Raw genomic sequence first — 57,671 nt, forward strand, 5'->3', positions numbered from 1 at the left:
CCACCGGCCCCGTCCGGTGGCGCCGACACCGGCGGGCGGCGGGCGGAACGCCGCCGAAACGGAGGTTCGCACCGTGGGGTCGACGCCGGCGGAACAGGTTTGCGGAGCCGCAGATATGACCGGCGACGGGTGTTGATCTTCCCCCTTCCGGCGAACCTTCCCGCGTGCTAGGCTCGCCGCAAGTTGCAGTTTGGTTTCCCTTGCAGTGAGAGCCTGCGGAGCATGTAACCGCGGGCTTTCGTCGTTTTCAGGCTTCTGTGTAGGTTCTGGAGCAGGGCGACCCTGATAGGCCCAAGGAGGGCTTATATGGCTACCGGAACCGTCAAGTGGTTCAACGCCGAAAAGGGCTTCGGATTCATTGCCCAGGACGGCGGCGGTCCCGATGTCTTCGTCCACTACTCCGCGATCAATGCTGCTGGCTTTCGCTCCCTTGAGGAGAACCAGCAGGTCAACTTTGACGTGACCCAGGGCCCGAAGGGCCCGCAGGCGGAGAACGTCACCCCCGTCTGATCATTTCTGGCGTCGCGGTCTCGATCGCCCGCTCCGGAACGTAGTACCCAAGGAGCCCCCACCCGTGCGGTGGGGGCTCCTGCCTTTCCCTCTTCGCTCGTGGTGGCCCATCGTCCGCCCGGGTGGCGGGAGTTGGCCCCGGCCCGCAGCGCAGCCGCGCGTGGCCGGTAGCCGCCCCGACGGCGGGGTGCCGATCGCCCGGGGTGCCGCACGGCCTCGCGCCGGTCGCTGCGCGCCCGCGGCGGAGCCGTCGCGCTTGCGCAGCGGGGACCCTTTACGGGGAACGCCGGGCGAGCCCCGGGACTGCCGGGACCGCGTCCGGGGTGCCGACGGTCGAGGTGATCGGCGGGTCCTCCGCCGGAAATGCCGCAGGTGTTTCGCGAGTGCCCCTTTTCTCCGGTGCGGGCGCCGTCGCGCACTCCGTCCGGTGATTGCCCCGACATGTGACACCGATTTTCGGCGCAGCCCCCTTGACCTGAAAAATACTTACGTCATGCTCTGTTGCCATGACTCGACGCCCCCACAGATCCCTGCTGCTCGCGCCGATCGCCGCGTGCCTGGCCCTGACCCTCGCCTGGTCGGCCCCGGCCGGGGCCGACCAGAACCGGGCCGCCTTCGCGGACGCCCTGGACGAGATCCTCGACGATCCGCGGCTCGACGGCGCCCAGGCCGGGGTCGTGGTCGCCGACGCCGAGACCGGGGAGGTGCTGTACGACCACAACGGCGCCGACCGGCTGATGCCGGCCTCCAACTCCAAGCTGCTCAGTTCGGTGGCCGCCCTGGACGTGCTGGGCCCCGACCACACCTTCGCGACCGAGCTGCGCACCACGGGGCGGGTGGTCGGCGGCGTGCTCCTCGGCGATCTCTACCTGCGGGGCACCGGCGACCCGACCCTCCTGGCGGAGGACTACCGGTCCCTCGCCGCCCAGTTGCGGCAGGCCGGTGTCCGCCAGATCGTCGGCGACGTCGTGGCGGACGACACCCGGTTCGACACCGAGCGGTTCCACTGGGGGTGGAACGTCGACGACGAGCAGTACTACTACGGGGCGCCGATCTCCGCGCTGACGGTCGCCCCCGACACCGACTACGACGCCGGGACGGTGAAGGTGACCATCACCCCCGGCGCGAACCCCGGCGACCGGCCCGAGGTCTCGCTGGAACCGGACACCGGGTTCGTGAAGGTCGAGAACACGGCCACCACCGGCGAGGCCGGCAGCGCGCTCGCCCTGCCGCTCAACCGCGTCCACGGCGCCGACGTGCTCACCGTCAGCGGCTCCATCGCCGTCGACGCCCGCCCCACGACCAGCTGGCGTGCCGTGTGGGACGCGACGGGGCACGCCACCGCGGTGTTCCGGGACGCGCTGTCGCAGGAGGGGGTCCGAGTCACCGGCCGCACCCGGCTCGGCCGCGCCGCACCGGAGGGCAGCCGCGTCCTCGCCTCCCACGAGTCGATGACCGTCGGCGAGCTGATGAACCCCTTCATGAAGCTCTCGAACAACGGCCACGCGGAGGTGCTGGTCAAGGCCATGGGGCACGAGACGGCCGGGGACGGCGGCTGGTCGGCCGGGACCGCCGCCGCCCGGGAGTCCCTGGCGGCCTTCGGGATGGACGAGTCGACGTACGTGCTGGCGGACGGCTCGGGGCTCACCCGCCGCAACTGGGTGCCCGCCGCGGAGCTCGCGACGCTGCTGGTCGAGGTGCGTGACCAGCCGTGGTTCGACCGCTGGCACGAGGAGCTGCCGGTCGCCTGTGCCGGGGAGCGGTCCGTCGGGGGCACCCTCAACACGCGGATGTGCGGCACGCCCGCCGAGAAGAACGCCCACGCCAAGACGGGCAGCCTCACCGGTGCCACCGGGCTCTCCGGGTACGTCACCGACGCCGACGGCCGGGAGCTGGTCTTCGCCGTCGTCATCAACTACTACATGGGGAGCCACCCCAAGGACATCGAGGACGCGGTCGTCGTGACGCTCGCCTCGCACCGGGAGGGCGTTCCGGCGCAGGAGGCTCCCGCACCGCGTGAGGCCCCCCGGCCCGAGGGGGAACGGCCCGCGGACGGTCCGGCGGCCGACCACGACTCCCTCGTGGTGAAGCCGGAGGACCTCACCACCGTCGGCCACCGCTGACCCTGTCGCCGCCGGGCCTCCGTCACCGCGGGCCCGGCTGCGGCGAACGCCACGGCTGCGGCACGGGCGGGCGCCACCGGCCGTCCGTGCCGCAGCCGTGGCGTCCACCCCCTGTACGGCGATGGCCCGGCCCCCTGCGGGGCCGGGCCATCGGTGTCTGACGGGGCGCGCCGAGGTGGTCGGTCAGCCGGCGGAGCCGGTGCCCGAACCCGGGCCGACGCCCGCTGTGGCTGTCGGGCGGCTGTCCCCGTCGGCCGGTCCGTCACCGGCGGTCGCGGCGGCGGGCTCGTTCCACTCCTCGTCTATCTCGAAGGAGGTGGCGTTGTCGTACGCCTCGCGGTCGAGGATGCCCTCCCGGGCCGCGACGATCACCGGCACGGTGGCCTGACCGGCGACGTTGGCCGAGGTGCGGATCATGTCCAGGATCGGGTCGATCGCCAGGAGCAGGCCGACGCCTTCGAGGGGCAGGCCCAGGGTGGACAGCGTCAGCGTGGTCATCACCGTCGCGCCGGTCATGCCCGCGGTGGCGGCGGAACCGATCACCGAGACGAAGACGATGAGGATGTACTCCTGGATGCCCAGGCTGACGTCGAAGATCTCCGCGATGAAGATGGCGGCCAGCGCCGGGTAGATCGCGGCGCAGCCGTCCATCTTGGTGGTGGCGCCGAACGGCACGGCGAAGCTGGCGTACTCGCGCGGCACACCCAGGCGCTCGGTGGCGCGCTGCGTCACCGGCATGGTGCCGACGGAGGAGCGGGAGACGAAGCCGAGCTGCAGGGCGGGCCAGGCGCCGCGGTAGAACTGGAGCGGGTTGACGCCGCCGAAGAAGCGCAGCAGCAGCGGGTAGACGCCGAACATCACCAGCAGGCTGCCGATGTAGACGGCGGCGGTGAACTTGGCGTAGTCGCCGAGCAGGTCCCAGCCGTACTCGTTGATGGAGCGGCCGATCAGGCCGAGGGTGCCCAGCGGGGCGAGGCGGATGACCCACCACAGTGCCTTCTGCAGCATCTCCAGCACGGTCTCGCCGAAGGTGATGACCGGGGCGGCACGGTCACCGAGCTTCAGGGCGACGATGCCGACGATGGTGGCGAGGAAGACGATCTGCAGGACGCGCAGTTCCGCGAAGGGCTCGATGATGTTGTTCGGGATGATCCCGGTGAGGAAGTCGAGCCAGGAGCCGGTGGTACCGGGGGCCTCGCCGTCGGCGGGGGTGAGGCTGGAGCCGGAGCCCGGGTTGGTGATGAGGCCGAGGGTGATGCCGATGGCCACCGCGATCAGCGAGGTGATCAGGAACCACAGCAGCGTCTGGCCTGCCAGCCGGGCGGCGTTGGAGACCTTGCGCAGGTTGGTGATGGAGACCGCGATGGCGAAGAAGACCAGCGGTGCCACCGCCAGGCGGAGCAGCTGGACGAAGATCCGGCCGATCTCGCTGAGCGTCGTGCCGAGCCACTCGACGCTCCAGGTGCGCGCCACCCAGCCGAGCAGCACGCCGAGGGCCAGACCTATGAGTATCTGCGCCCAGAACGGTGGCAGGGATATACGCCGGCGGCCGGTCTCGGCCTTGGCGGTGGACGGGGAGGACACAGGGGGGCTCCGGTTGGGGGAGTGGGGACGGGGGTCGGGTGGTGCCTGGGCACGCCGTCGACCGGTCCGTCCGTGGTGCGGGCGGCGCGGTCGGGCCGAGGTGGTCGGTCACCGTCGGCGGGACGCAGACCGACGGGCACGCCGAAGGCGTGCCCGGTGCGCGGCGTGCTGCTCGAGGTCAGCTACACGCGGCGGTGTGGCGTCGACAGAGATCGATGTGCAGGCGCGCGACGAGCCGTGGGCGGCTCGGAGCGGAGTCGTGCGCGGCTGTCTTCACGTCGAACACATTAACACCGATCCTTTGAACTGCCCCAAGGCTGACTTTGGTCTGTGGTCGCGGAGAGCACAACACCCCACCGGGGAAAGGGATTCCCGATGGGGTGGGGCAGTGCGGGGTGATCCGGCTCACGTCTGCCGGTGCTCCGCCGGAGGGCCCGGTGGGTGGCCCGGCAGGCGCTTCGGCGGGCGGCCCGGCAGGTGCCGGTGAGACCCGCTCGGCGGCGAGCGCCGGTCGGTCAGTCGCGCTTACCGGTCGCCGCGACCCCGGAGGCGCCGCCCTCGGCGGACGCGCCGGTCCCCTCGCCGCGGCGCTCGTCCTCGCCGCCTGCGGCGTCGCCCTGTGCGGGCACCGGGGCCCGCGCGGCGTCGTCCACGTCGTCCTCCATCGTGCGGTTGGCGTGCAGCCGCTGCCGCGTGCGGACCACCGCGCCGCCGACCTGCTCCGACATCGCCTCGCGCTGCCGGCTCAGCACCATGAAGCTGATGGGCGACGAGATGAGAATGGCGAGCGCGATCAGCCACAGCGGGTTGGAGGTGCCGATACCGGCCGGGATCAGGCCGAGGTGGGCGAGGCCGGTCACCACGGCCAGGCAGGCGACGAAAATGCCGACGCGCATCCCGGTGTAGCGGATGGTCGCGTGCTTGGTGTCGGTCACGGCTGCTTCCTTCGGCTGGGCGCTGTGCGCGTCTACTGCTCCGGGGAGTCGGTGGTGCCTGTCCGATCCGCCGGGGTTGCCGGACTCGGTCGGGCCGCCCTCCAGTGAAGCATGCCGTCGCCGGGCTCAGGTCAGCGGGCGCCAGAACAGCACGTCGTCCCGGAAGTCGTCCTCGGCGACGCGGATGGCCTCGGGTGTCCGGCCGACCTCCTTGTAGCCGCAGGACTCGTAGAACCGCTCCAGCCCCAGCCCGCCGCGGCAGGTGAGCCGGATGGCGCGGATGCCGTCGGAGGCGCGCGCCGTCTCCTCGCAGGCCGCCATCAGGCGGCGGCCCTCGCCGGTGCCCTGCCGGGAGGGATGCACCATCACGCGGTACAGGCCGACCCAGTGCCGCATCAGCCGGTGGCTGTTGCGGTGGACGAAGGCGAGTGCCGCGGGGGTGCCCGCGTCGTCCACGCCGAGCACCAGCCGGGCCTCGCCCGCGGCGACCTGCGCCAGGTGCCCGTCGCAGACCTCGCGGATCTCCTCCGGGGCCACCGGGGGCACGTAGCCGACGGCGCCGCCCGCGTTGGTGACGTCCGCCCACAGCCGCAGCAGCCCGTCGGTCAGCCCCGGCGTCACCTCCGGGTCGACGATGTACTGGATACTCATGCGGGTCATCGTATATTCCTGCGGGTTCGGCGGGGAGGCCGTCTCGCATGCCGGGCCGCGCGACCCGGCCGCACGCCGACGTCCCGGGCACGCGTCGGCCCCGCCACCGGGAGCGGTGACGGGGCCGACGCGCGGAGCGCGGGCGGGGCCGCGCCCCGCCGGTGGCTCAGAGCGTGTGTGAGTCCCCGCGTCGGATCAGCTCGCGGCGTCGGATGCGGTCAGCTGCACGGCGGAGGGGCGCCCTCATACCGGGTTGTATTCGGGCGTCTCCGACAACGCAGCAGATGGCCGTAGCCGGCGTCGCGGGCCCGGCGTGGGGTCTCACACACGCTCTCAGAGCCGCATCGCCTGCGGGGACTCCCGCCGGTCGGCGTCCGGGCCGTCGTACTCGCGCACGATCTCGTACCGGGTGTTCCGCTCCAGCGGGCGGAAGCCCGCGTCCCGGATCAGCTCCAGCAGGTCCTCGCGGGTCAGCTTGTCGGGCGTGCCGAACGAGTCCGCGTCGTGGGTGATCTTGTACTCCACGACCGAGCCGTCCATGTCGTCCGCGCCGTGCTGCAACGCCAGCTGCGCGGTCTGGAGACCGTGCATCACCCAGAACACCTTGACGTGCGGGACGTTGTCGAACAGCAGGCGGGAGACGGCGAAGGTGCGCAGCGCCTCCGCGCCGGTGGCCATGGTGGTCCGCGCCTGGAGCCGGTTGCGGATCTTGCCGTCCTTCATGTCCACGAAGTCGTGCTGGTACCGCAGCGGGATGAAGACCTGGAAGCCGCCGGTCTCGTCCTGGAGCTCCCGGAGCCGCAGCACGTGGTCGACGCGGTGGCGCCGCTCCTCGATGTGGCCGTAGAGCATGGTGGCCGGGGTCTTCAGCCCCTTGGCGTGCGCCAGCCGGTGGATCCGGGACCAGTCCTCCCAGTGGGTGCGGTGGTCCACGATGTGCTGCCGGACCTCCCAGTCGAAGATCTCGGCGCCGCCGCCCGTCAGCGACTCCAGCCCCGCATCGATCAGCTCGTCGAGGATCTCGTCCGCGCTCAGCCCGGAGATCTCCTCGAAGTGGTGGATCTCCGTCGCGGTGAACGCCTTCAGCTGGACGGTCGCCGGCAGGACCTCCTTGAGCGCCCGCAGCGACCGCGGGTAGTAGCGCCAGGGAAGGTTGGGGTGGAGGCCGTTGACGATGTGCAGCTCGGTGAGGTTGTCGCCCTCCATGGCCTTGGCCAGACGGACCGCTTCCTCGATGCGCATCGTGTACGCGTCCTTCTCGCCCGGCTTGCGCTGGAACGAGCAGTAGGCGCACGAGGCCGTGCACACGTTGGTCATGTTGAGGTGGCGGTTGACGTTGAAGTACACGACGTCGCCGTTCTTCGCCGTCCGCACCTCGTGGGCCAGTCCGCCCAGCCAGGCCAGGTCGTCCGACTCGTACAGCGCGATGCCGTCCTCGCGGCTCAGCCGCTCGCCGGCACGGACCTTCTGCTCCAGCTCGCGCTTGAGTCCAGCGTCCATGGCCTGCCGCCTCCTCGTTGGTGTGTCTTCCCTGTCCGAGCGTACGTGCCCGCTCAGTGGTCGAATTCCTCGGGCAGCACCCCGACGCGGTTCTCCCACTTCGTGGAGAGCACGATCGTCGTCCGGGTGCGGGAGACGCCCCGGGTGCCGGACAACCGGCGGATCGTCCGCTCCAGGCCGTCGACGTCGGTGGCGCGCACCTTCAACATGTACGAGTCGTCGCCTGCGATGAACCAGCAGTCCTCGATCTCCGCGAGGTGCCGCAGCCGCGCCGCCAACTCCTCGTGGTCGGTCGCGTCGGACAGCTGGAGGCCGACGAGGGCGGTGACCCCGAGCCCCATCGACGGCGGGTCGATCGTCGCGCGGTACCCGGTGATCACGCCGGCCGTCTCCAGCCGGTTGATGCGGTCGGTCACGCTCGGCCCGGACAGGCCCACCAGCCGGCCGAGCTCCGCGTAGGAGGCACGGCCGTTCTCACGCAGCGCCTGGATGAGCTGCCTGTCCACCGCGTCCATGTCGCTGCGCCTTTCGCTGGTCCGTCGGGAGCGTCTTTCAACGGACGAATCTAAGGCATGGAGCCGCGCTCGCTTACGACAGGCCCGGCGAGGCGGAGTCGCCGTCCTCAGGCGCCCCGGCCGTCACCGTCCGCACCGGCCCCGCTGCCGCCACCGGTTCCGGACGCCCCGCCCGGCCGCTCCGCGGCGGGCGCGCCACTGCCGAGCCGGCCCTCCCAGCGGCGGTACAGGTCGTGGGGCACCCCCACGGCGTCCAACGCCCGGCCCGCCACGAAGTCCACCAGCTCCTGGATGTGCCGGGCGCCCGCGTAGAAGCCGGGCGAGGCCGGCAGCACCACGGCGCCCGCGTCGTCCAGCGTCACCAGGTGCCGCAGCGTCTGCCCGTTGAGCGGGGTCTCCCGCACCGCGACCACCAGCGGACGCCGCTCCTTCAGCGTCACGCTCGCCGCGCGTTGCAGCAGGTCCTTGGAGAGCCCCAGCGCGACCCCCGCCACGCAGGCGGTCGAGGCCGGCACGATCAGCATCCCCCGGACGGGGTACGAACCGGAGGACGGCCCCGCTGCCAGGTCCCCGGCCGGCCAGTACCGCACCCCCGACAGCTCCGGGGCGTACGCGTCGGGCGTGCCGTCCGCGCCGCGCGCCAGCCAGGTCGCCAGGTCCTCGCGCCAGTGGGCGTCGCGGAAGGAGATGCCGGTCTCGTCGAGCAGGGTCAGCCGGGACGCGCGGCTGACCACGAGGTCCACCGCCTCGCCCGCCGCGAGCAGCGCCCGCACCACCGCCGCCGCGAACGGCGTGCCGGAGGCGCCGGACACCCCGACCACCCATGGCTCACGTGCTTCCTCGGCCATCACGCATCCGTCCGTTCCGCCCGGTGCGTGCACCGGAGCTAGCCCTTGCCCGGCCGCCGTCCGCCTCGGCGCACGCCGCCGGTCCGCTCGCGCCCCGCGCGCGAGGTCGCGCGGTGGCTGCCGCCGTCCGGCGGGGCGGTCATCTCGGCCGTTTCGGTGGTCGTGCACCACCGCGCCGCACGCGCCGACGCACCACCGCGCGACGCCCCCGCCGGTCGGGCGTCCCGCCGTATCGCCAGGTCACGGGTGGGTTCCCCGCGTGTGACCGCCGAACCGAGCGTAGCCCAGCGGCCGGTGAACATCGGCTCACCGTCCGGTGACACCTCGGCCACGACGGGCCGTGGTCCGCGCACCCCTTAGGGTCGCCGTTGGACACTGTGCGGGGCGCGCACCGTCCTGTGCCGCCCGAGACCGACCAGGAGAGACATCATCAGCACCCTCCGCAAGCGGAGCGCCGCCCTCGGCGGCGGGGCGCTCCTGATCGTCGTCGCCGCGACCGCCGGCGGCTGCCAGTTCCAGCAGGCCGCGGGCGCGGGAGCGGGTGTCGGGGCCGCGGTCGACCAGTTGATGTCGCGTGAGGCCGTCACCTTGGAGGCCACCTTCCCCGCGACCCCCGAGGACATCCACGCCTATCTGGAGCGGTCCGCCGAGCTGACGGACTCCCCGGCACCCGGCGCCACCGACGCCGAGGTGCTGTCCACCCTCGAACTGACGGCCGTCGCGGGTGACCCCGAGGGGGAGACGGCGATGCGGGAGCTCGAACCGGGCGACCCGCTCTCCACCGCCCTCTCCGTGGGGTTCGGCGGCAAGGACGCCGTGGGCATCAAGCAGATCGACGGCGGGCTGTACCTCCGCATCGGCGCCGACACCCTCGTGCAGGACGCGCTCGACGGCGACCGCGAGACGGTCACCGCGGCGGAGCGGTTCATGGAGCGCGCCGCGGAACTGCCGCCCTCCCTCGACACCGCCTCCCGCGCGCTGCGCGGCGCCTGGGTGCTGGTCGACCCCTTCCTCTACCGCGCCTACGGCGACGCCCTGGACATCGGTGCGGGCGTGGACCGCGAGCTGACCGACCGGATCGCCGCCGCCCTCACCGACTCCGCGCCACTCCTCAACTCCGAGCACCAGTGGGCGATGCTGGGTGAGCTGGAGACGGCGATCGCCGAGGACGCGACCCTGCGGGGGACCGGCACCGCACACGGCGCCGAGCGGGTCGAGCTCCGGCTCACCGCGGCCCGCGCCGACCGGGCCCTCGGCCCGCTGCTGGACCTGCTCACCCAGCAGAGCGACCGCTTCGGGCTGACCCCGGTCGTCCACGACCCGGTGGACCCCGACGCTCCGTTCGTCGCCGAACTCGCCATCCGCAACGGTGTGCTGTCGGAGGTGAACTTCGACCTCGGCCAGTTCGCGGGCGAGGACTTCCCCGAACTGCCGCTGCGGCTCCACCTCAACGGCGGCAGCGCCATCAGCCTCACCGCGCCCGAGGCGCCGATGCTCCACCCCGACGACCTCACCGTCGCCCTGCTGTACCTGGACCTGCGCGAGCAGCAGCGCCGGGAGGACCCCGACCGCGCGGACGTGCCGGGCCCGATGCAGCCCTGACGGGCGCGCCGTACCCGCCGCGCGGGCGCGTCCCGCCGGGCGGCCCACCCGCCGCCCGGTTGCCGCGGTCGGCGCCGCCCGGTCCGGTTGGGTGCCGCCCCGCGCGGGTACGCGTCGCACCCGAGGTCACCGGTGACGCATCGCCTAGCCTGGAGCGCTCGGCGCCCCACCGGCGACAGGCCGCCCGACCGGGCGCGCCCGACGGGAACCGGTCTCCCCGGCGGCGCGTGGGAGACGGTGACCGCGTGACCGGGGCAGGCGACCGCCGGCCCCACGGGAGAGGTGACAGCGATGGTGAACCGCACGCCGCGCGGCCGACGGGCCGTCCAGGCCGGGCTGCTGATGCTCGGCTGGCTCGTACTGATGTGGGTGCTGACGGCCTTCGACGGCGACAACCCGCGCTGCTTCCCCGGCGACCCGGACGCGCCGCTCGTCTGCGACCTCGGCGTCGAACCCCGGCAGGCGGGGGAACTGCTCGACATCTACCCGGCCGCCTTCATGCACTTCGGCTACGACCACCTCATCGCCAACAGCGTGCCGCTGCTCATCTTCGGCTTCCTGGCGGCGTGGCGCGGCATCGCCCGCTTCCTGGGCGTCTGCTTCGTGATCATCACGGTCTCCGGGCTCGGTGTCTGGCTGTTCTCCTCCTCCGGGTCGATCACCGCGGGCGCCTCCGGTGTCGTCTTCGGCCTCTTCGGCTACCTGCTGGTGCGCGGTTTCGTGGAGCGCGACGCGGTGGACATCACCGTCGGGATCACGGTCTTCCTGCTCTACGGCTCGCTGCTCTGGGGCGTGCTCCCCACGCAGACCGGCGTCTCCTGGCTCGGCCACCTCTTCGGCCTCGCCGGCGGGGTGCTCGCCGCGTTCTGGCTGCGGCGGGGCGACACGCCGCGCCGCCGGCCCCGACGGGCGTCGGGGTTGTCCGGGCCGCCGCCGGGCCACCCCGGCTGAGCGGCGGTCCGCCCCCGGCGGCGGGCGCCATCGCGCAACGCCGACCATCCAGCGGCGCGTAGTCGCGCGATCACGCCCGGTGGCGTCTTTCTGTCGGTGGTCGGTCGTAGGGTCAGCGCATGAAGATCGTGAACCCGGAACTCCGGCCCTACCTGATCGACCACGCCACCCCGGCCGACGAGATCCTCCAGGAGCTCGCGGCGGAGAACCGGCGGGCCTACCCTCGCGACGTCCGCATGCAGATCACCCCGGACCAGGGCGCGTTCCTGGCGCTGCTGGTGCGCCTGACCGGCGCCCGCACCGTGGTCGAGGTGGGGACGTTCACCGGCTACTCCGCGATCTGGATCGCCCGCGCCCTCCCCGAGGGCGGCCGGCTCATCACCTGCGACATGAGCGAGGAGTGGACCGCGGTGGCGCGCCGCTACTGGGAGCGGGCCGACGTCACCGACCGGATCGACCTGCGGATGGGGGACGCCGCCGAGACGCTGCGCGCGATGCCGCGTGAGGAGCACGTCGACCTCGCCTTCGTCGACGCCGACAAGGTGGGCTACCCCGTCTACTACGAGGAGGTCCTGACCCGGCTCCGGCCGAACGGGCTCATGGTCCTCGACAACACCCTCCAACGGGGGCAGGTCGTCGACGACTCCGACACCTCGCCCTCCACGCTCGCCATCCGTGAGATCAACGACGCGATCACGGCGGACAAGCGGGTCGAGTCGGTCCTGCTCTCCGTCTACGACGGGCTGACGGTGGTCCGCAAGCGCTGACCCGGCCCCGGCCCCGGCCCCAGCCACGGCCCCAGCCACGGCCCGGGGCGGGTCGCGCGGTGGCCCGGGGTGTGGTCAGCGGCCGGGCGGGGCGCCGTCCTCCGGGCGGGCTGTACCCCCGGTCCCGCCCGTGTCGCCGGAGTCGCCGGGGCCGCCAGGGGCGTCCGCCGGGGAGTCGGGGCCGCGGTCGGGGCGGGCGGCGTCCGGACCGGGTGCCCCCGGTGACGGGGCCGGCGCCTCGGGTTCCAGCTCCGTCAGCTCGTCGGCGAAGACCTGCGACAGCGGCTGCGGCCCCACGTACCGTTGACAGGTGCAGGGCGCGGGCGCGTACCCGGTGGGGCGGTGCTGGGCGTCCCAGCCGGTCGGCCTGGCGACCTCCTCGTGGCACCGGCCGCGCCGGTCGTGCTGCGCGAGGTGGTGGCCGCAGCCGCAGACCGGATCGGGGACGTCCCGCCCGGCCTCCTCCGACCGCAGCAGCCTGTGCTCCTCGTTCCGCAGCTCCTCGATGCGCCGCTCCTGGCGGGTGAGCTGGGCGTCCCGCAACGAGTCCAGGAAGAAGACGACGGCGCCGGAGACCACGAGCACGCCCACGACCCACATGCCGACCGTCGCCATGACGCGTCACCTCCCGCGTCCGAGGCTACGCCGGGGCGGCCTGGCCCCGGCAGACCCCGAGCGCCGCGCCGGAGCCGGGCCGTACCGGCCGAGAACCCGGGCGGCGGGTCAGACGCTGCTCGCCAGGGAGAGCTTGACGGCGAACCCCAGGAACCCGGCGCCGGCCAGCGCCATGCCGCCGGCCTGGAGCGCGCGGCGCCGGCGGAAGGCGGCGGCGAGCCGGGCGCCCAGGAAGATCAGCAGGCTGAGGTAGGCGATGCTGAACAGCTGCACCCACAACCCCAGCGCCAGGAACGACAACGCCGGGTAGGGGTAGGCGGGGTCCACGAACTGCACGAAGAACGAGACGAAGAACAGGATCGCCTTCGGGTTCACCAGGCTCGCCAGCAGCGCCCGGCGGAACGGCCGCTCCCCCGGCACCGGAGGCGCCTCCGCCGCCGCCTCCACCTCGGCGAGCCGCTGCCGCCTCCGGCGCCACAGTGCCCAGGCACCCCGCAGCATGCCCAGCGCCAGCCAGGCCAGGTAACCGGCGCCGAGCAGCTTGACCACGGTGAACGCCACGGGGCTCGCGCTGAGCAGCGAGGCTGCGCCGCCCGCCGAGAGGACCATCAGCACCGCGTCGCCGCAGAGCACGCCGCCGGCCGCCCGGTAACCGGCCCGTACGCCGAGCCGGGCCCCGGCGGAGAGCACGTACAGCGAGTTCGGCCCCGGCATCAGGATGATCAGGGCCAGCCCCACCAGGTAGGTGGGCAGATCGGTTATCCCCAGCATGCGGCGCATGGTGCCACACGGCCCGGGTGCCGGTGGTGTCCGTTCCGTCCCCCGGTCCGGTCCGGCACGGCGCGTGCTCCGCCGGAACGTTCCGTGGCGCAGCACGTACCCGAGCACGCACCTGAGCCCGTACCCGAGCACCCGCCGGTCCGCCGCACCGGCGGTCTGCCGCAGCAGTTCCGCCGCGCCGGTCGCTCGCCTCGCGGTGCGACCGGCTCACGGCGTGACGAGCACCTTCAGCGCCTCGCGGTCGTCCATCGCCCGGTAGCCCTCGGGCGTCTCGTCCAGACCCACCGTCCGGTCGAAGACCCGACCTGGCTCCACTCGGCCCTCCAGGACGTCCGGCAGCAGCTCCTCGATGTAGGCGCGCACCGGCGCGGGCCCGCCTGTCAGCGTGATGTTGCCGCCGAAGAGGCTCCCGAAGCCGACGGGCGCCGCTTCGTACTGCGGCACCCCCACCCGGCTGATGACACCGCCGGGGCGCACCACGCCCACCGCCATCTCGTAGGCGGGCATGTGTCCCACCGCCTCCAGCACCGCGTGCGTTCCGTCGCCTCCCGTCAGCTCCCGCACCCGCTCGATGCCCTCCTCGCCCCGCTCGGCCACCACGTCGGTGGCGCCGAACTCCCGGCCGAGGTCGGTGCGGGAGATGTGGCGGCCCATGAGGATGATTCGTTCGGCGCCCATCCGGCGCGCGGAGAGCACCGCCAGCAGGCCGACCGCGCCGTCACCGATCACCGTGACGGTGGTCCCGGGCCCGACCCGCCCGAGGCGCGCCGCGTGGTGCCCGGTCCCGTAGACGTCGGCGAGCGTCAGCAGCGACGGCAGCAGCGCGGAGTCCTCCGCGACGGGCAGCCGTACCAGGGTGCCGGCCGCCTGGGGGACGCGGATCGCCTCGGCCTGGCCGCCGCCGAAGACCCCGCCCCGTCGGCAGGAGGTGTGCAGCCCCTCCCGGCAGAACTCGCAGGTGTTGTCCGACCAGACGAACGGCGCGACGACCAGGTCGCCGCGGCGAACCCCGCTCACCTCGCTGCCGAGTTCCTCGACGACGCCGAGGAACTCGTGGCCCATCGGCACGCCCCGGTCGCGGCGCTTCATCGAGTGGTACGGGTGCAGGTCACTGCCGCAGACGCAGGACCGCACGATGCGCACCACCGCGTCGGTGGGCTCGCGCAGCCGTGGGTCGGGGACCTCCTCGACCCGTACGTCGCCCGCTCCGTACATCACCGTCGCTCGCATCGGGAACCTCTCTCGTCCGTTCGGGGAGGTGGCGCCTACCCGCTGAGCAGCGGAGGACCCTCCCGGGCCGCTGTGGCGTGGCCGCCCGGGAACGGTACCGCCGCCCGGAGGTGCGGCCGGGGGACTCGCGGGGTCCCGTCCGGGCGGGACCCCGGGGGCGGCACAACGCGACGCCGCCCCCGGCCCCGAGGGGCGGAGGCGGCGTCGCGGTACCCGACGTTCGGGGCGTCGGGTGGTACGGCTACCGACGCATGGCGCGGCGGCGGTGGTTCCGTGCGGTGGTCGGTGGTCTCAGCCGATCCGCACGGCCCCGGTGGGCGGCGAGTAGCCGAGGTCCTGCTCGACCACACCGGTGGAGGGGTTCTGCGCGCCGACGAAGCGGCCGTTGCCGACGTAGATCGCCACGTGGTAGGCGCTGCCGCGACCACCCCAGTAGAGCAGGTCGCCCGGCTGCGCGTCGCTGACGGCGATGGCGGTGCCCATGGCGGACTGCTCCTGCGAGGTCCGCGGCAGCGAGATGCCGGCGGAGGCGTAGGCGGCGCCGGTGAGCCCGGAGCAGTCCCAGGCGCCGGGGCCGGTGGCACCGAGCTGGTAGGCGCTGCCGACCTGGGAGCGGGCGAAGCCCACGATCCCGGAGCCGCTGCCGGACGGCGCCGGCGCGGGGGTGGAGGCCGACGGTGCGGTCGCCGCCTCGCCGGAGGACGCGGCGAGCGGCGCCCGCTCGGAGCTGCGGGAGGCGGCCTGCTCGGTGCGCTCCTCGGCGGCGGCGTCCTCGGCGGCGCGCTCCTCGGCGGCGCGGGCCTCCTCGGCGGCACGCTCGCGGGCGGCACGTTCCTCGGCGGCGCGGGCCTCTTCCTCCTCGGCCTTCTGCTTCGCCGCGGCCTTCTCGGCGCGCACCCAGGCGAGGGTCTGGGCCTGGTCCAGGTCGGCGGCGGAGATGTAGCGCTCCGCGGCCTCGGCGGCCTGGGCCGCGCCGGCCACGTGCACGGTGCTGAGCGTCGTCACGGTGGGAAGCTCACCGGTGGCCTCGGTGGGCTTCTCGTCGGCCTGGGCGCTGCCGGCCGGAGCGGCGACCGCGATGGTGCCCAGGACGCCGGACAGGACTCCGCCACGCAGCAGCTGGGTGGCTCGCGTCTGGCGGGGCTTGCGGTGCCGGCCGGTGGGACGAGTGGTGCGGATTGGGGACATGGGCACCAGCCGTATCAAGGCCCGGCAACTGTGCTCAAGAAACGTGTAATGCGACACAAGTGCCCATCCCGAGCGGCTATATGCCCGGATTGTCGCGCGTACGCCGTACGGCGGGGCGCGGCTCACGGGCGCGGAGCGGCGCCGTACGCAGGCACGTGTCCGAAATGGCCTGCATTGGCCGCGACTTAGCACGGCGTTCCGGGGCCCGGCAATGGTGATCATCGACGGACCGTCAGCCTCGTGACACAGCTCATAGGCGACCGGGTGGCGTCGTCCCACCCACCGGGACGGCCGACCGGGAGCCTTGCGTCCGCTGTTCCGATGTGCCGTTCGCCGGGTCGGGGCCGGCACATCGGTGGGATCGCCGAACCGTCCGCGTCCGGTCCGCCCCTGCCCGCCGGGTGCACCGTGGCGCCGGCTCGTCCGGTAGTCGGACACGGAAACGGCCCCGCTCGGCGGGGCCGTTTCCGGTGCCGTGTGCGGTGCTGCCACCCACGGGGGCGGAACCGGTTTCAGCGCCCCAGCTCGCGGGAGATCCGCCCCAGCTGCTCCAGCCGCTGCTCCAGCGTCGGGTGCGAGGACAGCAGCTTGCTGAAGGAGTTCCCGGAGAAGGCGGGGGCGAAGAAGAAGGCGTTGAAGGGCTCCGCCTGCCGCAGGTCGCGTGTGGGGATCTGCGCCATCTGGCCGCTGACCTTGGTGAGCGCGGAGGCGAGTGCGGACGGCTTCCCGGTGAGCAGCGCGGCGCCCCGGTCGGCGGACAGCTCGCGGTAGCGGGAGAGCAGCCGCGTCAGCAGGAAGCTGACCGCGTAGACGACGGCGCTGACCAGCGGAATGATCAGGAAGAGGATCTGCGCCTGGCTGTTGCCGTTGCGACCGCCGCCCCGCATCATGCCGCTCCACAGCGCCATCCGGGTCACGGTGCCGGCGAGCACGCCGAGGAACGACGCGAAGGTCATCACCGCCACGTCTCGGTGCGCGACGTGCGACAGCTCGTGCGCGAGGACGCCCTCCAGCTCCTCCGGCTCCAGCCGACGCAGCAGACCGGTGGTGGCGCACACCAGGGCCTTCTTCTGGCTGCGGCCGGTGGCGAAGGCGTTGGGAACATCGGTGTCGGCGATGGCGACCCGCGGTTTCGGCAGGTCGGAGAGGGCGCAGAGCCGGTCGATGGCGGCGTGCAGCTCCGGCGCCTGCTCCGGGCTGACCTCGCGCGCGCCCATGCTGTAGGCGGCGATCCGGTCGCTGAACCAGAACTGGGCGACGAACATACCGCCCGTGAACAGCAGGACCAGCGGCCACGCGTTCTGGAAGGCGGCCAGCAGCACGCCGATCAGCACCACGTACAGCAGGCCGATCAGGAACATCGTGGTGACCATGCGGCTGGTGAGGCCGCGGTCGGGGGCGTAGCGGGTGCGCGTCATGGTGTCCACCTCCTCCTTCTCCTACCTCGGACCCTACGCCGCCGCAGGTCGGAACGGCGTCAGCCGGGGGTCGGACCGGTGCCGCGCGGACTCCTGCTCGGGTCGGAGACGCCGGGCGGGAGCGGAGGCCGAGGGGGAGGGGACCGGTTCCGTGTCGGACGGGGTCCGCCCGGCACCCCGGTCGGGACCGACGGGCACACTCCGGGGTCCGGGCGGGCAGCCTGCGCCCGGGGCCCCGGCAGCGCGGTCGCCGCCCCCGTCGGTGGAGCTCGGGGCAGCGAGGCGGCGGGCCGCGCGCGGGCGACGGCGCGGGGGGCGAGCCCGCGGGGCGACTGCCGCACGGTGAGTGCCGTCAGGGTGAGTGCCGCACCGTGACGGCAGTGCGACGCGGCGGACGGAAGGGGCGGTCGACCGCCGGGCGCCCGCGCCCCGCGTCCGGCCCGGATCGGCCCCGGCCGCTGGGACGCCCGGTCGCTCAGCCCTCGGCGGTGAGCCCGGGAGCACCCCAGACGGGGAACCAGCGGGTCAGGTCGCTCTCGGTCCGCAGGTCGTCGCCGAGCGCGCTGTTGATCTGGAGCTCCAGCGGGTTGTCGCGCTTCTCCCCGCCGCCGGCAGCCGGCGCGAAGGGATAGAAGGTGCCCCTCTTGTAGAGGTACACCAGCGCGAGCGAGCGGCCCCGGTCGTCACGGAAGCCGACCAGCGAGCAGAGCAGCTGCGGGCCGAACCCCGCCGACTCCAGGGAGGTGTTCACCGCGTGGAGGTCGTTGACCAGGGAGACCAGGTCCTGCGGGTCGCGGCGGCACAGCAGCCAGGTGTAGCCGTAGCGGTCGCGCACGGTCTCCGCCTCCCGGCCGAGCAGCGCGGTGGTGTCCTCCTGGAGGCGGCTGAACGCACCGCCCTCGGCGCCGGCGAAGCAGACCGAACCGAGGCCCGTCGGGGTGAACCCCGAGCCGGCCTCCAGCGTGATCGCCGCGGACGGCAGGGCGAAGAGTTGGTCGAGGTCGGGCTGCACCGGCTTGCGGCGGCCGAAGATCGCGTCCAGGAATCCCATGGTGGAGTCAGCGTAGTGGAGTCGGGGCCCGCCCGTCGCGGCGCCGCCGGGCCGGGGTGCCGCGGGCAGGTCAGGCCCACCACTGGTCGTAGGCGAGGCGGCTGACCAGGGCCGCGACGACCACGAGCAGCACCACGCGCACGAAGCCGCTGCCGCGCCGCAGCGCCATGTGCGCGCCGAGCCAGCTCCCGGCGATGTTGAAGACGGCCATCGACGCGGCGAGTTGCCACAGCACGGTGCCGTGGACGGAGAAGGCGACCAGCGCGCCCAGGTTGGTGCCGACGTTGACGACCTTGGCGGTGGCCGACGCCGAGAGCATCGTCATGTGCAGCAGGCCGACGAAGGCGATGATGAGGAAGGTTCCGGTACCCGGGCCCAACAGGCCGTCGTAGAAGCCGACTCCGGCCCCCGCGACCAGCAGCGCCAGCGCGCCGCGTCGCCGGGAGGCGACTCGCCCGCTGTCCTCCGTGCCGAAGGACGGCCGCAGCACGACGAAGAGCGCGACGGCGAGCAGCAGCACCATGATGAGCGGTTGCAGCACCTCTTTGCTCACCGCGGTCGCGAACGAAGCACCCACGGCGGAGGAGGCGCAGGCGAGTACGCCGAACCGCAGCGCCAGCCGGACGTCCACCGGGTGCCGTCGGGCGTAGGTGACCGCCGCGAAGGAGGTGCCGGCGATGGCGGTCGCCTTGTTGGTGCCCAGCGCGTACGCCGGTGCGTGCTGCGGCAGTCCGATCAGCAGCGCGGGGACCAGCAGCAGGCCGCCGCCGCCCACGACGGCGTCGACCCAGCCCGCGAGTGCCGCGGCGAGGAACAGCATCAGTAGCACGGGCAACGACAGCTCCAGCATGCGCTCAGCGTACGGAGCCCGCCGGGCGCCGCCCTTTCCCGGGGGCTCGGACCGCGGTCGGCGGTCCCGCCCCATCGGTCGGACCGCCCCGGTGCCGCCCCCGACCGTCGGTGACCTCGGGCGGAGCCGTCCCGCGGCCCCGTCGGAACGTCTCGCGCCCCGGGCCGGGTGGTTCGAGGAGGCCGCGGCGGCGCTGCCCGGCAACACCACGGCAACGCCGTGTCAATGACCGCGAAACATCTGATTCCGGGGCGTCGCCGCTGGTTTCGCGCATACCTCGCAAGCGGCCGAGGTGCAAATTTGCGCTGAGACGATACGACCTGATAGCGCGACGCGGGCGCGTGAGGTGCCCGAACGGGCGCCGCGTCACGAGCCGTACGGTCACCGGCACGTCCGGTATCAGGACGGTGACGCCACCCACCTGCGTGGATGCACTTAGGTGACCCTTGGTGCCATAGATCACAAACTTCGTCGGGTACCCCGTGTCACAACTCACAGGGGGTGAGGCATAGGATGCGCTCGTGCTTGTGAACTGACTCACATAGAAGTGATCTTCTAGCAGCAGTCGCCGTCGACTGGAAGGAGCGAGGTGCGGTGAACGCGTACGTTCCCATCCTCGTGCTGGCAGCCCTCGGGGCAGCCTTCGCCGTGGGCTCCGTGATCGCGGCGGCGATCATCGGGCCGAAGCGCTACAACCGGGCCAAGCTCTCGGCCTACGAGTGCGGCATCGAGCCCACCCCGCAGCCCGCGGGCGGTGGGCGCTTCCCCGTCAAGTACTACCTGACGGCGATGCTCTTCATCGTCTTCGACATCGAGATCGTCTTTCTCTACCCGTGGGCCGTCCACTTCGACGCCCTGGGGATGTTCGGGCTGGTCCAGATGGCCATCTTCGTCGGGCTCATCGGCGTCGCGTACGCCTACGACTGGCGCAGGGGAGGGCTGGAGTGGGACTGACGACTCCCGCCGCACCCCGCACGCCGTGCCCCGACACCGCCGCGGCGCCCGGCGGTCCGCACCGCCGGGCCGGAACGCGGCGCCCGGTCGGGACGCCGCGCCGAGCTGAGAAGGAAGGCATCTGAGATGGGTCTCGAAGAGAAAATCCCCGGCGGGTTCATGCTCACGACCGTCGAGAAGATGGCCGGGCTCGCCCGCAAGTCCTCGATGTTCCCCGCGACCTTCGGTCTCGCCTGCTGCGCCATCGAGATGATGACCACCGGCGCCGGCCGCTACGACCTCGCCCGCTTCGGCATGGAGGTCTTCCGCGGGTCGCCGCGCCAGGCGGACCTGATGATCGTCGCCGGCCGCGTCAGCCAGAAGATGGCGCCGGTCGTCCGCCAGGTCTACGACCAGATGCCCAACCCCAAGTGGGTCATCTCCATGGGCGTCTGCGCCTCGTCCGGCGGCATGTTCAACAACTACGCGATCGTCCAGGGCGTCGACCACATCATCCCGGTCGACATCTACCTCCCCGGCTGCCCGCCGCGGCCCGAGATGCTCATGGACGCGATCCTCAAACTGCACGAGAAGATCAAGGACGAGAAGCTCGGCGTCAACCGCGAGGCGGCGGCCCGCGAGGCGGAGGAAGCGGCGATGAAGGCCCTCCCGACGATCGAGATGAAGGGGCTGCTGCGGTGAGTGACGCGGACAACCGCCGAAACGGTTCCACACAGGAACCGTCCGGCCCGGAGCACCAGTTGGAGGACTCCGCCGGGGCGCTCCCCGCCTCGGTCGGCGCCCCCGGCGAGGTGATCGCGGAACGGCGCGGCATGTTCGGTGCCAACAACGGTGGCGACACCTCCGGTTACGGCGGCGTCCGCCGCACCGTGCGGATGCCCGCGGCCACCTCCCGCCCCTACGGCGGCTACTTCGACGAGGTGGCCGACGAGTTGGAGGGCGCGCTGGAGGAGCAGGGTGTGGACCCCGCCGCCGCCATCGAGCGCACCGTGATCGACCGGGGCGAGGCCACCTTCCACGTCGCGCGCGAGCACCTCCTCCAGGTCGCCCGCACCCTCCGCGACGACCCGGCGCTCCGCTTCGAACTGTGCACCGGCGTCAGCGGCGTCCACCTCCCGACCGACACCGGCCGGGAACTGCACGCCGTCTACCACATGCGGTCCATCACCCACGGCCGGTTGATCCGGCTGGAGGTGAGCGCCCCCGACGCCGACCCGCACATTCCGTCGATCGTCCCGGTCTACCCGACCAACGACTGGCACGAGCGCGAGGTCTACGACTTCTTCGGGCTCGTCTTCGACGGCCACCCGGCGCTCACCCGGATCATGATGCCGGACGACTGGCAGGGCTTCCCGCAGCGCAAGGACTACCCGCTCGGCGGCATCCCCGTCGAGTACAAGGGCGCCCAGATCCCGGCTCCCGACCAGCGGAGGTCGTACTCCTGATGTCCACCTCACACCCCACCGCGCCGGCGGGCGCCCGCGAGACGACCGAGGGCACGGTCTACACCCTCTCGGGCGGCGACTGGGACGCGACCGCCGAGCAGATCGCCCGCAGCGACGACGAGCGGATCATCGTCAACATGGGTCCGCAGCACCCGTCCACGCACGGCGTGCTGCGACTGATCCTGGAGATCGACGGCGAGACGGTCACCGAGGCCCGCTGCGGCATCGGCTACCTGCACACCGGGATCGAGAAGAACCTCGAATACCGGACGTGGACGCAGGGCACCACCTTCGTCACGCGCATGGACTACCTGACGCCGTTCTTCAACGAGACGGCGTACTGCCTCGGCGTCGAGAAGCTGCTCGGGATCACCGACGACATCCCGGACCGCGCCAACGTCATCCGCGTGCTGATGATGGAGATCAACCGCATCTCCTCCCACCTCGTGGCCATCGCCACCGGTGGCATGGAGCTGGGCGCGACCACCGTCATGATCTACGGCTTCCGCGACCGCGAGCTCTGCCTGGACGCCTTCGAGCTGATCACCGGCCTGCGCATGAACCACGCGTACATCCGGCCCGGCGGCCTCGCCCAGGACCTGCCGCCCGGCGCCGTGGACCACCTGCGCGAGTTCGTGAAGACGATGCGGAAGAACCTGGTCGAGTACGACCAGCTCTGCTCCGGCAACCCGGTCTTCAAGGCTCGGCTGGAGGGCATCGGCTACCTCGACCTCGCCGGCTGCCTCGCGCTCGGCGCCACCGGTCCCGTCCTCCGCTCCGCGGGCCACCCGCACGACCTGCGGAAGACGGACCCCTACTGCGGTTACGAGACCTACGACTTCGAGGTCCCCACCACCGACACCTGCGACTCCTACGGCCGCTTCCTGCTGCGCGTCGAGGAGATGCGGCAGTCGCTGCGGATCATCGAGCAGTGCCTGGACCGGCTGGAGCCCGGCCCGGTGATGGTCGCCGACAAGAAGATCGCCTGGCCCGCGCAGCTCGCGCTCGGCCCGGACGGACTCGGCAACTCGCTGGAGCACATCCGGAACATCATGGGCACCTCCATGGAGGCCCTGATCCACCACTTCAAGCTGGTCACCGAGGGCTTCCGCGTCCCGGCCGGCCAGACGTACACCGCCGTGGAGTCGCCCAAGGGCGAACTCGGCGTGCACGTGGTGAGCGACGGCGGCACCCGTCCCTACCGGGTCCACTTCCGCGACCCCTCCTTCACCAACCTCCAGGCCGTGGCGGCGATGTGCGAGGGCGGCATGGTCGCCGACGTCATCGTCGCCGTGGCCTCCATCGACCCCGTGATGGGAGGCGTCGACCGATGACGGAGGCAGCCAACGCCGCCGTGGGACTGGGCATGCCGCCCCTGCCCCCGCCGGACTACCCCGAGGACGTGCGCACCCGGCTCGCCGCCGACGCCGCCGAGATCATCGCCCGGTACCCCGGCAGCCGCTCCGCGCTCCTGCCGATGCTGCACCTGGTGCAGTCGGAGGAGGGCCACGTCACCCGGACCGGCATGCGGTTCTGCGCCGACCAACTCGGCCTGACCACCGCTGAGGTCACCGCGGTGGCGACGTTCTACTCCATGTACCGCCGCAAGCCCTCCGGCGACTACCAGGTCGGAGTCTGCACCAACACCCTGTGCGCGGTCCTCGGCGGCGACGCGATCTTCGAGGCGCTCCAGGACCACCTCGGCGTCGGCAACGGCGAGACCACCGAGGACGGCACGGTCACGCTCGAACACATCGAGTGCAACGCGGCCTGCGACTACGCCCCGGTCATCATGATCAACTGGGAGTTCTTCGACGACCAGACGGTGCAGTCCGCCAAGGACCTCGTCGACAAGCTCCGCGCCGGTGAGACCGTCACCCCCACCCGCGGCGCCTCCCTCTGCGACTTCAAGAAGACCGCCCGCATCCTGGCCGGCTTCCCCGACCCGCGCGCCGGCGCCGTCGTCGAGGGCGGCAGCGGCGGCGACGCCTCGCTGGTCGGCCTGCGCATGGCCACCGGCGAGCAGCTGCCCGCCGGTCGGCCCGCCACCGGCGCGGGCCGCCACCCCGCCGACGACGGCCCGCCGCAGTACCTCAGCAAGCACGACGCGCCGCAGCAGACATCCGCCTCGGACCCGCACAACCCCGCGGCGAGCCCCACCGCCGAGGAGGGCGAGTGAGCGCCATGTCATCCGACAACACCAGCGCCGCGGCCGTGGCCAAGGACCTGCTGACCCCGGTCCTCTCCGCCAACTGGGGTGACGCCGACAGCTACACGCTGGACGGCTACCGCCGCCACGGCGGCTACCGGGGCCTGGCCAAGGCTTTGGCGATGGACCCGGACGAGCTCATCGCCTACGTCAAGGAGGCCGGACTCCGCGGCCGAGGCGGCGCGGGCTTCCCCACCGGCATGAAGTGGCAGTTCATCCCGCAGGGCGACGGCAAGCCGCACTACCTCGTCGTCAACGCGGACGAGTCGGAGCCGGGCACCTGCAAGGACATCCCGCTGCTCTACGCCAACCCGCACTCGCTGATCGAGGGCATCGTGATCGCCTGCCACGCGATCCGCTCCTCCCACGCCTTCATCTACCTCCGCGGCGAGGTCGTCCCGGTCCTGCGGCGGCTGCACGCCGCCGTCGCCGAGGCCTACGCCGCCGGGTACGTCGGGAAGGACGCCCTCGGGCCGGGCAAGGACCTCGAACTCGTCGTCCACGCCGGTGCGGGCGCCTACATCTGCGGCGAGGAGACCGCGCTCCTCGACTCGCTGGAGGGGCGCCGCGGCCAGCCCCGGCTGCGTCCGCCGTTCCCCGCGATCGCCGGCCTTTACGCCTCGCCGACGGTCGTCAACAACGTCGAGTCCATCGCCTCCGTCCCCGCGATCATCGATCGCGGCAAGGACTGGTTCAGGTCGATGGGCAGCGAGAAGTCCGCCGGCTTCACCCTCTACTCGCTCTCCGGGCACGTCGCCCGTCCCGGGCAGTACGAGGCGCCGCTCGGCATCACGCTGCGCCAGCTCCTCGAACTCGGCGGCGGCATGCGCCCCGGCCACCGGCTGAAGTTCTGGACCCCCGGCGGCTCCTCCACCCCGCTCCTCACCGAGGAGCACCTCGACATCGCCCTCGACTACGAGGGCGTCGCCGGCGCCGGCTCCATGCTCGGCACCAAGGCGCTTCAGTGCTTCGACGAGACCACCTGCGTGGTCCGCGCCGTCACCCGCTGGACCGAGTTCTACGCCCATGAGTCGTGCGGCAAGTGCACCCCCTGCCGGGAGGGCACCTACTGGCTCGTCCAGCTGATGCGCGACCTGGAGGCCGGCAAGGGCTCCATGGCCGACCTGGAGAAGCTCCTCGACATCGCCGACAACATCAACGGCAAGTCGTTCTGCGCCCTGGGCGACGGTGCCGCCGCGCCCATCATGTCCTCGCTGAAGCACTTCCGCGAGGAGTACGAGCAGCACGTCACCGGCGGTGGCTGCCCGTTCGACCCCGCGAAGTCCACCGTCTGGGCGGACGACCGCGACGCCACCCAGGAGGTGAACGCATGACTGTCACCACCACCTCCGGTACCACCGGCGGCGGACCGGCCACGCCGCCCGAGGACCTGGTGACGCTGACGATCGACGGCATCGAGATCTCCGTGCCCAAGGGCACCCTGGTGATCCGTGCCGCCGAGCTGCTCGGCATCGAGATCCCGCGCTTCTGCGACCACCCGCTGCTCGACCCCGCCGGGGCCTGCCGCCAGTGCATCGTCGAGGTCGAGGGCCAGCGCAAGCCCATGGCGTCGTGCACCATCACCTGCACCGACGGCATGGTCGTCCGCACCCAACTCACCTCCCCGGTCGCGGAGAAGGCCCAGGTCGGGGTGATGGAGCTGCTGCTCATCAACCACCCCCTGGACTGCCCCGTCTGCGACAAGGGCGGCGAGTGCCCGCTCCAGAACCAGGCCATGTCCCACGGCCAGGCCGACTCCCGGTTCGCGGGCGTCAAGCGGACCTTCGCCAAGCCCGTCCCGATCTCCGCGCAGGTGCTGCTCGACCGCGAACGCTGCGTGCTGTGCGCCCGCTGCACCCGGTTCTCCAACCAGGTCGCGGGCGACCCGATGATCGAACTCCTGGAGCGCGGCGCCCTCCAGCAGGTCGGCACCGGCGAGGGCGAGCCCCTCCAGTCGTACTTCTCGGGCAACACCATCCAGATCTGCCCGGTCGGCGCGCTCACCTCCGCCGCCTACCGGTTCCGCTCCCGCCCGTTCGACCTGGTCTCCTCGCCCAGCGTCTGCGAGCACTGCGCCGGCGGCTGCGCCACCCGCACCGACCACCGCCGCGGCAAGACGATGCGCCGCCTCGCCGCGGACGACCCCGAGGTCAACGAGGAGTGGATGTGCGACAAGGGGCGCTTCGGCTTCCGCTACGCGCAGCTCCCCGACCGCCTCACCGTCCCGCTCGTGCGCGACACCGGTACCGGTGAACTCGTCCCCACCAGCTGGCCCGAGGCGCTGGAGGCCGCTGCGGCCGGTCTCACCGCCGCCCGCGACGGCGCCGGGGCGGCCGTGCTCACCGGCGGTCGGCTGACCGTCGAGGACGCCTACGCCTACGCCAAGTTCGCCCGGCTCGCGCTGGCCACCAACGACATCGACTTCCGCGCCCGGCCCCACTCCGCCGAGGAGGCGGCGTTCCTCGCCGCCCACGTCGCCGGCAGCGGCGTCGACCGCGGCGGTCCGGTCACCTACCGCGCACTGGAGTCGGCCCCGGCCGTGCTGCTGGCAGGGCTGGAAGCGGAGGAGGAGGCGCCCGGCGTCTTCCTGCGGCTGCGCAAGGCCAACCGCAAGAACAACCAGCGCAGCTGGTCGCTCGCCTCCCACCTCACCCGGGGCCAGGCCAAGGCCGGCGGCGTGCTGCTGCCCGCCGCCCCCGGCACCGAGACCGAATGGCTGGACGCGCTGGCCGCGGGAACCGGCCTGGAGGGCGCGGGGCAGGACGCCGCCGAGGCGCTGCGCGCCGACGGTGCGTTGATCCTCGTCGGTGAGCGACTGGCGCTGGTGCCGGGCGCGTTGACCGCCGCGGTCGCCGCCTCCGCCGCCACCGGCGCCCGGCTGGTGTGGATCCCGCGCCGCGCCGGTGAGCGCGGCGCGGTCGAGGCGGGCGCGCTGCCCGGGCTGCTCCCCGGCGGGCGGCCCGACCACGACGTTCTCGCCCGGCAGCAGACCGCCGCGGTCTGGGGCGTCGCCGAGGCCGACCTGCCCGACCGCCCTGGCCGTGACACCGCCGCGATCCTGCGCGCGGCGGCCGACGGCGGGCTCGCCGGCCTGGTCGTCGCGGGCGTCGGAACCGAGGACCTCCCCGACCCGACCGCCGCGCTCGCCGCGCTGGACCGGGTCGCGGCCGAGGGGTTCCTCGTCAGCCTGGAGCAGCGGCCGACCGAGGTCACCGCCCGCGCCCACGTGGTGCTCCCGGTGGCGGCGGTCGCCGAGAAGAGCGGCACCTTCCTCAACTGGGAGGGTCGCTACCGGCCGTTCGAGGCTGCGATCGCCGCCGACCAGATGACCCGCCGCCACGTCCACCCCGACGGCCGGGCGCTCCACATGCTCGCCGACCGGATGGACATCGCGCTCGGCCTGCCCGATGTCGCGGCCACCCGCCGCGAGGTCGGCCGGTTCCCGGCCTGGGAGGGCGCGCTTCCCATCGGCCCGACCGGCACCTCCGTCACCCCGCCGGCGCCCGCCGCCGGCGAGGCGGTCCTCGCCGGCCACCGGATGCTGCTCGACCAGGGCCGGCTCCAGGAGGGCGACAAGGCGCTGGCCGCCACCCGTCACCCCGCTCCGGCGCGGGTCTCCCCGACGACCGCCGCCGGTGCCGGTCTCGCCGACCGAGGCACCGTCGCGGTGACCGGACCCGCCGGGAGCGTCGAACTCCCGCTGCTCGTCACGGAGATGCCCGACGGCGTCGTGTGGCTGCCGGTCAACTCCTTCGGCGGCGGTATCTACCACGACCTGGGCGCCCACCCGGGCGAGCTGGTCGCCATCGCCTCCGGGTCGCCGTCCGGCGCCCCCGGCCAGGCCCCTGACGAGAAGGGAGGGAACGCCCGATGACCGTGCTCGCCCAACAGACGGATCTGTCGATGTTCGGCAACGATCCGTTCTGGCTGATCCTGCTCAAGGCGGTCGGCGTCTTCGCGTTCCTGATGGGCACGGTGCTGATCTCCATCGTGATGGAGCGCAAGGTGCTCGGCTGGATGCAGCTGCGTATCGGCCCCAACCGCAACGGCCCCTGGGGCATGCTCCAGTCGCTGGCCGACGGTGTGAAGCTGATGTTCAAGGAGGACATCGTCGTCAAGGGGGCCGACAAGCCGGTCTACATCCTGGCGCCGATCCTCGCTACCGTCCCCGCGTTCATGGCCATCGCGGTGATCCCCTTCGGTCCGGCCGACTCCCCGGTGTCGATCTTCGGCACCGAGACCGTCCTCCAGCTCACCGACCTCCCGGTGGCGATGCTGTACGTGCTGGCCACCTCGGCCATCGCCGTCTACGGCACCGTCCTCGCCGGCTGGTCCTCCGGCTCGACCTACCCGCTGCTCGGCGGCGTGCGCGCCACGGCGCAGATCATCTCCTACGAGGTCGCGATGGGCCTCTCCTTCGCGGCCGTCTTCCTCTACTCGGGGTCGATGTCCACCTCGGGGATCGTCGCCGCGCAGGAGGACCGCTGGTTCGTCGTCCTGCTGCCGGTGTCGTTCCTGATCTACATGATCGCCATGGTCGGCGAGGCGCACCGCCCGCCGTTCGACATGCCGGAGTCCGAGGGCGACCTGGTCGGCGGGTACCTCACCGAGTACTCGTCCATCAAGTTCGCCTTCTTCATGATGTCCGAGTACATCCACATGGTGACCGTCTCCGCGCTGATGGTGACGATCTTCCTCGGTGGCTGGCGGGCGCCGGCGCCGATCTCCTTCTGGGAGTCGGCCAACACCGGCTGGTGGCCGCTGCTGTGGTTCACCCTCAAGCTGCTCGCGGTCATGTTCTTCTTCGTCTGGATCCGCGGCACGCTTCCCCGAGTCCGGTACGACCAGTTCATGGTGCTGGGCTGGAAGGTCCTCATCCCGGTCGCGCTCGGCTGGCTGATGCTGGTCGCCACCGTCCGCGCCTTCCAGAACGACGGCCGCTCCTTCAGCGACATCCTGATCTGGGTGGTCGGAGGTGTCGTCGCCCTGCTGCTCGTCTCGCTGGTGATCGACACACTCCGGGACCGTTCCGACCGGGCGAAGCGCGGCACGGAGCCCGAGGAGCCCGAGTTCGACCCGATGGCCGGGGGCTTCCCCGTGCCGCCCAAGCCCGGCCAGACCCTGCCCCCGGTACCGCGTCGCCCCTCGCGCGCGGACCGGCACCGGGCCGGCGTCGCGGCCCCGGCCGGGGCGGAGGCCTCTACTGCGGGCGCCGACAGTGACGCACCGAGCGACGCACGGAAGGAGGACGGCGATGCCTGACTTCAACAACCCGGTGGCCGGCTTCGGCGTGACCTTCAAGGGCATGTTCAAGAAGCGGCTCACCGAGCAGTACCCGGAGGAGAAGAAGCCCACCGCGCCCCGCTTCCACGGCCGCCACCAGCTCAACCGTCACCCCGACGGGCTGGAGAAGTGCATCGGCTGCGAGCTGTGCGCGTGGGCCTGCCCCGCCGACGCCATCTACGTCGAGGGCGCCGACAACACCGAGGAGGAGCGCTACTCCCCGGGTGAGCGGTACGGCCGCGTCTACCAGATCAACTACCTGCGCTGCATCCTGTGCGGGCTGTGCGTGGAGGCGTGCCCGACGCGCGCGCTGACCATGACCAACGAGTACGAGCTCGCCGACCGGACCCGCACCGACCTGATCTTCACCAAGGAGGAGCTGCTCGCCGGCCTCCAGGACGACATGGTCGAGGCGCCGCACTCGATGTACCCGGGCGCGGACGAGCAGACGTACTACCGGGGCGAGGTCCCGGGCGCCGCGGAGGGGACGGTCCGGCAGGTCGCCCGCTCCAAGGGCGAGGAGGCCCCCGGCGAGGAGGTCACCCCGCAGGACGCGCTCGCGGCGGCGGCCTCGCTGACCGACCCCACCGGGCACGACCACCGCGGCAACATCGGCGACGACGGCGAACCGCCGGAGGTGCGGGCATGAGCACGATGACCGCCCTGTCGACACTGGCGGCGGAGACATCCACCTCCGGTGGCGAGGCAGTCCAGTTCTGGATCCTCGCGCCGATCGCCGTCGCCGGCGGGCTCGGCACGATCCTGATGCGCCGCGCCGTCTACTCGGCGCTGTGCCTGGCCGGGACCATGGTCATCCTGGCCCTGTTCTACCTGGCCAACGGCGCCTACTTCCTCGGCGTCGTGCAGATCGTCGTCTACACCGGCGCCGTGATGATGCTCTTCCTCTTCGTGCTGATGCTCGTCGGCGTCAGCGCGGCGGACTCCCTCAAGGAGACGATCAAGGGGCAACGGATCGCGACGGCGGCCATGGGCCTCGGTCTGGGCATCCTGCTGATCGCGGGCATCGGCCAGGCGTCGGTGGGCTCCTTCACCGGCCTCGCGGAGGCCAACTCCCAGGGCAACGTCGAGGGCCTGGCCTCGCTGCTCTTCACCCGGTACATGGTCGCCTTCGAGGTGACCGGCGTCCTGCTCACCGTCGCCGCCGTCGGCGCGACGATGCTGACGCACCGCGAGAAGATCGAGCGCTCCAAGTCCCAGCGCGAGCAGGCCGAGGCACGCGTCAAGGACGGCACCCAGGTGCCGCCGCTGCCCGCGCCCGGTGTCTACGCCCGCCACAACGCCGTGGACATCCCCGGTCTGCTGCCCGACGGCACGCCGTCGCCGCTGACCGTGAGCGCCACGCTCCACGAGCGCGACCAGGTCCGCGAGGTCCACACCGAGGCGCTCGGCGCACTCGCCGCGCTGGAACAGCGCACCGCCGACCACCAGGGCCGCAGCGCCTCCGTCAGCGGCGCGCTCGGTTCCGGGAGCACCACCGGCAAGGCCGGCACCACCACCCCCGCCGCCACCGGCACCGACGGTGACGGCGGCGACAACGGCCGCCGTGACGACGGCGACGGCGACGAAGCCGAGGAGGCCGGCAAGTGAGTCCCGAGAACTACCTGCATCTCGCGGCGCTGCTGTTCACCATCGGCGCCTGCGGTGTGCTGCTGCGGCGCAACGCCATCGTGGTCTTCATGAGCATCGAACTGATGCTGAACGCCGCCAACCTGGCACTGGTCACCTTCTCCCGCATGCACGGGAACCTCGACGGTCAGATCATGGCGTTCTTCGTCATGGTCGTAGCCGCCGCCGAGGTCGTGGTCGGGCTGGCGATCATCGTCATGGTCTATCGCTCGCGCCACTCGGCTTCGGTCGACGACGCCAGTCTGATGAAGCTGTAAGGCCAGCGGAAGAATGTGGAGTTACCAGTGGAATCGTTGATCGGACTGCTCGTCGCGGCACCGCTGCTGGGCGCGGCGCTGCTGCTCGTGGGCGGTCGCCGCCTCGACCGGTTCGGCCACTGGCTGGCAACCGGCCTGGCCGCGCTCTCCTTCACCCTGGCCGCGGTGCTCTTCGTCGACATGCTCGGCCGGGACGGCGGCGACCGGGCGCTGAGCCAGCACCTGTACAGCTGGGTGCCGGTGAACGGGTTCCAGGCGGACATCGCCTTCCAGCTCGACCAGTTGTCGATGACGTTCGTGCTGCTGATCACCTCGGTCGGCACGTTGATCCACCTCTACTCGGTGGGTTACATGGAGCACGACGTGCGGCGGCGCAGGTTCTTCGCCTATCTGAACCTGTTCCTCGCGGCCATGCTCATCCTGGTCCTCGCCGACAACTACCTGCTGCTGTACGTCGGTTGGGAGGGCGTCGGTCTCGCCTCGTTCCTGCTGATCGGTTTCTGGCAGCACAAGCCGAGCGCGGCGACGGCGGCGAAGAAGGCGTTCGTGGTCAACCGCGTCGGCGACGTCGGTCTGGCGATCGCGATCTTCCTGATGTTCTCCACCTTCGGCACCTTCGCCTTCTCCCCGGTGCTCTCCGACGCGGAGCAGGCGAGCGAGGGCACGCTGACCGCCATCGGGCTGATGCTGCTGCTGGCGGCCTGCGGCAAGTCGGCCCAGGTGCCGCTCCAGTCCTGGCTGGGCGACGCGATGGAGGGCCCGACTCCGGTCTCGGCCCTGATCCACGCCGCGACGATGGTCACCGCCGGCGTCTACCTCGTGGTCCGCTCCGGCGCGATCTTCGACGGCGCCCCCGCCGCGCAGACCGTGGTCGTCGTGGTCGGTGCCGTCACCCTGCTCTTCGGCGCGATCGTCGGTTGCGCCAAGGACGACATCAAGAAGGCCCTGGCCGGGTCGACGATGTCGCAGATCGGCTACATGATGCTGGCGGCCGGGCTCGGCCCGATCGGCTACGTCTTCGCCATCATGCACCTGGTCACCCACGGCTTCTTCAAGGCGGGGCTGTTCCTCGGCGCCGGATCGGTCATGCACGGCATGAACGACGAGGTCGACATGCGGCGCTACGGCGGGCTCCGGAAGTACATGCCCGTCACCTTCGTGACGATGGGCCTGGGCTACCTCGCCATCATCGGCTTCCCCTACCTCTCGGGCTTCTTCTCCAAGGACGAGATCATCTACGCGGCCTTCGGGAAGGGCGGCACGGAGGGCTGGATCCTCGGCGGCGTCACCCTGCTGGGCGCGGCGCTGACCGCGTACTACATGACGCGCATCATGCTGATGACCTTCTTCGGCGAGAAGCGCTGGGTGAAGGATGCCGAGGGCAAGGACCCGCACCCGCACGAGTCGCCGCTGTCGATGACGGTGCCGATGATCGTGCTGGCCGTCGGGTCGGTCGGCGCCGGCTTCGTCTTCAACCTCAACCACTCGTTCGTCGACTGGCTGTCGCCGGTGGTCGCCACCGCCGACGGCAACTCCCCGGTCAGCCACGGCATGGTCTCCGTGCTGGCGACGGTGCTGATGCTCGTCGGTGTCGGCGCCGCCTGGTTCCAGTACGGGCGCCGCCCGATCCCCGAGGTCGCCCCGACCGGCGTCTGGATCACGCGGGCCGCCCGCCGCGACCTGCTGCAGGACGACTTCAACCACGCCGCGTTCGTCACCCCCGGCAGTTATCTCACCCGCGGGCTCGTCTACGTCGACCACAAGCTGGTGGACGGTGTCGTCAACGGCACCGCGGCGGGCTTCGGCGGGCTCTCCGGGCGGCTGCGGAAGGTGCAGAACGGCTTCGCGCGCAGCTACGCGGCTTCGATGTTCGGCGGTGCGGCGATCCTCATTGCCGTGACCCTGCTGATGAGGGCGGTCTAACTCATGTCATTTCCCCTGCTGACGGCCACGGTGCTGGCGCCCGCCATCGGCGCGGTCGCCACCGCCGCCGTCCCCTCGGCACGGCGCAACCTCGCCAAGTGGGTCGCCCTGACCGCCTCGCTGGTCACCGCCGTGCTGGCGATCCTGGTGCTGGTCCGGTTCGAACCGGGCGGTGACCGCTACCAGTTGACCGAGTCGCACGCGTGGATCCCGGCGTTCGGTGTCCGCTACGAGCTCGGCGTGGACGGTATCGCCGTCGCCCTGGTGGCACTGACCGCGGTGCTGATCCCGTTCCTCATCGGTGCCGGCTGGAACGACGCCGACCCCAAGGAGGGGGAGGCCCCCGCCGGGAAGCGCTGGCGCCCCACCCAGGGCTTCTTCGCCCTGATCCTCATGGTCGAGGCCATGGTGGTGATGTCGTTCGTCGCGACCGACATCTTCCTCTTCTACATCTTCTTCGAAGCCATGCTGATCCCGATGTACTTCCTCATCGGTGGCTTCGGCGACCGTGCCGGGGAGAACTCGGAGAACCGGCAGGCGAAGCAGCGGACCTACGCGGCCGTGAAGTTCCTGCTGTACAACCTGGCCGGCGGCCTCATCATGCTGGCCGCGGTGATCGGGCTGTACGTCGCCACCGCGGACCTGCCGGGCGGCAGCACGTTCTCGCTCCAGGCGATCGCCGAGGCGCGCGCCTCCGGTGAGCTGACCTTCGCGCAGAACACCGAACGCTTCCTGTTCCTGGGCTTCTTCATCGCCTTCGCCATCAAGGCGCCGCTGTGGCCGGTCCACACCTGGCTGCCCAACGCGATGGGCGAGTCGACCGCCCCCGTCGCCGTGCTGATCACCGCGGTGGTCGACAAGGTCGGCACCTTCGCGATGCTCCGCTTCTGCCTGGGGCTGTTCCCCGAGGCGAGCGCGTGGGCGACGCCGGTGGTGATCGTGCTGGCGCTGATCTCCATCATCTACGGCGCGCTGCTGGCGCTCGGCCAGCGCGACATGAAGCGCCTGATCGCCTACGCGTCGATCAGCCACTTCGGCTTCATCATCCTGGGCATCTTCGCCATGACCAGCCAGGGCCAGACCGGCGCGACCCTGTACATGGTCAACCACGGCATCGCCACCGCCGCGTTGATGCTGGTCGCCGGGTTCCTCATCACCCGCCGCGGCTCCCGCCTCATCGCGGACTACGGCGGCGTGCAGAAGACCGCGCCCATCCTGGCGGGCACCTTCCTCATCGGCGGACTGGCGACCCTGTCGCTCCCCGGTACCGGGCCGTTCGTCAGCGAGTTCCTGGTGCTGGTGGGCACGTTCACCCGGTACCCGGTCGCGGGGATCGTCGCCTGCGCCGGCATCGTCCTCGCCGCGCTCTACGTACTGATCCTCTACCAGCGCACGATGACCGGGCCGGTGCGGCCCGAGCTGTCCCGGATGCCGGACCTCCGTCCGCGTGAACTCGCCGTGGTGGCACCGCTGATCGCGATGCTGATCTTCCTCGGTGTCTTCCCCCGGCCGCTCACCGACATCGTCGACCCCGCGGTCCAGCACACCCTCTCCGACGTCGGTGAGAGCGACCCCGAGCCGGAACTGGAGGCCCGCCGATGACATCGCGCATCCGGGAGACCAGCCGCGACCGTGACCCGAGCCGCCGCATCGGCGGGGGATACGAGGAGACAGCACAGTGAACAGCTGGACGCACGCGCAGGGGGTGCTGGAGACACCGCAGTTCGAGTGGGTCGCGCTCTCCCCGACGCTCATCGTGGTGGGGGCCGCCGTCATCGGCGTGCTCGTCGAGGCGTTCGCGCCCCGCCGCCACCGCTACGGCACCCAGGTGGTGCTCGCCGTACTGGCCCTGGCGACCGCGTTCGCCGCGGTCGTCGGGCTCGCGGCCGACGGGCACGCGAGCACGCAGGCGCAGGTCGCCGGCATGGGCGCGCTGGCCGTGGACGGCCCGGCGCTGTTCCTCCAGGGCGTCCTGATCCTGGTCGGCTTCGTGTCGGTGTTCCTCTTCGCGGAACGCCGGCTGGAACCGGCCGAGCACGGCCGGGCCGTGGACTCCTTCGCCGCGCAGGCGGCGGCGACGCCCGGCGGCACCGCGGAGAAGCTGGCGGTGAAGTCCGGTTACACCACGACCGAGATCTTCCCGCTGATGCTGTTCGCCCTCGGCGGCATGCTGCTCTTCCCCGCCGCCAACGACCTACTGATGCTCTTCATCGCGCTGGAGGTCCTCTCCCTGCCGCTGTACCTGCTGTGCGCCCTCTCCCGGCGCCGGCGGCTGCTGTCGCAGGAGGCCGCGGTCAAGTACTTCCTGCTGGGCGCCTTCGCCTCCGCGTTCCTGCTGTTCGGCATTGCGCTGCTCTACGGTTACGCGGGCACCCTCTCCTACGCGGGCATCGCCGACGTCATCTCCGGCGCCCCGCCGGCGGTGGACCCGGGCCTGGCCGCGACGATGGGCAACGACGCCTACCTGCTGATCGGTGGCGCGCTGGTCGTCATGGGCCTGCTGTTCAAGGTCGGTGCCGTGCCGTTCCACATGTGGACGCCCGACGTCTACCAGGGGGCCCCGACCCCGGTGACCGGCTTCATGGCCGCGGCCACCAAGGTCGCCGCCTTCGGCGCGCTGCTGCGGCTGCTGTACGTGACCCTGCCGGGGATGCGCTGGGACTGGGAGCCGGTGCTGTGGGGTGTCGCCATCGCCTCGATGCTGGCCGGTGCCGTCATCGCCATCACCCAGACCGACGTGAAGCGGCTGCTGGCGTACTCCTCGATCGCCCACGCCGGGTTCATCCTGGCCGGCGTGCTCGCGGTCAGCGAGGACGGCGTCTCCTCGGTGCTGTTCTACCTGGCGGCGTACTCCTTCGTGACGCTCGGCGCGTTCGCCGTGGTCACGCTGGTGCGCGACGGCGAAGGCGAGGCGACCCACCTCTCCAAGTGGGCCGGTCTCGGACGCCGTTCGCCGCTCCTGGCCGGCGTCTTCGCGCTCTTCCTGCTGGCGTTCGCCGGTATCCCGCTGACCTCCGGGTTCGCGGGCAAGTTCGCGGTGTTCAGCGCCGCGGCCGACGCGGGCGCGATGGGCCTGGTCATCGTCGGTGTGATCGCCTCGGCGATCGCGGCGTTCTTCTACGTCCGCGTCATCGTGCTGATGTTCTTCAGCGAGCCGCAGGAGGACGGCCCCTCGGTCGTCGTCCCCAGCCCGATGACCACGTCGATGCTGGGCGTCGCCGCGGCGGTGACGATCGTCCTCGGCGTCGCGCCGCAGTACTTCCTCGACCTGGCCGGCCAGGCGGGCGTCTTCGTCCGCTGAGCCTCCCCGGACCACGCCGGGACCCGGTACGGCGAACGGGCCGGTACCACCTCTTCGTGAGGCGGTACCGGCCCGTTCGGCGTGCTGCCCGTGCGGTGGTGCGGCCGTCGGCCCCCGGGGTGGTCGCCCCGGGAGCCGACGCCGCTCCGCGCCGCGGTGTGCGGCAGGGTCAGTCGTCGTCGCCGGGGCCGCCGATGCTGCCCGGCAGGAGCGACTCCAGCTCGTCGATGTCGAAGCCCTCGAAGTCGATGTTGTCGAGGTCGATGCCTTCGAGCTCCTCCAGGCCGAGTTCGGCCAGGTTCAGCTCGGCCAGGTCCACCGCCTGGTCCGCGATCCGCTCGTAGACGGTCTCGCCGCTCTCCCAACCGACGGTCAACGCCTCGCCGTTCAGCGTGGCCTCGCCGCTGGCGTACCCCGTCGCGACGGAGCACTGGAGGTTGATCATGGAGTGGTCGCCCATGGACTGTGCCCCGCCGAGGCAGGCGTCGTCGGAGGTGAGCAGGGTGGCGAGGCCGTCGTCGCCGATCTGGAGGAGGGTGTCCTCGCCGGAGACGCTGCCCCAGATGCCCGCCATGGCGCCGGTGCCGCCGCCTGCCGCGTCGTCCGCGCCGTCCTCCTCGTCGGCGTCCTCGGCGTCGTCGCCCTGCTCCGAGGCGCCCGTCTCCTCGGTGGCCGTGTCGTCGGAGGAGTCGTCGCTGCTTCCGCAGCCCGCGGCCAGCAGCATCACTGCGGCGGCCAACGCCGGTCCGGCCAGACGTATCTTCATGGTCTCCCTCTCACATCCCGGTACCCGCTCGGCGCGGGCGCGGTCGTGGGCGTCGGGCAGCACCGGGGGCCGGTCCTGCCGTGCGGCCGAGTGCCGCACTCCGTACTCTGCCCTACTCCGTTCAACGACAGCGGGTTCCCGGCCGGAACCCGGCGGTCGCTCGGCCGGGCGGGCCACGCTGCCGACGGCGACCCCCGGCGCGTCCCATGACAGGACGGACCAACCGCATATGGTGGGGCATCAGTGCCGAAAACGGCGCGGCGAGACGTGGCCGGCCGTCGACCCGTGGCGTGCGGCCGGCGTCCCGGCCGTCGCTCCTCCCCGGCGTGTGCCCGTACTCCTGCGTGAGGTGAACCGGACGTGACCGAAGCGGTGCTGACCGGGCTGCTGGGGGTCGTGGTCATCCTTGTGATCATCGCGGCGAACGGCTACTTCGTGGCGCAGGAGTTCGCCTACATGACCGTCGACCGCGAACGTCTGGGCGCCCGAGCCGACGCCGGTGACGCCGCCGCCCGCCGGGCCCTGCGGGTCACCCGGCGCACCTCGTTCATGCTCTCGGGGGCACAGCTCGGGATCACCGTCACCGGCCTGCTCGTCGGCTTCGTCGCGGAACCCCTGATCGGCGGCTCGTTCGGGGTGCTGTTGGGCGGCGTCGGCGTCCCGGTCGCCGTCGGCGTCTCCATCGGCACCGTGGTGGCGCTGGTGACGGCCACGGTGGTGCAGATGATCTTCGGCGAGCTGTACCCGAAGAACCTCGCCATCGCCGACCCCGAACCACTGGCGCGGGCGCTCGCCCCCTCCACCCTCGTCTACCTGGCGGCGTGCGGCTGGCTCATCACCGTCTTCGACCGCGCCGCCAACGCCTTCCTGCGGTTGCTGCGGACCGAACCCGTCCACGACCTGGACACCAGCGCCACCCGCGAGGACCTGCGGCACGCCGTCTCCGACTCGCGCGACAGCGGCGACCTGCCCGCCGACCTGTCGCTCCTCGTGGACCGCGTCCTCGACTTCCCCGACCGGCCCGTCGAGCACGCGATGGTGCCGCGGGCCCGCGTCGACACGGTGACGCCGGAGACCACCGTCGCGGAACTGCGCGCGATGATGGCGCGGGCCCACAGCCGGTACCCGGTCATCGACGCCCACGGCGAACCCGTCGGAGTGGTCCACCTCGTCGACCTGCTGCGCCGCCGGCCCACCGACGCGGAGCCCGTGAGAGCGGTCATGCGGCCGGCCCTGCTGCTGCCGGTGCTCCTCCCGCTCCCCGAGGCGCTGGCCCAGATGGCGCGCACCCGCGACCAACTCGGCTGCGTACTCGACGAGTACGGCGCGTTCGTCGGCATCCTCACGGTGGAGGACCTGGCGGAGGAGCTGATCGGCGACATCTCCGACGAGCACGACCCCGGCCCACCGACCGCCGTCGTCGCGGCGGACGGCGACCGCTGGCGCATCGACGGCGACACCCACATCGACGAGGTGGCGCGCGCCATCGACCGCGAGCTCCCCACCGGCGAGTACGAGACGCTCGCCGGTCTGCTCATCAAACACCGCGGGGCGCTCCCGCAACCCGGCGAAACCATCCGCATCCCGCTGCCCGACGACCCCGCCGACCTGGTGCTGGAGCAACCGGTGCGCCGACTGCTGGAGGCGGAGGTGCTCGAACTCGCACGCCGTGTGCCGAGCCTCCTGCTGGTGCGGGTGGTGGAGGAACCGGGCGGAGTCGAGGACGCCGACGGCGCCTCGGGACCGCAGCCGCAGCCGTCGCCGGGGCAGGGGGATCGATGAACCAGCCGCTGGTGGTGACCGCCGCGACCGTGCTCGTGATCGTGCTGAGCGCCTTCTTCGTCGTCATCGAGTTCGCGCTGCTCGGTGCGCGCCGCCACCGGCTGGAGGCCCTCGCGCCGGAGAGCCGTGCGGCCCGTGCCGCCCTCCGCGGCGTGCACGAGTTGACGATCATGCTCGCCCTGGCGCAGCTCGGCATCACCGCCTGCACCTTCGCCCTGGGGGCCCTCACCAAGCCGGCGATCGACCGATGGCTCGGGCCGGTGCTCGCCTCGTGGGGGCTGCCGGGGTGGGTCGCCGACAGCGCGGCGTTCGCCCTCTCCCTGCTCTTCGTGACGTTCCTGCACCTCGTCATCGGCGAGATGGCGCCCAAGTCGTGGGCGATCGCACACCCGGAGCGCGCCGCGGTCCTCATCGGGCCGCCCTCCCGGGCACTCGCCCGCGTCTTCCGGCCGCTGCTGCGCTGGATCAACACGATGGCCAACCGGCTGGTCGCGGCGAGCGGCGTCACGCCGGTGGACCGTGCCGCCGCGGGCGGGCGCGACATCGACACCATTCGGCACCTGGTCGAGCACTCCGCCTCCGTGGGCACACTCGAAGCCTCGGCCCGCGCCCAACTGGCCGACGTGCTGGACCTCCAGGGGCTCCGGGTGGGCGACCTGCTGCCGGCCCGGCGCGGCACCACCACGGTCGCCGCCGACGCGGTCGTCGGCGACGTGTGGGAAGCCGCCTCCCGCTCCGCCCACATGCGCGTCCTGGTCGACGCGGGCGACGCGGGTGTCCCGCGGCTCGTCCACGTCCGGGACGTGCTGCTGGAACCGGCGGACCGCCCGGTGGGCGCCTTCACCCGCCCGGTGCTGACGCTCCCCGTCGACCTCCCGGTGTACGAGGCACTGTCCCGCATGCGGGCCGCCGGCGAGCAGTTGGTGGTGGCGACGGACGCGGGCCGGAGCGTGGGCGTGCTCACCGTCACCGACATCCTGCGGCGCATCCTGCCCCGGCAGGACGCCGCCCCGCGCGGCGACGAGAACCGGCCCCCCGGCGCATCTGCCTGATGAGCGCATCACGCCCCGCCCGGCGGGGGCACAGCAGGCAGAGCCTGGGCGCGGCTCCGCAGCGGCACCGGCCTGGCCGACAGGGAGTACAGCACCTCCACCGACGCGCCGCCGTGGAACCGGTCGGGGCCCCGAGCGTTGGCGCTCACCGGCGCCCCGGCCGCCAGCGCGTCGCGCTGCACCCGGAGGAACGCCGCGTCGGCCGCCCAGTCGCGCAGCACCGCGGCGACCGGCGAGGCAGGTTCGGCCGGGCCCGTGCCCGGTCGATGTGCCGGGTCGGCTTCCAGTACTGACGCGAGGCGCTCCGCCCGGTGGCGCAGCCACGCCAACGCTTCGTCGGGCGTCGCTGACCACGTGCCGTCCACGTACCACTCGGCGTGGGCATCCGGTGAGCGCACCACCACCTCCGCCCAGTAGCCGGGGCAGCACGCGGGTCGGGCCAGGCAGCAGCCGGTCACCGCTGTCCCCGCCTGCCCAGCGACCGGAGGTGCGCATCGATCTCGCGCCGCAGTACGGCCGTGCGCTTCAACAGTTCACTCAACGGCGACTCCGCTGCCTCACGGCTCGCGCCGTCTGTCTGCACCGCTCGACCACAGCGATGCCAGCCCTCTCGCGTATCCCAGACGCACACGTCAGTTCCTCTCCGTAGCGAATCCACTACCAAGGAGAGTCAGCGTGGCCTAGGGTGCAGCTGTCTTCAACTTGCGCGAAAGGCTTGGAGAGGCCGTGAATCTCAAAGACCTGGAGCCGCAGTCGTCGCCGAAGGCCGCCTTCGGCCACCGCATCCGCCAGCTGCGTGACGAACGTGGCTGGACACAGGAGGATCTAGCTGTTCGCATCGGATGTTCTGGCACGCACATCTCGGCTGTGGAAACCGGGCGTCGGTCACCAACTGCTCGGTTCGCGGCAAGTGCTGACAGAGCTTTCGGGACGGGTGATCGCCTGGAGCGGCAGAGCCGTGCGACGCGGCACTCCGCGCTGCTGGAAGGCTTCCCGGAGTATGTCTCACACGAGCGGCATGCGGCTGAGATCAGGGTCTACGAAGTAGGTGTGGTGCCCGGGATACTGCAGACCGAGCGGTATGCCACGGCGTTGACGATGCGAGCCGTCGAACGCGGTGCCATTACCAAGGAGCAGGGCGAAGAGCGGCTCATGCTCGTCGACGAGCGCCAGCGGATGCTCGTCCGTGAACCGCCGCCCCTGGTCTTTGTCGTGCTTGACGAAAGCAGTCTGCGTCGGCCGGTCGGGAGCGCGGCAACCATGGACGACCAGTTGGCTCGACTGCTGGATTTCGGCAGTCTCCCGAACTCGATTCTGCAGGTGGCCCCCTTCTCCATGGGTGACAGGCGACCACTCAGCCTTCCTCTGTACATTCTCACGCTGCAGAACCGGAGCCTCATGTCATATGCGGAGTCCGCGCAGCGGGGGCAGTTGGAGCGCGACAGCGCCTCGGTGGTGCCACTGCTCACCGCTTACCATCAACTCCAGGCTGATGCTCTGTCCCAACCTGAGTCCCTGGCCATGATCAGCCAGCTACGAAAGGACTACCGTGACACTTGAGTCTGCTCGCTGGTTCACCTCCTCCTACAGCGAGAACGGCGGTGCCTGCGTCGAGGTTGCCGTGAATCTCGCGGTCTCGGACGGGCTGGTGCCTGTGCGGGACTCCAAGGACGTGGCCGGGCCGGTGCTGGCGTTGCCGGTGTCCGCGTTCGCGTCGTTCGTCGCCGGAGTCAGGTCGGGGCGCTTCCCGTCCTGACCCGCGTGCGGTCGGCGCGCCCGCCACTCGGGTGGGCGCGCCGACCGGGCCGCGGAACACCTACTCGACGGCGTCGTCCCAGTCGCCGATGAACGCGTGGCTGACGGTGCGGTCCTCCTCGACCCAGGTGACGTCGAGGGTGTCGCCCTTCTGCGCCAACTCGGCCGTCTTCATGGTCTCGTCCTCGTCGTTGCAGAAGATGAAGCTGTTCCACCCCTCCTCCGCGTTGCCGAAGAGCAGCCCGCCGCACTCCACGGGATTGCCGTCGGGCAGCAGCCAACCGGTGTCCACGAAGAACGCGTTGGCGATGCCTGTGCCGGACTCCTGGCTGGAGAGGACACCGAACAGGGTGTTGTCGGCGCCCTGCCAGACGCCGTTGATCTCGGCGCCGACGTCCAGGGCGCCGTAGCCGTCCTCGCGGCGCTCCGCACCGCCCCCGCCGGCGTCCGGATCCTCCTCGGCGTCGGGTGACGGCTCGGGGTCGTCCTCCCAGTCCTGCCAGTCGTCCCACCCCTCGACCTCGTCCATGTCGACGTCGTCCTCGCCGAGCCCCTCGCCGGGCGAGATCATGAACGCGTCGCGTGCCTCGCGGAGGTCGGTGATCATGTCGCGCAGCGCCCCGCCGCCGGAGCTGTCCCCGCTCGCGGAGCTGCCGTTGTCGCTGTCGTCGTCGCCGCTGCTGCCGCAGCCGGTGAGCAGCAGTGCCGCCGTGGTCGTCGCCGCCACGCCCAGTCGTATGCCGTGCCTGCCTCGGTGCATGAGTCGTCGCCCCCCTCGCGGGCACAGTCCCGGGCTGGTTCCCGGGGCCTGGGCCCGTCGTCCGCTCGGCCGCTCCCGGCCGCCGGCGCGCACGGCGGCGACCGGCGCACCGCCGGGGAGGGGGCTGCCCGCCGCCGTCGGCGTCCGGTCCGTACCGCGTCACGCCGATACCTGACTTGTTGGTGTACACGCCACCCTAGGGCGCGGCGGTTGCGGTCCGGGCACGGTTGGGTGAGGTTCCCGTACCCACCGGGCCGTCCGCAGCCGGTGGGCACGGGTGCGGCCCGGTGCGGGCCGGTGCGGGCCGCTCAGGCCGCCGGGGAGATCCGGCCGGTGACCTCGCCCAGGCCGATCCGGGTGCCGTTCGGCCCCGGCGCCCACGCCGACAGGGTCACCTCGTCGCCGTCCTCCAGGAACGTCCGCTTGCCGGTGCTCAGCTCCACCGGGTCGCGTCCCGCCCAGGTCAGCTCCAGCAGGCAGCCACGCGTGGCGACCTCGGGGCCGGAGACCGTGCCCGAACCGAAGAGGTCCCCGGGACGCAGCGTCGCGCCGTTCACGGTCATGTGGGCGAGCTGCTGCGCCGCCGTCCAGTACATGGCGGCGAACGGCGGCTCGGAGATCACCTCGCCGTTCAGCCGGACGGTGATCCGCAGGTCCAGACCGGCAGCCTCGACGCCGCTGCCGTCGCCGTCGGCGAGGTAGGGCAGCAGCTCGTGGCTGCGTGCCGGCGGCTCGGTGCGGGCGTCGTCCAACGCGTCCAGCGGAGTGATCCACGCGGAGACGGAGGTGGTGAACGACTTGCCGAGGAACGGCCCCAGCGGCACGTACTCCCACGCCTGGAGGTCACGCGCGGACCAGTCGTTGAGCAGGCACACCCCGAAGACGTGGTCGCGCAGCGCGGTCTGCGGCACCGCCGTGCCCGGCTCGGTGGCGCCGCCGATGACGAAGCCGACCTCGGCCTCGATGTCGAGCCGCCGCGAGGGGCCGAAGTCGGGTGCCGTCGCGTCGGGTGCCTTGCGCTGGCCGCTGGGCCGCTTGACCGGGGTGCCCGAGACCACGACCGTGCCGGCGCGCCCGTGGTAACCGATCGGCATGTGCTTCCAGTTGGGGGTCAGCGGCTCGCTGTCCGGGCGGAAGATCCGGCCGAGGTTGGAGGCGTGGTGCTCGCTGGCGTAGAAGTCGACGTAGTCGGCGACCTCGAACGGCAGGTGCAGTGTCACCGACTCGTCCAGCGGCAGCAGCAGGCCGTCGGCGGCGAGCTGTTCGCGCCGGGCGGCGTCCGTCAGCCAGGTGCGGATCGTGGCGCGCACCTCGCGCCACGCGGGCCGTCCGGCCGCCAGCAGCGGGTTGAGAGTGGGGGCCGACAACTGCGCGGCCCACGGGTGGTCGGCGGCCACGGCCGCGGCGCCCACGTCCAGTACCCAGGAGCCGTACCGCACGCCGATCCGGCGGCGGTCGGGCGCGGCGTCGGTGGTGTAGACGCCGTAGGGCAGATTGTCCGGGCCGTAGAGGTCGTCCTCGGCCACGTCGGGCAGGCTCACGTCAGACATGGCCATACCCTACGGCCCGGTAGCCCGGCTCGGGCCGCCGCGCGGCGGCCGGTTCCGACCGGCCGCCGAGGCCCGGGGAACGGGAGCGGCGTGACCCAGTGGCGACCGGGTACGCGCTGGCAGTGATCGACGGACGACCGGATACCCTGCCTGGGACAAGGCACCGGAGACAGGAGAAGCGCTCGTGACCGTCGTGGGTCCCTTCGGGGTGAGCGTGCGGGACCAGGCACTGGAGGCCGATCTCCAGACCGGGCTGACCGCTGTCGAGGCGGGCCTGGTCGAGGCCACCAAGAGCGACGTGCCGTTCCTGAACGACACCGCGCAGCACCTGGTGCGCGCGGGTGGCAAACGTTTCCGGCCGCTCCTGGTGATGCTGGCGGCGCAGTTCGGCGACCCGCACGCGCCCGGTGTGGTGCCGTCCGCCGTGGTCGTGGAGCTGACGCACCTCGCGACGCTGTACCACGACGACGTGATGGACGAGGCCGAGGTCCGGCGGGGCGTGCCGAGCGCCAACGCCCGCTGGGACAACTCGGTGGCGGTGCTGACCGGCGACTTCCTCTTCTCGCGGGCGTCGGGGATCGTGGCGGGGCTGGGTCCCGACGCGGTCCGCATTCAGGCCGAGGCGTTCGAGCGGCTGGTGACCGGCCAGATCCTGGAGACGGCGGGTCCGCGCCCCGGCGACGACCCGGTCGACCACCACCTGGAGGTCATCGCGGGCAAGACCGGCTCGCTCATCGCTGTCTCGGGCCGGTTCGGGGCGCTGCTGTCGGGCGCGGACGAGGCGACCGTCCACATCCTCACGCAGTTCGGCGAGCGGATCGGCATGGCCTTCCAGCTCGCCGACGACGTCCTGGACATCACCGGGGACCCCCACGAGTCCGGTAAGACGCCCGGCACGGACCTCCGGGAGGGCATCGACACCCTCACCGTGCTGCGGCTGCGGCAGCAGGCCGCGGAGGGCGGGTCGCCGCAGGACCGCGAGCTGGTGGCGCTGCTCGATTCCGACCTGAGCGACGACGCCCGCCACGCCGAGGCGTTGGCGGGGCTGCGCGCCCACCCCACCCTGGCGTCGGCGCGCGCCGACGCGCTGCGGTACGCCGCCTCCGCGCGCGAAGCGCTGGCGCCGTTGCCGGACATCCCGGCGAAGGCGGCGCTGGCCGGCCTCTGCGACGCGGTCGCGGACCGGACGGTCTGAGCGGGCGGTCCACGCGGCCGGGCGAACGGTCCGGGCCTGCCGTGCCGTCGGACGAACGGACCTGTCGAACGGACCCGCCCGACGGACTCGCCCGACGGCCCGGGGGCGGCTGTCGGGTGCTGTCCCCGACATCGGATCCATACCCGGTATGCAGGCTGTGGTGTCGCGCCGCGCGATCCGGTGGCCCCGGTGCTCGGGGGCTCCCCTAGGGGCATCGGGCGCCTCCGGGGCCGGGTCTCATACCGGCGGATGAGCCCGACAGCAACCCCTGGGCCGACGCTTTTCTCTGGGATCCGCGATGAAATCGGTAGTGACCCGGGAAACCGGGAAGGATCGCAGGGTCCGAGGAGATGGGGAAGAGATGGCCATGAACAAGAAGCTCCGCCGAACCGTCGTCGCCGGCTCGGTGGTGTGCGGCGTCGGACTGGTGGGGGCCGGTGTCTACCCGGCCCTGGCCAGCGAGGGCGGCCCGGACCTTCCCGCCCTCTCCGCCGAGGAACTGATCGTCAAGGTCGCGGAGTCCGACACCGAGCAGCTCAGTGGCACCGTCCGTGTGGACACGGGGATCGACGTCCCGGCCATCGGCTCGTTCGCGGAGCAGTTCGGCGGCCCGGCCGCGCGACTGGCATCGCTGGCCACCGGCAACAGCACCCTCCAGATCGCTCTGGACGGCGAGGAGCGGCAGCGGCTGGTCATCGCGGAGGGTGACGACGAGCTCAGTGTCATCCACAACGACGGTGACCTCTGGATGTACGACAGCGCCGACAACGTCGCCTACCACGCCGATGTCACCGAGCACGCCGACGAGTCGGAGGCCGAGCGGGAGCACCGCCACGACGAGTTCGCCTCGCTCACCCCGCAGCAGATGGCGCAGGAGGTGCTGTCCGGCGCGGGGGAGCACGCGGAGATCACCGTGGACGGCACCGCCAAGGTCGCGGGCCAGGACGCCTACCAGCTGCTGGTCGTGCCCAACGAGCCGGTCGAAGGCAGCGAGTTCGGCACCGTGGAGTCGGTACGCATCTCCGTCGACGCCGAGACGGGGCTGCCGCTCGCCGTCACCGTCGCCGGCCCGGACCGCAACCTCGTGGACGTGGCGTTCACCCACATCCGGTACGAGCAGCCGGCCGGCGGCACCTTCTACTTCACGCCGCCGAAGGGCGCCGAGGTCGTCAACCTCGACGAGGAGAACCCGTTCGCCGACTTCGGCGCGGCCGGTCTCCCCTTCGGCCGCTGACCACAGCCGCCGCCTGACCGGGCCACAGCAGCACGGGCGCGGCGCCCGCCACTCCGGTGGCGGGCGCCGCGCCCGTTCGCCGTGCCGTCGGCCGTCCCGGGCGGAGTGGAACGGCGAGCGGCGCGGCACGCCGTGGCGTACCGCGCCGCTCGTCCACCCGCCGGTGGAGCTCAGCGGCTCACCGGCGTCAGTCGGAGGACAGCGCCTCCCGCGTGCCGCGTGCGGCGGCCACCAGGTTCTCCAGCGCCGCCCGGACCTCTGGCCAACCACGGGTCTTCAGACCGCAGTCGGGGTTGACCCACAGCCGCTCGGCCGGGATGGCGCCCAGCCCGCGCTTCAGCAGCGCGACGACCTCGTCGGCGTCGGGCACGCGCGGCGAGTGGATGTCGTACACCCCCGGGCCGACCTCGCGCGGGTAGCCGTGCGCCGCGAGCTCGTCCGCGACCTGCATGTGCGAGCGGGCCGCCTCCAGGCTGATGACGTCGGCGTCGAGGTCGTCGATGGCCGCGATGACGTCGCCGAACTCCGCGTAGCACATGTGGGTGTGGATCTGCGTCCGAGGCTGCACCCCGGCGGTCGCCAGCCGGAACGACTCCGTCGCCCACTCCAGGTACGCCCCGTGGTCGGCCGCCCGCAGCGGCAGCGTCTCCCGCAGCGCCGGCTCGTCGACCTGGATCACCGCGGTTCCGGCGCTCTCCAGGTCCAGGACCTCGTCCCGCAGCGCGAGCGCGACCTGCCGCGCGGTGTCGCCCAGCGGCTGGTCGTCCCGGACGAAGGACCAGGCGAGCATGGTGACCGGACCGGTCAGCATGCCCTTGACGGGCCGGTCGGTCAGCGACTGGGCGTAGGTCGTCCACGGCACCGTCATCGGCTCGGGCCGCGAGATGTCGCCCGCCAGGATCGGCGGGCGCACGTAGCGGGTGCCGTAGGACTGCACCCAGCCGTGCCGGGTCGCCAGGTAGCCGTTCAGCTTCTCGGCGAAGTACTGCACCATGTCGTTGCGTTCGGCCTCGCCGTGCACCAGCACGTCGACGCCCGCCTTCTCCTGGAAGGAGACGACCTCGCGGATCTCGGCGGCGATCCGCTCCTCGTACCCCTTCGCGTCGATCCGCTTGGCGCGCAGGTCGGCCCGCGCCACCCGCAGCTCGTCGGTCTGCGGGAACGAACCGATGGTGGTCACCGGCAGCAGCGGCAGCCCGAGCCGTTCGCGCTGCGCCACGGCCCGCTCGGCGTACGGCTGCGAACGCCGGACGTCGGCGTCGGTCACGGCTGCGGCACGTTCCCGCACCGCTGGGTCGTGGGTCAGCGCGGAACCGGCCCGGGACGCCAGGTCGGCTGCGTTGGCCCGCAGCAGCGCGGTGACGGTGTCGGTGCCCTCGCGCAGCGCTCGCGCCAGCGTGACGGTCTCCTCCGCCTTCTGCCGGGCGAACGCCAGCCAGCGGGAGACCTGCGGGTCGAGGTCCCGCTCGGCGGCGGCGTCCAGCGGCACGTGCAGCAGCGAGCAGGACGGCGCTACGTCCACCGAACCCGCGAGTCCGAGCAGCGTCGCCAGCACGCCGAGCGAGGCGGTCAGGTCGTTGATCCAGACGTTGCGACCGTCGATCACACCCGCGACCAGCCGCTTGTCCGGGACACCGCCCGCCGCCGCCAGCTCCCCGAGGTTGGCCGCGGCGGGACCGGTGAAGTCGATCGCCAGCCCCTCGACCGGGGACTTGGCGAGCACCGGAAGCGCGTCACCGAGCCGGTCGAAGTAGGAGGAGACCAGCAGCTTCGGCCGGTCCTCCAGCGCGCTCAGGTCACGCAACGCCCTGCCCGCAGCGTTCAGTTCGGCCGGAGTGCGGTCCTGCACGAGCGCAGGCTCGTCCAGTTGCACCCACTCCGCCCCGGCGGCCCGCAGATCCGCCAGCACCTCGGCGTAGACCGGGAGCAGCCGGTCCAGCAGGGTGATCGGTTCGAAGGAGGGGTCCACCCCCGGCGCCGGCTTGGCCAGCAGCAGGTAGGTGACCGGGCCGACCAGCACCGGGCGGGCGGCGAGACCCTCCGCCAGTGCCTCGCGCAGCTCGGCGACCTGCTTGGTGGAATCGGCGGAGAAGACGGTGTCCGGACCCAACTCGGGCACGAGGTAGTGGTAGTTCGTGTCGAACCACTTGGTCATCTCCAGCGGCGCCACCTCCTGGGTGCCGCGCGCCATCGCGAAGTAACCGTCCAGCGCGTCGGCGCCGACGGCCGAGCGGTGCCGCTCGGGGACGGCGCCCACCATCACGCTGGTGTCCAGGACGTGGTCGTAGAGCGAGAAGTCGCCCGTGGGGACCTCGGCGATTCCTGCTTCCGCGAGCTGCCGCCGGTTGGCCCGGCGCAGTTCCTCCGCGGTCGTCCGGAGGGCTTCGGCGGTGACCTTGCCCTTCCAGTAGCCCTCGATCGCCTTCTTCAGCTCTCGGTTCCCGCCCTGCCGGGGGTAACCGTGGACGGTCGCCCCCGCTGCCGCGGCTGCGGACTTCGGTGTCACGAGACTCTCCTTCGCGAGTCGTGCGGAGATACGACCCCCGGGGGACCGTCTCGCGGTGCGAAGGAACGGCGCGGTGACTCCTCGCGCACGCCGACGGCGTGCGGGCGGCCCGCGTCCTCCCGACCCGCCCACGAGGGTCACCGAAGGTCGCCGCGCGCCATGGGGCGCACGGGCAGTGGCAGGTCTTCGGACTCACGGGCCCGCCGGCGCGCCTCTCGGGCACTCCGGCACCTACTGGCCGTCGCTTCCCGGACGCGTCGCGTCCAGTGCGTGTGACGGCGGTCGTTCCCGCTCACCGCTGCGGGGCAGTCCCGGATTCCCACCGGGTTCCCTCTTGCGACTCCCTGTCTGGCGGACAGGGCGAACCAGCTGCACCGCCCAGGCTAGGCGCTGCGGCGCGGCGGAACCAGAGTGCGACCGGATGACGGACGCGCCCCGTGGTGCCGGGGCGGTGCGGGCCGGTCGGGACGCACCCGCGGGCGGTCCGGCGCGTCGTACCGCCGTGGACGCCCCGGCCGGTGGGTCCGCCGGCGAGTCGGCCTCGAATCGCCGACCGCCCGGTCCGCCACGGCCGATACTCGCCGAGTGACCCGCGCTGCGGCGCGAGACACGGCGCGGAGAGCGACCGGCCCCTGCCGACCCCCCCGCACCGGCCCCACCGCACCGGGTCGTGTGGCCGCACCGGTGCGGTCCCGACGAGACGAGAGGCCCGACGGTGCGCGTACTCGGCATGATCTCCGGCACCTCGCACGACGGCATCGACACCGCCGTCGTGCGGTTCACCCCGTACGGCACCACTCTCCACGCCGACGTGCTCCACCACGGCGAGACCCCCTACCCGGGGGCCCTGCGCGCCGAGTTGCGAGCCGCTCTCCCGCCGCGAGCGGTCACCGCCGCCGAGGTGTGCGCGCTGGACACCGGGATCGGCAGGGCCTTCGCAGCAGCCGCCCGCGTCGCGCTGGCGACGGCCCCGGCCGATCTGGTCGCCTCCCACGGCCAGACCCTGCACCACTGGGTGGCGGACGGTCGGGCGCTGGGCAGTCTCCAACTCGGCCAACCGGCCTGGATCGCCGAAGCCGCCGGGCTGCCCGTCGTCTCGGACCTGCGCGCCGCCGACCTCGCCGCCGGCGGCCAGGGCGCGCCGCTGGTACCGGCCCTGGACCGGTTGCTGCTGGCTCCCGAGGTCGAGCGGGGGCGTCGCGCCGGTGCGCTCAACCTCGGCGGCATCGCCAACCTGACGGTCCTCGCCCGGGACGCGGAACCCGCCGCCTGGGACCTCGGGCCGGCCAACGCCCTGCTGGACGCGGTCGTCACGGAGCACCCGGGCACGACGGCGACCTACGACCGGGGCGGCGAACTGGCCTCGGCGGGGACCGTGGACGAGCAGCTGCTGGCCGAACTGCTCACCGAGCCGTACTACGCGCTGGAACCCCCCAAGAGCTGCGGGAAGGAGCTGTTCCACGCGGGTCACGTGGCCGCCGCACGGGAGCGGGTCCGGCGCCGGAACGGCGTCGCCACCCCGCTGCCCACGGGCGCCGAGGGCGTGTCGGGGCTCCGCGACCTGGCGGCGACGCTCACCGCACTGACGGCCGAGGTCGTCGCCCGTGAGGTGCGCGCCGCTCGCCTCGACGTGCTGATCCTCTCCGGCGGCGGAGCCCGCAATCCCGCGATGGCGGCGGCGATCCGCCGACGGCTTCCCGGTATCCGACCCGCCCCGTCCGAGGAGTTCGGGGTGCCGTCGGACGCCAAGGAGGCCGTCGCGTTCGCGCTGATCGGCTGGCTGACAGCGCACGGTCTGCCCGGCAACGTCCCGAGCTGCACCGGTGCCTCGGGGGAACGGGTGCTGGGCCGGGTGGGCGCCGCCCCCGGAGCCCCGCTGCCCGCGGTCCGCCGTCCGGTCCGGCGTCCCGAGCGGCTGCTCGTCGGCACGGGGTGAGGAGCCGGGCGGTGGGCGTGCGTGCAGCCGACGGGCGGCGGCCGGGGTCGGGGCGTGTCGGTCGGCTTGTCGTGGATCGGGCCGCGGCGCCTGGTGCGGCGCATCGGAAGGTGACGGGTACGAGCTGCGACGTTCCGTCGTGCGGTCCACCGCACCGGACATCGCGGGCCTTGCCGGCGCCCTTGCCAGACAGGGCCTAGCCGGCGCGGTGGTCGGCGGCGCCGCGCCCGGGGAGCCACTGCCGCAGCTGTTCCTCCGCGAGCGCCGCCGACGCCGCGTCGTGGACGGCACCGTCGAGCACCACGGTGCCTCGCCCTGCCTCCCGGGCCGTGGCGTGACGGTGCGCCAGCTCCTCTGCGGTCCGCACCCCCTCGGGACTCGGGGGGCCGGCTGCGCGACGGACGGAGAGCAGATCGGCCGGGGCGACCTCCACCTCCGTGCGCACGCGGTGCAGCTGATGGTCCCGGCCGCCCAGCACCGGGGCGAACGCGGCACGGGCGCAGGGTTGTGACGGCGGGGTCCGGGAGCGGCTTCGACCTCGCTCGCGGACGGCGGGTGCGCGCCGCCCGGCCCCGCCCGACCCCCGCCACCGGCCGGGGCGGCCGGATCGGGGGCCGGGCGACCTCGCGGCTCAGTGGAACTGCTGCTCCTCCGTGGAGCCGCGCAGGGCGAGTGTCTCCGCGGCCGGGTTGAGAGCCGTCGCGACGAGGTCGAAGTAACCGGTCCCCACCTCCCGTTGGTGGCGAACCGCGGTGAACCCGTGGCGCTGTGAGGCGAACTCCCGCTCCTGGAGGTCGACGTACGCGGTCATCCCCGACCGGGCGTAGCCGCGGGCCAGGTCGAACATGCCGTGGTTCAGCGAGTGGAACCCCGCCAGGGTGATGAACTGGAACCGGTACCCCATGGCGCCGAGTTCCCGCTGGAACTTCGCGATGTCGTCGTCGTCCAGCGCGGCACGCCAGTTGAACGACGGGGAGCAGTTGTAGGCGAGCATCTTGTCGGGGTACTCCGCGTGCAGCGCCTCGGCGAACTCGCGCGCCTGGGCGAGGTCCGGGGTGCCGGTCTCCATCCAGATCAGGTCGGCGTAGGGCGCGTACGCCAGGCCGCGGGAGACCACCGGTGCCATCCCGGGGCGTACCCGGTAGAAGCCCTCGGCGGTGCGCTCGCCGGTGGTGAACCGCGCGTCGCGTTCGTCCGTGTCGGTCGTCAGCAGGCTGGCCGCGAGGGCGTCGGTCCGCGCGATGACCAGCGTGGGCGTCCCGGCGATGTCCGCCGCGAGCCGGGCGGCGTTGAGCGTCCGGATGTGCTGGGAGGTGGGAACCAGCACCTTGCCGCCGAGGTGTCCGCACTTCTTCTCGCTGGCCAGTTGGTCCTCGTAGTGGATGCCGGCCGCGCCCGAGGCGATGAGCGCCTTGGTCAGCTCGAACGCGTTGAGGGGACCGCCGAACCCCGCCTCGGCGTCGGCGACGATCGGCACCAGCCAGTCGGTGGCGTCGCCCCCGCCCTCGGCGACGGCGATGCCGTCCGCGCGCAGCAGCGCGTTGTTGACGCGACGTACCACCCGCGGCACCGAGTCGACCGGGTACAGGCTCTGGTCGGGATAGGTCTGGCCGGCCTGGTTGGCGTCGGCCGCGACCTGCCATCCCGAGAGGTACACCGCCTGGAGCCCGGCCCTGACCTGCTGGACCGCCTGGCCCCCGGTCATCGCGCCGAGGGCGTGGACGTACTCCAGTTCGTGGAGCTGCCGCCAGAGGCGCTCCGCGCCCCGGTGGGCGAGGGTGTGCTCCTCGCGGACGGAGCCGGACAGCCGCAGCACGTCCTCCGCGGTGTAGTCGCGGACGATGCCGTTCCAGCGGGGGTCGGTCCGCCACCGTGCGGTGAGTTCGGCGGCGCGCGTGTCCCGGCCGGCCGCCGGGGCCGGTGTGCTCGTGGGCGCCGGGGCGGGCGGTGCGGCGCTCGGGGTGCGGTCATGGTGGGGGTGCGGCCGGTGCTGTTCCTGTGCCATGGCGTCTCCCGTGGGTCGTCGCGGTGCGCGGGGCGTCGCGGTGCGGTGTGGTCGCGGTGGGTGTCGACGGGCCGGCGGTCGGCTGGGTGGGCGGTGCGAGGCCGGGTCGGCGGTGCGGGACGCAGTGGCGCGCCGCGCGGTGGCGGTGATGCGGGGGTGGCGCTGTCGCTGCTGCCGGTGTCCGCCGTTTTCGGCAGAGATGTGGTGCCGGCGTGGTGCCGGTGGCGCGCGCGGTGAACGGCACGCCGGAGCGTCGCCCACCACAGTTCCGCTCTTCTGTGATGTCGCGCTCTCAACTGTGACAGTGGCACTGCGTGCCAGCAAGGGGTCGGTGTCAGTGAAATCCGGTCAGTTCGTCGGGGCGCCCCGACACGCGCCGCCCGACGCGTCTACCGCACCAGGCCCCGTAGGCAAGGGCCGGAGCCAAGCCTGCTCCCCGCCATGAGCCCGTCGGAGTCCGCCCGACCCGCCGAACCCCCGGTGCGGCACCCGGTGCACCCGCGCCCGCGGGGCGCGCCCGCGCGCACCGCCCGACCCCCGGGGCGCGCACCATGACACCCCGCCCGCCCGGCCTCCGCCCGCGGCCTCACCGCGTCGGGCTCCGCCCGCCCGTGCGCACCCCGTCCGTCGCGCCCTTGCCGGGCTCGGCTATCGGTGTGCGTCGGGCACGTCGGGCGCTCTACTCTGATTGCCTCAGGCAAGCACGGAGGAATGGACATGCAAGGTCGCGTGGTGCTGGGCATCGAATCGTCCTGCGACGAGACGGGCGCCGGACTGGTACGGGACGGGAGGCTGCTCGGCCACGCCGTCGCCTCCAGCATGGCCGAGCACGCACGGTACGGCGGCGTCGTCCCCGAGATCGCCGCCCGCGCACACGTCCACTCCTTCAACCCGGTCGTCCAGCAGGCACTCGACCAGGCCGGGCTCACCATGTCCGACATCGGGGCCGTCGCCGTCACCACCGGCCCCGGCCTCTCCGGCGCCCTCCAGGTGGGGCTCGCCGGTGCCAAGGGCATCGCCTACGCGCTCGACGTCCCCCTCTATGGCGTGCACCACCTCGCCGGTCACGTCGCCGCGGACACCCTGGAGCACGGGCCGCTGCCCGAGCCCTGCATGGTGCTGATCGTCTCCGGCGGCCACACCTCGCTGCTCCTCGTCCGCGACCTCGTGCGCGACCCGATCCTCCACCTCGGCGACACCCTCGACGACGCCGCCGGCGAGTGCTTCGACAAGGTCGCGCGGGTCTTCGGCCTGCCCTATCCCGGCGGCCCCGCCATCGACCGCGCCGCCCGCGACGGCGACCGGAAGGCAGTCTCCTTCCCCCGCCCGCTGACCGGCACCCGCGACGAGCGCCACCGCTTCGCGTTCTCCTTCTCCGGACTCAAGACCGCCGCCGCCCGCTGGGCCGAGCAGCACCGAGCCGAAGGTCGCGAACTGCCCGTCGCCGACGGCGCCGCCTCCCTCCAGGAGGCGGTCGCCGACGTGCTCACCCGCAAGGCCGTCGACGCCTGCCGCGAACACGACGTCTCCACCCTCATCGTCGTCGGCGGAGTCGCCGCCAACTCCCGGGTCCGCGAACTCGCCGAGCAGCGCTGCCGCTCCGCCGGCATCACGCTGCGCGTCCCCCCGCTCGGCCTGTGCACCGACAACGGCGCGATGATCGCCGCCGTCGGCGACCTCCTCGTCCGCTCCGGCGCCGAACCCGCCCCGCTCGACCTGTCGATCGACCCGTCCGCGCCCCTCACCTACGCGGCGCTCACCCCCGCGGCACGCGCACCCGCCCCCGCGGCGGCCTGACCCGCCGCCGCCCGATCCCCCCGACCCGCAGACGCCCGGAGCATGCCTTGCGTACCGCTGAGATCCGCCGCCGATTCCTGGACTACTTCGCCGAGCGCGGCCACCACCGCGTCGCCAGCGCGCCGCTGCCGACACCGGACCCCACACTCCTGTTCATCAACGCCGGCATGGTGCCCTTCAAGCCCTACTTCACCGGCGAGGCCGCCCCGCCGTGGGACCGTGCCACCAGCGTCCAGAAGTGCGTGCGCACCCTCGACATCGAGGAGGTCGGCAAGACCACGCGCCACGGCTCGTTCTTCCAGATGAACGGCAACTTCTCGTTCGGCGACTACTTCAAGGAAGACGCGATCCGGTTCGCTTGGGAGCTCTCCACCAACTCCCAGGACCAGGGCGGCTACGGCCTCGACCCCGACCGCATCTGGGCCACCGTCCACCACAGTGACGACGAGTCCCGCGAGATCTGGCGCCGCGTCTCCGGCCTGCCCGACGACCGCATCGTCGCCCGCGGCGACGAGGACAACTTCTGGTCCATGGGCGTCCCCGGCCCCTGCGGCCCCTGTTCCGAGCTGTACTACGACCGCGGCCCCGCCTACGGACCCGAGGGCGGGCCGGAGGTCGACGAGGACCGGTACATGGAGTTCTGGAACCTCGTCTTCATGCAGTACGAGCGAGGCGCGGGCCCCGGCAAGTCCGGCTACCCCATCCTCGGTGAACTGCCCCGCCGCAACATCGACACCGGCATGGGTCTGGAGCGCATGGCCAGCCTCCTCCAGGGCGTCGACAACCTCTACGAGATCGACGAGACGCGGCCGATCCTCGACCACGCCGCCAAGATCACCGGCGTCCGCTACGGCGCCGACCACGAGAACGACGTCCGGCTCCGCGTCATCGCCGACCACGTCCGCACCGGCCTGATGCTCCTCGCCGACGGCACCGCCCCCGGCAACGAGGGCCGCGGCTACGTGCTGCGCCGTATCCTGCGCCGCGCCGTCCGCGCCACCCGCCTCCTCGGCTACCAGGACCCGGCGCTGCCGGAGCTGCTGCCGGTCGCCCGCGACTGCATGTCGCCCAGCTACCCGGAGCTGGCCGAGGAGTTCGAGCGCATCTCGCAGCAGGCCTACGGCGAGGAAGACGCGTTCCGCAAGACCCTCAAGCAGGGCACCACCGTCCTCGACACCGCCGTCGAGAAGACCAAGGCCGACGGCGGCAGCACGCTCGCCGGCGCCCAGGCGTTCCTCCTGCACGACACCTACGGCTTCCCCATCGACCTCACCCTGGAGATGGCCGCCGAGCAGGGCGTCGAGGTCGACCGCGACGGGTTCGCCGCCCTCATGACCGAGCAGCGCGAGCGTGCGCGCGCCGACGCCCGCAACCGCAAGGCCGGCGCAGCCGACACCGCCGCGCTCCGCACCGTGCTCGACGCCAACGGCCCCACCGACTGGGTCGCCTACGAGGCGCTGGAGACCGAGTCCAAGGTCCTCGCCCTCCTCGGCCCCGCCGGGCCGCTGCCCGTCGCCACCGCCGGGGACATCGTCACCGTCGTACTCGACCGCACCCCGTTCTACGCCGAGTCCGGCGGCCAGGACTCCGACGCCGGCCGACTGACCGGCACCTCCGCCGAGGCCGAGGTCCTCGACGTGCAGCGCGCCCTCCCCGGGCTCGTCGTCCACCAGGTGCGCGTCACCGCCGGTGAACTCGCCGCCGGTGACGCGGTACGCGCCGCGGTCGACGCCGAGTGGCGCACCGGCGCCCGCCAGGCCCACTCCGGCACCCACGTGCTCCACGCCGCGCTCCGGCAGATCCTCGGCCCGGCGGCACTCCAGGCCGGTTCCTACAACCGGCCCGGCTACCTGCGCCTGGACTTCCCGTGGCGCGGGGCGCTCTCCCCGACCGTTCGTTCCGAGGTCGAGGAGGCCGCCAACCGCGCGCTGCGCCAGGACCTGCCGGTCGGCGTGCGGTGGATGCCGCTCGCCGAGGCCAAGGAACTCGGCGCGCTCGCCCTGTTCGGCGAGGCCTACGGCGAGAAGGTCCGCGTCGTCGAGATCGGCGGCGCCTGGTCCCGTGAACTCTGCGGTGGCACCCACGTCCAGCACGCCTCGCAGGTCGGCACCATCGCCCTCACGGCCGAGGCGTCCGTCGGCGCCGGGATGCGCCGCGTCGAGGCGGCCGTCGGAGTCGAGGGCTTCGCCTACCTGGCGCGCGAGCGCGACCTCGTCGCCCAGCTCGCCGACCAGCTCCAGGCACCCCGCGAGCAGCTCACCGAACGGGTCGGCGTGCTGCTGGAGCGGTTGAAGACCGCCGACCGCACCATCAACGAGCTGCGCCGCAAGGAGTCCATGGGCCGCGCGACCGAACTGGCCGCCGGGGCACGGGACATCGCCGGCACCCTCGCCGTCACCACCACCATCGACGGTGACGGCGGCAGCGCCCGCGAACTCGCCCTGGCGATCCGGGACCGGCTCCCCGAGCGCACCCCGGGCGTCGCCGTCGTCGGTGCGGGCGCCGGGCCCAAGGGCGTCGTGGTCGTCGCCGTGAACAAGGCGGCCAAGGCGGCGGGCCGTTCCGCCGCCGACGTCGTCAAGGGCCTCCTCGGTGGTCGCGGCGGCGGCAGCGCCGACGTGGCCCAGGGCGGCGGCATCCCCGCCGCAGAGCTGGCCACCACCCTCGACGGGCTGCCGGGGCTGCTGAGCTGACGACCGGAGTTCTCGGCCGACGGGCCGGGCACGCGCGAACCGCGCGTGCCCGGCCCGTCGTGCATGCGTGCGTCGGCGGCGGGGATTCGGTGCGGTGCGCGTGGCTTGTGACGTGTTCGGTACGGGGTGCGTCTGGCCGGTCGGGTCGCGGGTCGGTAGCGTGCTGTGACGTCGGTTCGCTGTTCCGTTGTCGTGTTGTTGGGGGAGTTCTCGCTATGAAGCGCCACCTGGTCCTGCCCGTCGTCGCCGCGGCGACGGCCGGACTGCTGCTGACGTCCTGCTCCAGCGGGGACTCCGAGCCGGACGACGACATCGCTGGTGCACAGACCTCGGCACCGCCGGAGGAGCCGGACGACGAGGGCTCGGAAGGCGACGCGGACAGCGACGCGGAGGAGCCCGACGACGACATCGACCGCCCGGAGATCGAACTCCCAGAGGACATGACCAAGGAGTTCGAGGACGTCGACACCGACGACTCGGTAGAACTTGCCGTACTCGCCGAC

49 protein-coding genes and 1 riboswitch (1 of these 50 running past the window's edge) are annotated in these 57,671 nt (G+C 72.5%); of the genes, 29 read left to right on the forward strand and 20 right to left on the reverse strand.

Features of this window, described 5'->3' with window-relative positions; translation table 11 throughout:
* Positions 1-306: 306 nt before the first annotated feature.
* On the forward strand, positions 307-510 hold the full coding sequence (locus HCJ92_RS01595; protein WP_014144190.1) for a cold-shock protein: 204 nt from the start codon (positions 307-309) through the stop codon (positions 508-510).
* A gap of 506 nt (positions 511-1,016) precedes the next feature.
* On the forward strand, positions 1,017-2,633 hold the full coding sequence (gene dacB, locus HCJ92_RS01600) for a D-alanyl-D-alanine carboxypeptidase/D-alanyl-D-alanine endopeptidase (RefSeq protein WP_209310591.1): 1,617 nt from the start codon (positions 1,017-1,019) through the stop codon (positions 2,631-2,633).
* 183 nt (positions 2,634-2,816) lie between these two features.
* Here the strand turns inward: dacB and HCJ92_RS01605 are convergent, their stop codons facing one another.
* From HCJ92_RS01605 to HCJ92_RS01630, 6 genes are all read right to left on the reverse strand, one after another.
* Complete coding sequence (locus HCJ92_RS01605; protein WP_167931536.1) at positions 2,817-4,217, reverse strand: cation:dicarboxylate symporter family transporter; 1,401 nt, start codon at positions 4,215-4,217, stop codon at positions 2,817-2,819.
* Positions 4,218-4,732: 515 nt separating this feature from the next.
* Positions 4,733-5,152 (reverse strand): DUF4229 domain-containing protein, encoded by a 420-nt coding sequence (locus HCJ92_RS01610; protein ID WP_338053966.1) that lies wholly within the window; start codon positions 5,150-5,152, stop codon positions 4,733-4,735.
* A 126-nt stretch (positions 5,153-5,278) separates the two neighbouring features.
* Positions 5,279-5,803 (reverse strand): GNAT family N-acetyltransferase, encoded by a 525-nt coding sequence (locus HCJ92_RS01615; protein ID WP_167931537.1) that lies wholly within the window; start codon positions 5,801-5,803, stop codon positions 5,279-5,281.
* 333 nt (positions 5,804-6,136) lie between these two features.
* A complete protein-coding gene (gene mqnE, locus HCJ92_RS01620; RefSeq protein ID WP_167931538.1) occupies positions 6,137-7,303 on the reverse strand; it encodes an aminofutalosine synthase MqnE in 1,167 nt (388 codons plus the stop codon).
* Positions 7,304-7,356: 53 nt separating this feature from the next.
* On the reverse strand, positions 7,357-7,818 hold the full coding sequence (locus HCJ92_RS01625) for an Lrp/AsnC family transcriptional regulator (protein ID WP_167931539.1): 462 nt from the start codon (positions 7,816-7,818) through the stop codon (positions 7,357-7,359).
* Positions 7,819-7,925: 107 nt separating this feature from the next.
* Positions 7,926-8,666, reverse strand: a complete 741-nt coding sequence (locus HCJ92_RS01630; protein ID WP_167931540.1) for a UbiX family flavin prenyltransferase — start codon at positions 8,664-8,666, stop codon at positions 7,926-7,928.
* A 567-nt stretch (positions 8,667-9,233) separates the two neighbouring features.
* Between HCJ92_RS01630 and HCJ92_RS01635 the strand changes: the two genes are divergently transcribed.
* The 3 genes from HCJ92_RS01635 to HCJ92_RS01645 all read left to right on the forward strand — a co-directional run bounded on the left by HCJ92_RS01635 (position 9,234) and on the right by HCJ92_RS01645 (position 11,986).
* Complete coding sequence (locus tag HCJ92_RS01635; RefSeq protein WP_167931541.1) at positions 9,234-10,268, forward strand: hypothetical protein; 1,035 nt, start codon at positions 9,234-9,236, stop codon at positions 10,266-10,268.
* Positions 10,269-10,559: 291 nt separating this feature from the next.
* Positions 10,560-11,219: a rhomboid family intramembrane serine protease gene (locus tag HCJ92_RS01640; RefSeq protein WP_167931542.1), complete on the forward strand. Its 660-nt coding sequence runs from the start codon at positions 10,560-10,562 to the stop codon at positions 11,217-11,219.
* Between the two features lie 119 nt (positions 11,220-11,338).
* Positions 11,339-11,986, forward strand: coding sequence for an O-methyltransferase (locus tag HCJ92_RS01645; protein WP_167931543.1), 648 nt, complete (start codon positions 11,339-11,341; stop codon positions 11,984-11,986).
* Between the two features lie 75 nt (positions 11,987-12,061).
* On the opposite strand, the gene HCJ92_RS01650 is transcribed toward HCJ92_RS01645, so the two are convergent.
* The 7 genes from HCJ92_RS01650 to HCJ92_RS01680 all read right to left on the reverse strand — a co-directional run bounded on the left by HCJ92_RS01650 (position 12,062) and on the right by HCJ92_RS01680 (position 19,118).
* The gene (locus tag HCJ92_RS01650) at positions 12,062-12,601 is read right to left on the reverse strand and encodes a hypothetical protein (RefSeq protein ID WP_209310592.1); all 540 of its coding nucleotides are present in this window, start codon (positions 12,599-12,601) and stop codon (positions 12,062-12,064) included.
* Between the two features lie 108 nt (positions 12,602-12,709).
* Positions 12,710-13,372, reverse strand: a complete 663-nt coding sequence (gene leuE / locus HCJ92_RS01655; protein WP_167931544.1) for a leucine efflux protein LeuE — start codon at positions 13,370-13,372, stop codon at positions 12,710-12,712.
* A gap of 216 nt (positions 13,373-13,588) precedes the next feature.
* Complete coding sequence (locus HCJ92_RS01660; RefSeq protein ID WP_209310593.1) at positions 13,589-14,611, reverse strand: zinc-binding dehydrogenase; 1,023 nt, start codon at positions 14,609-14,611, stop codon at positions 13,589-13,591.
* 291 nt (positions 14,612-14,902) lie between these two features.
* On the reverse strand, positions 14,903-15,799 hold the full coding sequence (locus HCJ92_RS01665) for a C40 family peptidase (RefSeq protein ID WP_167931545.1): 897 nt from the start codon (positions 15,797-15,799) through the stop codon (positions 14,903-14,905).
* A 512-nt stretch (positions 15,800-16,311) separates the two neighbouring features.
* Complete coding sequence (gene htpX, locus HCJ92_RS01670) at positions 16,312-17,217, reverse strand: zinc metalloprotease HtpX (RefSeq protein WP_167931546.1); 906 nt, start codon at positions 17,215-17,217, stop codon at positions 16,312-16,314.
* A 475-nt stretch (positions 17,218-17,692) separates the two neighbouring features.
* A complete protein-coding gene (gene pspAB, locus HCJ92_RS01675; protein WP_167931547.1) occupies positions 17,693-18,268 on the reverse strand; it encodes a PspA-associated protein PspAB in 576 nt (191 codons plus the stop codon).
* A gap of 70 nt (positions 18,269-18,338) precedes the next feature.
* Positions 18,339-19,118, reverse strand: coding sequence for a sulfite exporter TauE/SafE family protein (locus tag HCJ92_RS01680; protein WP_167931548.1), 780 nt, complete (start codon positions 19,116-19,118; stop codon positions 18,339-18,341).
* 594 nt (positions 19,119-19,712) lie between these two features.
* Between HCJ92_RS01680 and HCJ92_RS01685 the strand changes: the two genes are divergently transcribed.
* From HCJ92_RS01685 to nuoN, 14 genes are all read left to right on the forward strand, one after another.
* Positions 19,713-20,072 (forward strand): NADH-quinone oxidoreductase subunit A, encoded by a 360-nt coding sequence (locus HCJ92_RS01685; RefSeq protein WP_167931549.1) that lies wholly within the window; start codon positions 19,713-19,715, stop codon positions 20,070-20,072.
* 126 nt (positions 20,073-20,198) lie between these two features.
* Positions 20,199-20,753: a NuoB/complex I 20 kDa subunit family protein gene (locus HCJ92_RS01690; RefSeq protein ID WP_167931550.1), complete on the forward strand. Its 555-nt coding sequence runs from the start codon at positions 20,199-20,201 to the stop codon at positions 20,751-20,753.
* The gene (locus HCJ92_RS01695) at positions 20,750-21,517 is read left to right on the forward strand and encodes an NADH-quinone oxidoreductase subunit C (protein WP_167931551.1); all 768 of its coding nucleotides are present in this window, start codon (positions 20,750-20,752) and stop codon (positions 21,515-21,517) included. Before HCJ92_RS01690 ends, HCJ92_RS01695 begins: the two co-directional genes overlap by 4 nt.
* The gene (locus HCJ92_RS01700) at positions 21,517-22,851 is read left to right on the forward strand and encodes an NADH-quinone oxidoreductase subunit D (RefSeq protein WP_167931552.1); all 1,335 of its coding nucleotides are present in this window, start codon (positions 21,517-21,519) and stop codon (positions 22,849-22,851) included. The genes HCJ92_RS01695 and HCJ92_RS01700 overlap by 1 nt, the downstream gene beginning before the upstream one ends.
* Complete coding sequence (gene nuoE / locus HCJ92_RS01705) at positions 22,848-23,696, forward strand: NADH-quinone oxidoreductase subunit NuoE (RefSeq protein WP_167931553.1); 849 nt, start codon at positions 22,848-22,850, stop codon at positions 23,694-23,696. The genes HCJ92_RS01700 and nuoE overlap by 4 nt, the downstream gene beginning before the upstream one ends.
* Positions 23,697-23,701: 5 nt before the next feature.
* On the forward strand, positions 23,702-25,060 hold the full coding sequence (nuoF, locus tag HCJ92_RS01710; RefSeq protein WP_167931583.1) for an NADH-quinone oxidoreductase subunit NuoF: 1,359 nt from the start codon (positions 23,702-23,704) through the stop codon (positions 25,058-25,060).
* Positions 25,057-27,600 carry an NADH-quinone oxidoreductase subunit G gene (locus HCJ92_RS01715; protein WP_167931554.1) on the forward strand — a complete coding sequence of 848 codons (2,544 nt, stop codon included), beginning with the start codon at positions 25,057-25,059 and terminating at the stop codon, positions 27,598-27,600. The genes nuoF and HCJ92_RS01715 overlap by 4 nt, the downstream gene beginning before the upstream one ends.
* Positions 27,597-28,988 (forward strand): NADH-quinone oxidoreductase subunit NuoH, encoded by a 1,392-nt coding sequence (gene nuoH / locus HCJ92_RS01720; RefSeq protein WP_167931555.1) that lies wholly within the window; start codon positions 27,597-27,599, stop codon positions 28,986-28,988. The genes HCJ92_RS01715 and nuoH overlap by 4 nt, the downstream gene beginning before the upstream one ends.
* A complete protein-coding gene (gene nuoI / locus HCJ92_RS01725; protein ID WP_167931556.1) occupies positions 28,981-29,658 on the forward strand; it encodes an NADH-quinone oxidoreductase subunit NuoI in 678 nt (225 codons plus the stop codon). The genes nuoH and nuoI overlap by 8 nt, the downstream gene beginning before the upstream one ends.
* Positions 29,655-30,617: an NADH-quinone oxidoreductase subunit J gene (locus HCJ92_RS01730; RefSeq protein WP_420824659.1), complete on the forward strand. Its 963-nt coding sequence runs from the start codon at positions 29,655-29,657 to the stop codon at positions 30,615-30,617. Before nuoI ends, HCJ92_RS01730 begins: the two co-directional genes overlap by 4 nt.
* Complete coding sequence (gene nuoK / locus HCJ92_RS01735; RefSeq protein WP_167931557.1) at positions 30,614-30,913, forward strand: NADH-quinone oxidoreductase subunit NuoK; 300 nt, start codon at positions 30,614-30,616, stop codon at positions 30,911-30,913. Before HCJ92_RS01730 ends, nuoK begins: the two co-directional genes overlap by 4 nt.
* 27 nt (positions 30,914-30,940) lie before the next feature.
* A complete protein-coding gene (nuoL, locus tag HCJ92_RS01740; protein WP_167931558.1) occupies positions 30,941-32,836 on the forward strand; it encodes an NADH-quinone oxidoreductase subunit L in 1,896 nt (631 codons plus the stop codon).
* A gap of 3 nt (positions 32,837-32,839) precedes the next feature.
* Positions 32,840-34,438, forward strand: a complete 1,599-nt coding sequence (locus HCJ92_RS01745) for an NADH-quinone oxidoreductase subunit M (RefSeq protein ID WP_167931559.1) — start codon at positions 32,840-32,842, stop codon at positions 34,436-34,438.
* A 76-nt stretch (positions 34,439-34,514) separates the two neighbouring features.
* Positions 34,515-36,137: an NADH-quinone oxidoreductase subunit NuoN gene (gene nuoN / locus HCJ92_RS01750; RefSeq protein WP_338053967.1), complete on the forward strand. Its 1,623-nt coding sequence runs from the start codon at positions 34,515-34,517 to the stop codon at positions 36,135-36,137.
* Between the two features lie 169 nt (positions 36,138-36,306).
* Here nuoN and HCJ92_RS01755 read toward each other — a convergent pair whose 3' ends face one another.
* On the reverse strand, positions 36,307-36,903 hold the full coding sequence (locus HCJ92_RS01755; RefSeq protein WP_167931560.1) for a hypothetical protein: 597 nt from the start codon (positions 36,901-36,903) through the stop codon (positions 36,307-36,309).
* Positions 36,904-37,263: 360 nt separating this feature from the next.
* Here HCJ92_RS01755 and HCJ92_RS01760 point away from each other — a divergent pair, with 360 nt between their 5' ends.
* A complete protein-coding gene (locus HCJ92_RS01760) occupies positions 37,264-38,685 on the forward strand; it encodes a CNNM domain-containing protein (protein ID WP_167931561.1) in 1,422 nt (473 codons plus the stop codon).
* On the forward strand, positions 38,682-39,737 hold the full coding sequence (locus HCJ92_RS01765; RefSeq protein WP_167931562.1) for a CNNM domain-containing protein: 1,056 nt from the start codon (positions 38,682-38,684) through the stop codon (positions 39,735-39,737). The genes HCJ92_RS01760 and HCJ92_RS01765 overlap by 4 nt, the downstream gene beginning before the upstream one ends.
* An 8-nt stretch (positions 39,738-39,745) precedes the next feature.
* Here the strand turns inward: HCJ92_RS01765 and HCJ92_RS01770 are convergent, their stop codons facing one another.
* Positions 39,746-40,135, reverse strand: coding sequence for a hypothetical protein (locus HCJ92_RS01770; protein ID WP_167931563.1), 390 nt, complete (start codon positions 40,133-40,135; stop codon positions 39,746-39,748).
* 328 nt (positions 40,136-40,463) lie between these two features.
* Here HCJ92_RS01770 and HCJ92_RS01775 point away from each other — a divergent pair, with 328 nt between their 5' ends.
* Together HCJ92_RS01775 and HCJ92_RS01780 are read left to right on the forward strand one after the other, a co-directional pair.
* Entirely contained in the window at positions 40,464-41,297 is an 834-nt protein-coding gene (locus HCJ92_RS01775; RefSeq protein WP_167931564.1) for a Scr1 family TA system antitoxin-like transcriptional regulator, read from the forward strand.
* On the forward strand, positions 41,287-41,493 hold the full coding sequence (locus HCJ92_RS01780) for a DUF397 domain-containing protein (protein ID WP_167931565.1): 207 nt from the start codon (positions 41,287-41,289) through the stop codon (positions 41,491-41,493). The genes HCJ92_RS01775 and HCJ92_RS01780 overlap by 11 nt, the downstream gene beginning before the upstream one ends.
* A 60-nt stretch (positions 41,494-41,553) precedes the next feature.
* Here the strand turns inward: HCJ92_RS01780 and HCJ92_RS01785 are convergent, their stop codons facing one another.
* The gene (locus tag HCJ92_RS01785) at positions 41,554-42,252 is read right to left on the reverse strand and encodes a hypothetical protein (protein WP_167931566.1); all 699 of its coding nucleotides are present in this window, start codon (positions 42,250-42,252) and stop codon (positions 41,554-41,556) included.
* 308 nt (positions 42,253-42,560) lie between these two features.
* The gene (fahA, locus tag HCJ92_RS01790; protein ID WP_167931567.1) at positions 42,561-43,802 is read right to left on the reverse strand and encodes a fumarylacetoacetase; all 1,242 of its coding nucleotides are present in this window, start codon (positions 43,800-43,802) and stop codon (positions 42,561-42,563) included.
* 184 nt (positions 43,803-43,986) lie between these two features.
* Between fahA and HCJ92_RS01795 the strand changes: the two genes are divergently transcribed.
* Positions 43,987-44,997 carry a polyprenyl synthetase family protein gene (locus tag HCJ92_RS01795; RefSeq protein ID WP_167931568.1) on the forward strand — a complete coding sequence of 337 codons (1,011 nt, stop codon included), beginning with the start codon at positions 43,987-43,989 and terminating at the stop codon, positions 44,995-44,997.
* Positions 44,998-45,358: 361 nt separating this feature from the next.
* The gene (locus HCJ92_RS01800; RefSeq protein ID WP_167931569.1) at positions 45,359-46,231 is read left to right on the forward strand and encodes a LolA family protein; all 873 of its coding nucleotides are present in this window, start codon (positions 45,359-45,361) and stop codon (positions 46,229-46,231) included.
* A 187-nt stretch (positions 46,232-46,418) separates the two neighbouring features.
* On the opposite strand, the gene metE is transcribed toward HCJ92_RS01800, so the two are convergent.
* The gene (gene metE, locus HCJ92_RS01805; RefSeq protein ID WP_167931570.1) at positions 46,419-48,737 is read right to left on the reverse strand and encodes a 5-methyltetrahydropteroyltriglutamate--homocysteine S-methyltransferase; all 2,319 of its coding nucleotides are present in this window, start codon (positions 48,735-48,737) and stop codon (positions 46,419-46,421) included.
* 176 nt (positions 48,738-48,913) lie between these two features.
* Positions 48,914-49,105: riboswitch (cobalamin riboswitch) on the reverse strand.
* Positions 49,106-49,467: 362 nt separating this feature from the next.
* Here metE and HCJ92_RS01810 point away from each other — a divergent pair.
* Positions 49,468-50,673, forward strand: coding sequence for an anhydro-N-acetylmuramic acid kinase (locus tag HCJ92_RS01810; protein ID WP_209310594.1), 1,206 nt, complete (start codon positions 49,468-49,470; stop codon positions 50,671-50,673).
* A gap of 196 nt (positions 50,674-50,869) precedes the next feature.
* Here the strand turns inward: HCJ92_RS01810 and HCJ92_RS01815 are convergent, their stop codons facing one another.
* Both HCJ92_RS01815 and aceA read right to left on the reverse strand, forming a co-directional pair.
* Entirely contained in the window at positions 50,870-51,118 is a 249-nt protein-coding gene (locus tag HCJ92_RS01815; RefSeq protein ID WP_167931572.1) for a hypothetical protein, read from the reverse strand.
* A gap of 186 nt (positions 51,119-51,304) precedes the next feature.
* Entirely contained in the window at positions 51,305-52,678 is a 1,374-nt protein-coding gene (gene aceA, locus HCJ92_RS01820; RefSeq protein ID WP_167931573.1) for an isocitrate lyase, read from the reverse strand.
* A gap of 717 nt (positions 52,679-53,395) precedes the next feature.
* Here aceA and tsaD point away from each other — a divergent pair.
* From tsaD to HCJ92_RS01835, 3 genes are all read left to right on the forward strand, one after another.
* Positions 53,396-54,475 (forward strand): tRNA (adenosine(37)-N6)-threonylcarbamoyltransferase complex transferase subunit TsaD, encoded by a 1,080-nt coding sequence (gene tsaD / locus HCJ92_RS01825; RefSeq protein ID WP_167931586.1) that lies wholly within the window; start codon positions 53,396-53,398, stop codon positions 54,473-54,475.
* A 47-nt stretch (positions 54,476-54,522) separates the two neighbouring features.
* On the forward strand, positions 54,523-57,168 hold the full coding sequence (gene alaS, locus HCJ92_RS01830) for an alanine--tRNA ligase (RefSeq protein WP_167931574.1): 2,646 nt from the start codon (positions 54,523-54,525) through the stop codon (positions 57,166-57,168).
* 215 nt (positions 57,169-57,383) lie between these two features.
* On the forward strand, positions 57,384-57,671 hold the 5' end (the start) of the coding sequence (locus tag HCJ92_RS01835) for a hypothetical protein (RefSeq protein ID WP_167931575.1). It continues 375 nt past the right edge of the window; 288 of the gene's 663 nt are visible here — the first part of the coding sequence; it begins with the start codon at positions 57,384-57,386; its stop codon lies beyond the right edge, outside the window.

Origin of the sequence: Streptomyces spiramenti, from assembly GCF_012034385.1 — a bacterium.
Classification (GTDB): Bacteria; Actinomycetota; Actinomycetes; order Streptomycetales; family Streptomycetaceae; genus Streptomyces; species Streptomyces spiramenti.

Coding starts and splice junctions, on each gene's coding strand:
- HCJ92_RS01595 (WP_014144190.1), top strand. CDS start 307: ATGGCTACCGGAACCGTCAAGTGGTTCAACGCCGAAAAGGGCTTCGGA.
- dacB (WP_209310591.1), top strand. CDS start 1,017: ATGACTCGACGCCCCCACAGATCCCTGCTGCTCGCGCCGATCGCCGCG.
- HCJ92_RS01615 (WP_167931537.1), bottom strand. CDS start 5,803: ATGAGTATCCAGTACATCGTCGACCCGGAGGTGACGCCGGGGCTGACC.
- mqnE (WP_167931538.1), bottom strand. CDS start 7,303: ATGGACGCTGGACTCAAGCGCGAGCTGGAGCAGAAGGTCCGTGCCGGC.
- HCJ92_RS01625 (WP_167931539.1), bottom strand. CDS start 7,818: ATGGACGCGGTGGACAGGCAGCTCATCCAGGCGCTGCGTGAGAACGGC.
- HCJ92_RS01630 (WP_167931540.1), bottom strand. CDS start 8,666: ATGGCCGAGGAAGCACGTGAGCCATGGGTGGTCGGGGTGTCCGGCGCC.
- HCJ92_RS01635 (WP_167931541.1), top strand. CDS start 9,234: ATGTCGCGTGAGGCCGTCACCTTGGAGGCCACCTTCCCCGCGACCCCC.
- HCJ92_RS01640 (WP_167931542.1), top strand. CDS start 10,560: ATGGTGAACCGCACGCCGCGCGGCCGACGGGCCGTCCAGGCCGGGCTG.
- HCJ92_RS01645 (WP_167931543.1), top strand. CDS start 11,339: ATGAAGATCGTGAACCCGGAACTCCGGCCCTACCTGATCGACCACGCC.
- HCJ92_RS01650 (WP_209310592.1), bottom strand. CDS start 12,601: ATGGCGACGGTCGGCATGTGGGTCGTGGGCGTGCTCGTGGTCTCCGGC.
- leuE (WP_167931544.1), bottom strand. CDS start 13,372: ATGCTGGGGATAACCGATCTGCCCACCTACCTGGTGGGGCTGGCCCTG.
- HCJ92_RS01660 (WP_209310593.1), bottom strand. CDS start 14,611: ATGCGAGCGACGGTGATGTACGGAGCGGGCGACGTACGGGTCGAGGAG.
- HCJ92_RS01665 (WP_167931545.1), bottom strand. CDS start 15,799: ATGTCCCCAATCCGCACCACTCGTCCCACCGGCCGGCACCGCAAGCCC.
- htpX (WP_167931546.1), bottom strand. CDS start 17,217: ATGACGCGCACCCGCTACGCCCCCGACCGCGGCCTCACCAGCCGCATG.
- pspAB (WP_167931547.1), bottom strand. CDS start 18,268: ATGGGATTCCTGGACGCGATCTTCGGCCGCCGCAAGCCGGTGCAGCCC.
- HCJ92_RS01680 (WP_167931548.1), bottom strand. CDS start 19,118: ATGCTGGAGCTGTCGTTGCCCGTGCTACTGATGCTGTTCCTCGCCGCG.
- HCJ92_RS01690 (WP_167931550.1), top strand. CDS start 20,199: ATGGGTCTCGAAGAGAAAATCCCCGGCGGGTTCATGCTCACGACCGTC.
- HCJ92_RS01700 (WP_167931552.1), top strand. CDS start 21,517: ATGTCCACCTCACACCCCACCGCGCCGGCGGGCGCCCGCGAGACGACC.
- nuoE (WP_167931553.1), top strand. CDS start 22,848: ATGACGGAGGCAGCCAACGCCGCCGTGGGACTGGGCATGCCGCCCCTG.
- nuoF (WP_167931583.1), top strand. CDS start 23,702: ATGTCATCCGACAACACCAGCGCCGCGGCCGTGGCCAAGGACCTGCTG.
- HCJ92_RS01715 (WP_167931554.1), top strand. CDS start 25,057: ATGACTGTCACCACCACCTCCGGTACCACCGGCGGCGGACCGGCCACG.
- nuoH (WP_167931555.1), top strand. CDS start 27,597: ATGACCGTGCTCGCCCAACAGACGGATCTGTCGATGTTCGGCAACGAT.
- nuoI (WP_167931556.1), top strand. CDS start 28,981: ATGCCTGACTTCAACAACCCGGTGGCCGGCTTCGGCGTGACCTTCAAG.
- HCJ92_RS01730 (WP_420824659.1), top strand. CDS start 29,655: ATGAGCACGATGACCGCCCTGTCGACACTGGCGGCGGAGACATCCACC.
- HCJ92_RS01745 (WP_167931559.1), top strand. CDS start 32,840: ATGTCATTTCCCCTGCTGACGGCCACGGTGCTGGCGCCCGCCATCGGC.
- HCJ92_RS01755 (WP_167931560.1), bottom strand. CDS start 36,903: ATGAAGATACGTCTGGCCGGACCGGCGTTGGCCGCCGCAGTGATGCTG.
- HCJ92_RS01765 (WP_167931562.1), top strand. CDS start 38,682: ATGAACCAGCCGCTGGTGGTGACCGCCGCGACCGTGCTCGTGATCGTG.
- HCJ92_RS01785 (WP_167931566.1), bottom strand. CDS start 42,252: ATGCACCGAGGCAGGCACGGCATACGACTGGGCGTGGCGGCGACGACC.
- fahA (WP_167931567.1), bottom strand. CDS start 43,802: ATGTCTGACGTGAGCCTGCCCGACGTGGCCGAGGACGACCTCTACGGC.
- HCJ92_RS01800 (WP_167931569.1), top strand. CDS start 45,359: ATGGCCATGAACAAGAAGCTCCGCCGAACCGTCGTCGCCGGCTCGGTG.
- HCJ92_RS01810 (WP_209310594.1), top strand. CDS start 49,468: ATGATCTCCGGCACCTCGCACGACGGCATCGACACCGCCGTCGTGCGG.
- aceA (WP_167931573.1), bottom strand. CDS start 52,678: ATGGCACAGGAACAGCACCGGCCGCACCCCCACCATGACCGCACCCCG.
- tsaD (WP_167931586.1), top strand. CDS start 53,396: ATGCAAGGTCGCGTGGTGCTGGGCATCGAATCGTCCTGCGACGAGACG.